Source organism: Ensifer sp. ENS10, assembly GCF_014852025.1.
In the GTDB taxonomy this organism is placed as follows: domain Bacteria; phylum Pseudomonadota; class Alphaproteobacteria; order Rhizobiales; family Rhizobiaceae; genus Ensifer.
In genome coordinates this window covers 285318-335002 of the sequence record NZ_JACVAS010000009.1, presented here as the reverse complement: position 1 = coordinate 335002, position 49685 = coordinate 285318, and the positions used below count along the sequence as shown (strand labels likewise).

Here is a 49685-nt window from a genome sequence, read left to right as displayed (position 1 = left end):
TGACCCAAGGGGTATCTTCAGAGCCGGAAACCGGCCGGTCTTTGATTGGAATCGTGGCCGGCTTCAAATCGGAACGGTGGCCGGATTTTGATCGGAATGGTGGCCGGCTTCAGATCGGAATCCGCAACCCGTATTGCCATCGGCTTACCGCGCCACTCGATGATCTGGTTCAGGCTGCGGATGACACGCTCGGCAGGTAGCGAGAAATCCACCTCGATGCCCAGCCCCTCGCGGTTGAAGTCGTCCAGAACGTTCAACAGGCGGAATTGCCTGCCATCCTCAAGACGATCCGCCATGAAGTCCATAGACCAGACCAGGTTCGGTTTCTCCGGTACGGCCAGAGCATCCGGCTTCTCGCGCCTCAACCGCTTGCGTGGTTTGATCCTGAGGTTCAGTTCCAGCTCGCGATAGATGCGGTATACCCGCTTATGGTTCCAGCGATGCCCCCGGACATTGCGCAGGTAGAGAAAGCACAGGCCGAAGCCCCAGCTCTTCTTCGCCCGCGTCAACCCGATCAGGAGATCGGCGATCTGCTCGTTCTCCTCGTTCAGCTTGGCGCTGTAACGATAGCAGGTTTCGCTGACACCAAAGGTGCGGCAGGCGAGTGCAATGCTCACCCCGCGCAACGCCACCGCTTTCCCGGCCATCTCCCGGCGTTGAGATGGCCGCGTCACTTTTTTCCAAGAGCCTCTTTGAGCAGTTCCGCCTGCATGCTCATCTCCGCATACATCTTCTTCAGCCGACGGTTTTCGTCTTCAAGAGCCTTCATCTGGCTGATCATCGACGCGTCCATGCCGCCGTATTTAGCTCGCCATTTGTAAAACGACGCCGTGCTCATCCCGTGCTCCCGGCATAGATCAGGCACGGGAACGCCGCCCTCCGCCTGGCGCAGGATTGCAAGGATTTGCGGTTCGCTGAATCTGCTCGTCTTCATCAAAATCTCCTCGATCATAAAGCCCGAGAAAATTCTACTTTTGAAGTCCGTTAATTGGCGGGGGGATTACCATAGAAGCTCGCTTCGGCTTCACAATGTGCGCTACCGATATCCGACCGCCAACCGCCAACCCCTTACGCCAGACGAGATGAGCGAACGGCGAGTGTGCAGTATGCGGCGTCTCCACCCCATTGATTTTGCGGTTGCAACGGTCAGGTCTATCGCTTGCGGATGTCCCGTGAGCTCATCGAAGAGTCCCTGACGAGCTCACTATGAGGCGCTGGTCCGTTGCGCGTAGGCCCATGGCATGAGGGCGTCGATATCTTTCGCGAGATGACCATTGGCCAGGCTGATGAAGAGATCTCGCAGGTAGGCGTAGGGTTCGACGCCATTCATTTTGCAGCTGCCGATCAGGCTGGCAAAGCGGGCCCAATTTCGGCCACCCTCGTCATGGCCTGCAAACAGCGCGTTGCGGCGGTTCATGGCCGGGCTGCGTATGGCGTTTTCGACCAGGTTTGAATCGATGTCGACGCAGCCGTCATCGAGGAACAGCCGGAAGCCGTCTTGTCGTCTCAGCATATAGGCCATGGCCACGCCGAGGTCGGACTTGCGCGAGACGCGCGCGGCCTGCGCGGACAACCAGGTGAAGAACTCATCGACTAGCGGACGGGACAGGTTCTGGCGCACAGCCTGGCGGTGTCCGGGATCACGGCCTCGGATGCTGTCCTCGATTTTGTAGAGAGCGGCGATACGCAGCAACGCCTCGTCGACGATGGGCGAACCCTTCTTCGGCTTGGCCTTGATCAGTTTTCTGCGGCCATGCGCCCAGCAGAAGGCCAGCTTCAACGGATCGCCGCCCGTGCGGTCCGGCGTGGCGAGGTGCGAGTAACCACCATAGGCATCGACTTGGATCGTGCCGTTGAAGCCGTCGAGGATTTCTGCGGCATATTCGCCGTTACGCCCGGGCCGATAATGGAACACCACGCCCGGCGGCGCAGGCCCGTTCCAGCCACGATCGTCGCGCAGCATAGCCCAGAGATAGCCGGTCTTCGTCTTGCCGCGCCCGGGATCCAGCACCGGGGCCGTGGTCTCGTCGACATATAGTCGTGAGCTACCCTGTTTCAGAACCATGGCCATGTGGTCGACCACCGGCGCGATCGCAGCACCCGTTCGGCCCATCCAATCGGCCAGGACCGTGCGGTCGATCGGCACTCCGTGTCGGGCCATGACTGTCGCCTGACGGTTGAGCGGCATATGTTCGGAATGCTTGGACACGGCGACCTGGGCCAACAGGGCTTCGGTCGGCCAGCTACCTTCCAGCAAATGCGCCGGCGCTCTGGCCTGAACCACGCCCGTGCGGCCCTTGGGACAAGCGTATTTCGGGCGGATCGTGACGATCACCTGGTAGCACGCCGGAATTTGATCGAGCCGTTCCGTCCGATCTTCGCCGATCCGAACCATTTTGCCGCAACCACAGGGGCAAGCAATGCTGTCGGGCTCGATCACCCGCTCGACCCGCGGCAGGCCCTGCGGCAGCGCGCGCGTCTTACGCTGTTTGCGAGGGACGTCCTTGCCGATATCGGGTCCGCTCGCCGCGATCTTTTCCTCGACGACGGCGATCTTTGCCTGTGTTTCGGCAATGGCCGTCTCCAGGTCCTCCAGCGCCAGTTCCATCTGCGTCGGATCCAGCTTTTCCGATTTCGGCCCGAACTTCGTGCGGCGGTAGTCCTGAACCTGGCCCTCAAGCCTCTCGATCAGTTCCTTCAGCTCGGTGATGAAGGCGTCCTTTTCGGCCACCACCGCCTGCTCATGCTGACGTGCCGCACGCTCCACCGACAGCTCGAACTGCACCGCCGCAAAGGCGTTCAATACCTCGACGGGAAGGTCCGGGAACTGGCTGAGATCGATGGGCTGCGACATGCAGCTTCATAGCAAATCGAAGCAGAAAAGCCCAATAAAACAATGCCAAAACCGAACAGGTGAGTCATCCTGCCGCAGTCGGCGCTGTCACCCGCTGCGCCATAACCCGTCGCCAATCAAGCCCTTCGAACAAGGCTTCGTATTGAGCCCGAGAAAGACGCATCGTTCCATCCTGCACCTTGGGCCAGGCAAAGTTTCCCTGCTCCAAAACCTTGTAGATCAGCACCATTCCGGTGCCATCCCATACCAGGATTTTCAAACGATCCCCGCGCTTCGACCGGAAGACCACGGTGACCCCGGAATGCGGATCAAGCTTCAATTCGGTCTGCACCATCAATGCCAGCGCCTGATGGCCACAGCGGAAGTCCACCGGCCGCGTCGCGATCAGGATCGGTAAGCGTTGGCCCGCGACGATCATGCTGTCCCTCGCATCGCTCGCACCAAGGCCGCAACCCGATCAACCGGCACATCGCCGGGAACCCTCACCACCAGGTCGTCGCCTATTTCTACTGTCATAATCCCTGAAGTGATCTCGACCAGCTCCGGAACCGGCGATGCATCGGCAGCCTCCTTCGGTTCCGTTGCGATCGCCAGCGGCACAAAGGCAGGTTCGACAGACCCGTCCTCAATGGCTGGCATCAGTTCGGCAGGCAGCGCCAGAAGACCCTGACGTGCTTGTCGTCGCCAGCAAGAAAGCTGATGCGCAACGAGAGCATGACGACGCGCAACGTCAGCGACCCGAACTCCAGGCTGAAGGCTCTCCGCAACAATCCGCGCCTTCACAGCATTGGGCCATCGCCGGTTTCCACGACGAGGCTCGACAATTTCACAGCGCCCAACAAATCCCTCACCATCTGCCATGCCAAATCTCCAGCTCTTGCCGAAAACCTTGTGGCAGATGCCTCAATGCTCAGAAACACACGGAATCAATGGGATGTAGGCGGCGCATACAGTGTGCAAAGCCATCGTCGGATATCGGTAGTGGACATAATGAACAATGAACTGCTGTGAGCTTACGTCAGACGATCCCAGCAAGGCGGACGTCACCGTGAGGATACAATACCCCGTGTCAGTCAGTGCCAGGAAAGGTATCGGGCTCCGCCCGACAACCGACAACCCGAGAGCATATCGCGATTTTTAAAGTCAGTTCGGCCTTGCCTGCATCTAACCGACGAGGCGCCGCCCCCGTCAATTCAACCGGGAACGGCCCACGTGGAGCAAGCCCAAAGCTGTTCCCCATGCTATGAGGCTAGCCACAAATATTATACCTATCCAAAAGATTCGCTTCGGGTACCCTGATTCGTCTGGCAGAGTAGGCGATAGAAATGTATCGAGATAAACAAGTTGCTGTTGGCTGACGAATTTGACTTGTTCGAGAGTCCGAACAGCAGCCGAAAAACCTTGTTCCGCAAGCCCTTGCTCAAGCTCTAGTTGAGATAGTTTGGCGGAAATATTTACGAGGTTTTCGTCGCGTGCAGCGTCACCTGCGATTTTTGCCTTGAGTTCATCTATTTGTTTCTGTTTGCTGGCGATTTCTCGCTGCAGAAGCAACATTTGCGGTGCACTCTTCGAGACGTTTTGGGGTTGCGAATTGTATCGCTGCTGTAGACCGAGCATCTCTTTCTGAAGATTGCCGATGAGAACGTCCAGCATCGTCGACGAACCTTGCACGCTCAGAACGCCATACTTGTTTCGGGCGTTTAGAAGATCCTCGCGTGCATCCTGAAGTCTCGCGCCGGCACTCTCCAGGTTAGCACCCGCAGTTTCGAGAACATCCTTCCAGATCCGATCGTTGACAGCGTTGACCATCTTTTCTGAAAGGGCGACTACATGACCGAGGATGTCCCGCGCGTCGACGGCGGAAAATGCGCGTACCTTAAGGGTCACGATACCACTGCTTGGGTTAATACTCGTCGTAGTCATACTTTTCCAATATGACAGCTTTTCTTCTGCGGTTTCATCCACGTCCAGCCTGGACCAGAAATCAATGTTCTCACCGCTGTAGAACTTGGTTATGTCAGAGAACTTTGCCAGCTCATTCAGGAGTTCGTTGCTGCCAATGTAGTTTGTGACGATCTGTGTATCCTGTGCAATCTTCGCCGCTGGCAGGCCCGTCACTTTTGCCATCTGGTCCCTGCCCAAAGCGGGTGTTGAAGAGCGCAGAATAAAGCGGGCCTCAGACTGATACTGATCAGTCGCTATCATACCGAAGTATGCAATTGCGAGCGCATTAGGGACAACAAAAATCACGATTGTCGTCACTACCAGCGCTGCGGCGAAAAGACGATCACCGAGGCGTGGGCGCAGGCCAACCGCTTTGAACAAGTTGCTTCTGTTCGAGGTCGCTAGTCGAAGTTTGCGTGCCGTTACCGACAATTGGGTAGTTAGTGTCCGACTGTACTCTTGGTAGGCACTTCTGGCGTCGTCTGAGGAGATGCGGGAAGATTTGTCGCTCATAAGTTTCTTCCCACCCTATCGATTGAGACGGTAATAAGCCTCGATCGCGGGCTCAACGTGATCAAACACCATCATCTTACCGTCAACGAGCACCATAGCTCGGTCGCAGTAGCTTTTAATGGTATCCATGAAGTGCGATATCATTATTATGTCAGCGCTTTTTCTCCGGTTCTCGAAGGCAAGACGACAACGTTCCTGGAAGCGTGCATCGCCAACCGCGGTAATCTCATCCACAAGATAGCATTCAAATTCAATTGCCATAGAAAGGCCGAATGCAAGGCGGGCTGCCATGCCCGACGAATAGGTGCGAACTGGGGCGTAAATGTAGTCGCCGAGTTCCGCGAATTCCTCTACAAAGTCGCTGACGCGTTTCGGATCTTCGCCGTAAGCCCGCGCCACGAAGTTAAGATTATCGCGCCCAGACATATTCGGATGGAAGCCCCCGGCAAAGCCGAGCGGCCATGAGACGCGCACATCCCTCTTTATGCGACCGGAATTCGGGAGGATTGTACCGGCAATCATTCGCATCGTCGTGGATTTTCCGGCTCCATTGACGCCTAGCAGGCCGAATGAATATCCGCTGGGAAACTCAAAACTCGCGCGGTCAAGTATCACTTTCTTGTGATTCAAGGTCTTGAAATGTTTCGAGACGTTATCGAAGCGTATCATCGTCGCCTAAAGCCTATGATCTTCGATAGACGCCCAAACCAGTACCATCGTTGCCCAGAACATAAGTAAACCCAGTCCCGCTATTAGAGGCGTAGATAAGCGCCGAGGATAGAGCGACTCCTCAGGCATAGACGGAGCCACAAAGACCATAAGGTAAAGCGCCTTGCGTAGCGAGGCGGTAATAGCTGAGTCGTAGCTTTTACGAGAGGTCTCATAGAGCTTTTCAGCAATGAGGCGGCTTGTCTCGAGCTTCGAGTATCCGAGGATTGCGCTCGTGACAGCGCCGCTCTCTTCACCAGTCAACGATGCGCGTAGGCCAGCAACTTGCTCGTTGAGGCTCTTTTGCATACGAGCGAGGTTCTCGTAGGCTGGGGACGTCTGGCTCTCCGACTGGGAAAGCACGAACATCCGCGACTCTACCTCCAACTTTTGTCCCAAGAGCTGTGTCAAAAGTTGGCTCGTGCTTTGGGCCTGCATGCCAGGGTTGACCAATCCAGCCTTCGCTTGGAATTCTCTCAAAGCATTCAGTGTTTCAGAGTAATTGATGGCAGTGCGCTCTACTTCGACACGTATGCTCTTGATTAGATCTTCCTGGGCTCTCTTGTTTAACTCGTTTATCAATGCTTCGCTCTCGCGGACTATCGCCTCGGCTAGAAGTTTAGAATCGTCCGGCCGAAACGTCTGCACTCGTAGAGTCACAATCCCAGAAGGGCCGTCTATGTAGGTAAAGACGTGTCTTTGCCAATACGCGAGAAACTCTTCTTGCGGCTCTGATATGCGAAATCTGGAAAGAAAATCGACACCTTCTCGATCGAAGATTGCACGGTAGTCGACGGTTAGACCTATTCGTCGCAGAAGTTCAGGTGACTGAATGAAGCTTGTGACAATGTAAGTGTCTTGCCCAGCCGCGTTCATGGTGAGCACAGAACCTTCAGCATCATCGCTCTTGACGCCCTCTGCAAGGGACCGCACTGCGAATCGAGCCTCCGCGATGTACTGATCACTGGCTACGAATGTGAAGTAATATAAAATTGCAGCTAGCGGAATGAGCACGACCGCGACAAAGGAGAGGAGCGTGCCCGATACTCTGCCACCGGGCTGAGGCTCTAAAACAATGTTTCCGAAGGCTCTATCGGCGTTGTTGGGGCGTCCGCTCTCCTCTCGACGTGCGAAGTTGCGGATGTGCTTCACCAGCGGCGCCACGCGCGCCACCAGCAACTTGCGCAACTCGGTCGACGTACCTTCCTCCACTTTAGCTAATTCAGTTTTCCTTCGACTTTGCATGCGTATCCTGCGTGGAGAGAGCGGCAAACTTGATGGCTCTTCTGACATAGTGGTCGAAAATCAGATCCTCTTCCAACAATAATTCGGCGATATTAAGTGTGCTCAATGTGCTTGCTAGCCGATCAAGTTGTGCGTGACGTGCAGGCAAGACCTCGTCGGAGACGGGTATTTCCAGGACGGACGAAAGTGTTCTCTGAAACGCAATTAAATCGTCAACATGGCCAATGACGGAAAACCGGGACAAGAGATCGATTGCGGGAGCAGCGTCCCTTCGAGTGACAGTCTGCTCGAACGAAGTGGCCGCGAATTGCCTAGTCATAGGAGATCGCAAGACTCCAGTAACCTTTCCGGGAGCCCTTTTTAGCAGCCGCTTCAACGCATCGGCATCCTCAAGGTTGGCATCAGCAAAATACTCCGCAGCTGGCTTGAGTATCATCTGATCCCGAGGCCCTAAGAACGGCAATGCCATAGTCGCCATACGTTTCAGTAGGAATATGCGAAGGCCCATTTCATAATAGGGGTTATGCAGCAATACCACCCCCTGAAAGCCGTTGGCGAGATAATTTTCATAGTTCTTCATAAGAAGCCGACCGCTGAGATAGACCGACTCCATAAAGGTCATATGAAAGGCTTGCTGAGACGTCTCGTGGCCGAATCTTTCAATCGAATCGAGCCGGTACTGAAAGAAATCGCCGCAGCTCTCGTCGAACTTTCGCATAGGAAAGAGTTGCGTTTCCAATCGAAACACTTTTTTCTGAACAGGCGAGTCAATCTGCGCACGGCGATACACTAACACGCCGGTTTTGGCTTCACGGATGGATAGCCTCGACCGGTAGCCGAGGTGGGGAATCTTGTCCGAATCCAGACGAAACCCCACGCGCCCGGTCTCGTGCCGCCCCGATGAAACTACGGCTGGGCGCAACTGATCGCAGGGGAAAACGCCCAAATTGTCATCCCTGTCAAAAACTGCAATCTGGGACACGTCAGAGAATCCGTCTGGTATGACGTAACCTTCCAGCACGTCCCCGTGGTCGAACTCAATGTTGAATAACACGGTCGGTCTTGCACTCCACCATTGCGCAACAAGGGCGTAAAGACTGACGACACGAAAAGCAAGCGCCTTTACTAGGCCCCGCAAACTCACAAACGGGATTTGATAAGCGAGCAGATGATGATTATCGGATGGCCCGCCCCTCTCTGGAGCGATCCGTGAGGATTTGCTCCGTTTGGAACGAGAGAGGAACAAACCGATGTTGATATTTGTGCTCGGAATCGATCTTGGCAAGAACGTCTGCAGCCTCGTCGTGCTCGACGAGGGGCGGCGCAGTGCTTCTGCGCCGGCGCCTCCGTCGCGATGGCGTTTGTGGACTTTGTCGGCAAATGGAGCCTTGCATTGTGGCGATGGAAGCCTGCTGCGGCGCGCATCACCTTGGGCGAGTGTTTGGTGCCAGAGGTCACACAATCCGGCCTATATCGCCGGAATATCTGCGACGACCACGATGCCGAGGCGACCACGGAAGCCGCAACGCGGCCGACGTTGCGGTTTGTGTGGGGCGCTCGCGCCTGATGGCGGAGCGCACGGCGCGCTGATCAATCACCTGCGCGCATTGTTGCTCGAGCGCGGCATCGTCGGTGCCCAGGGTCGGCGCAAGGTGGAAGATGTGCTTGGCGTTTTCGCCGATGAGGACGATGTGCTGCGCAAGGAGGGTAGCTTCGATCCGGCGACCGCGGCGGCGTAAACGGGCTTGGGCCAACATTCCGGCAAAACGGAAGCAAGGCCAGCTTCTCTTCCGCGCATGGGTCTATCGCCAACGCAATCCGATCGATCGCTTCTTCAACAAACTCAAACGTTCCGCGGCATCGCAACTAGATACGACAAAGACCCGCGCAACTTTCTCGCCGCCATCAAGTTGGCTGCAACACGCTTCGGGATCAGGTCGTCATAAGTCCATGTCCTAGAGTCCCGCCCCTTCGTGCAAGAGCGCGCTAAAGCAGTCCAACGTGTCGCCGTTCCAACTTTGCCCGCCCCAGCGCAGGTGATGCGAGTCTGGAATATTGCCGCTCACCCTGTGACGGCGCCGTTCTGCTGTACCGGGACTTAGTCCCCCCGAGCGAAAATAGAAAAGCTTGGGCCGCCGGGATGATTGGGATTGTCATGCTCGATCGATATGTTTCCGAGGCCGAATGCCCGGAGCAGTTCGATGATGTCGGCCTTGCGCATCCAGTAATGCTTGTCCTTCAAACCTCCGCAAAAGACTGCGTTCTTGTTGGCGTCCTGATAGTGACGCTCGTAGTAGTTGACCTCTAAGCCATCGATGTTCCGAGTTTCATGGGATTCGGAGAAGGGTGCCCGGCGCACATCGGTTCTAGGCATAGCTTCATCATCGAAATAGTGCGTCCAGATAAAGACCGCCCGAGATTGAGCGGCTAGCGCTCGCAAGAAATCGGCAGGATCGGGCATATGATAGAGGACACCGGAAGCTATAGCGAGATCGTACGGTTCGCGCGGCAACTTAAGCCATTCCTGAATATCACCGAGATAGAACACGGCTCTTTCTGTGTTCATGATCTGCTTCGTGACCAAACAACGGAAGAAACAGGGCTTATTCGCCTCAATCGCCTCGATGACCGACGGGTTCTCTTTACTCAATCTGTACGTGTGCATGCCTTCCAGAGGTCCCACCTCGAGGACGCGCTTGCCGCTCATGTCACCATATTTCGAGATAGCCCATTCGAGGCGGGGATCGGCGTAGAGATGATGTGTCCCTGCAGTTAAACCGAATTGAGGGGGGAAGGCGGAGTTCCAACCGGGCAAGGCGTCGATTGCCTTTTGGTGGGTTGGCAGGCCCGCTTCGTACTGCTCGAACGATTCGTTTACTACGGCTTGTTTCTGGGGGGAAAGTTTCTTGAAAATACTAAACATAGGTTTGGACTACCTATAATGATGGCGCGGGAATCGACGGTACCCATTGTCTTCTGATGCGTCCTATTCCTGTGGTTAGTCAAGCACTTTTCCCAAGCTCGACAGTCTGCGATGGTTCGGAAAAATCGTACACGCAAGATAGATTTGGGTGTAAATCCGATGCGCATGGCGTAAAGCGCGTGTCGCGCATTGAGGATTGATGGAGAATAGCTGGTGGTGCTCAAGCTTCTACCGAACGATGACATTGAATTCATCGAGAACCTCCCTAATGGCTTCCAGCGATGGAGTTCGACAGGCGCAGACCCCGCGTTTGCGGTGAGCTTCGGCCTACTCAGGGATCGGTTCGTGGTGGTCGAGTTGAATGCCGCCTCCGAGGAACTTCTGGAGCCGAAGATTTATGTCAATCGCGGCAAGGGCTTCCGTGAGGAGGACGCAGTCACGCTGGGGGTTGGCGGACGTTTCATGTGCTCCCTTGATGTAGGAAGGGTCGGGACGGTACGTTCGTTCAGGCTGGATCCGTGTTCTAATGCGTCGATCTTTGATTTGCGGATTCGGTCAGCGGGTTCGATTGGCGAAGTTGAAGCTCATCTTCAGCGATCTGAGTCGGCAGCGGAACGCGCTTCGATCTCCGGTCTCCCACGCTTCTGGCTCAAGGTCCCAAGACTGCTGCCCAAGCGCCGAGAACGGCTGAAACAATTCTCCGACGCAACCTACGGACTGGCGCGAGACCTAAAGCCGGTCCCCCACACATCGAGCGCCCCATGGCTCAGCATCATCGTTCCCGTTTACAACAGTTCGGAAGCTTTCCTTGATCAGCTTCTGAAGTCTTTTCAAACGCAGGATCAGAAAGGGGTGGAACTCATACTCTCCGATGATGCCTCAACCTCGGACGAAACGCGGCGTTGGCTTGAAAGAAACAGCGGCCAGCCAAAAGTCAGAGTGGTATTCAACGAGAGGAATGGTGGGATTGCATCATCAACGAACGCAGGTCTCGCTTGCGCGTCCGGAGAATGGATCACCTTTCTCGACCACGACGACATGATAGCGCCTTACGGGCTAAAAATGATACGGCGGGCTTTGACGGAAAACCCCGACACTGTGTTTCTTTATACCGACGAAATCGTGATCGACAAGAAGCTGAAACCAATCAGTGCAATGTTGAAACCTGCCTACGATCCGATCCTGCTGACCGGAGTGAACTACATAAATCACTCGTCTGTCTACCGCCACGATCGACTGAAGGAACTTGGATATCTGCGTGCGGGTTACGATGGCTCTCAGGATTACGATCTCGTTTTAAGATATTTGGAAGGGCAAGCGGTCGAAAATGTGCTGCATTTGCCCTATCCGGCTTATTGGTGGCGGTATATCGACAACTCTTATTCGAAGGTTCATTTGGCGCGTGCAACGGACCACGCGCGCGCGGCGATCAGAGACCATATCGAACGCAAAGGCATCAAAGTTGAGGTCCAGCCCGCTTTGAACAATGCGCTACATCGGGTCCGTTTTGACGGCGTTGGTGGCAAATGGCCGCTCATCTCGATCATCATTCCCAACAAGGATAGCCCTGCCCTGATACGCAAAGTCCTACACGATGTCTTCGTCAGGACCGATTATCCTGACTACGAGGTCATCGTTGTCGATAACGGTTCTGAGGATGATGAGACGGCCCGTATCTACAAGGAGTTCGAAGCGGCACATTCGAATTTCCGCGTCGAGGCGTTCGTAGAGTCATTCAATTTTTCGAGGTCAATTAATCGCGGCCTGTCGGTTGCTCGCGGCGACCACTTTCTTTTGCTGAATAATGATATCGAAGTCATAGCGGACGACTGGTTGAAGGAAATGGTGTCTTGCCTTTCATTCGCGGCGGCCGGCATTGTTGGAGCTAAACTTCTGTATCCAAATGATAAAATGCAGCATGCAGGTGTGATAGTTGGGCTAGGCGGATTGGCAGGGCATTGGTATCATAACAGCCCGCGTGATTTCGGTGGCCCAATGAACAGGCTTCATGTGAGGAACTCTCTCACCTGCGTGACAGGGGCAGCCATGCTGCTTTCTGGCCAATGCAGGTCAGTGGTTGGGGCATGGGATGAATCGCACTTTGCAGTCGCCTACAATGATGTCGACTATTGCTTGCGCGCTCACAAGGCGGGATTCCGAATTGTCTGGACCCCCTTTGCGTGTATGTACCATCATGAATCCCTTACCCGCGGACCCGAAGAAGGGAGCGAAAAGCAGAAGAGATTTAACCGTGAGAAGGAATATCTGCGCGAGATTCACAATACCACCGACTTCAGGGATCCGGCGTTTAACCCTGGCTTTGCGCGCGATCACAGCGTACCACGAATTGCCATCCCGGAAACTCTGCCGGCTGCGCGCAAATGGTGGGCATGAGACCGTCTCATCCAGCTGCTACGTCTACAAAAATTCGCATTTATAGAGCAGACCCAGAGCGCATCTCTCCTCACCACCCGCAGATTCACCGCCCATCAGATCAGCATCCGATGATCTCCTATTTCTGCGCCGCCGCGATCGCCGGATCGAAGCTACCATCCTTGCGCAGCACCGCCCAGACAATACGCGCCAGTTTGGCGACCAGCGCCACGACGAAGATGTTTCTTGTGTGCCCGTTCCAACAGACCACGGGCCCATCGGCGTATCCTGAGCCATGATGCGCGAAAGTGCGGATCACTGGTAGAGGATGTCAAGCCCGCCGTCAGCTCCCGCAGCCATTTTCTGGACTACGCGCCGTGTCGCGACTACGGCTTTTGCGCGGAGCTCTGGGTGATCGACAAGTCGAACTATCGAAATCCGCCATATATTGGCACTATAGGGGAGGAGAAACTCGCCATTTCGATCGGGCGAGCCATACGCCACGCCCTCAGAGAACACACCAGCCGCCTGGTAACGCGCTATATCGATCCGCTTTGTTGGCGCCCGACTATCATTCACATGCGACGGTGACAAGGGAACGAGCATGATGTCGATGCGGCGCCCTTTCGCGTCGGCAAGGTAATCCATCCATGGTAGCTGCTCACGAATCTGCACTCGATCTAGCCCCTGCCAAATCGTTCCAGCACGTCGATCCGCAAACACCTCGAACCGCGCCTGTGGACGCTCGCGGAGAACATCTGCAATTATTGGCCTCAGAAACCGGTGCTCTTCAAGGTGAACCCCTGTCGCGTGATAGGCGATCAGCACCTCACCGTTATCCAGGTCACGCACTTCGGCATCGTTATCCACACTCGACCAAAGCGCACTTGGTGGTGCAGGCGGCAACACCGGGACCTTCGCCTCACCCAATCGCGACGCAAGGGATGGAGTGGAAGCCCAAATGATATCAAGATGACGGTTGAGGCGACGGAGCGGCCATAATGCGCGGTAGCAGAGGAACAACCGATAGAAAAAATCCGCATCCTGTCCCGTCACGACCGCCGGAATGTCGTCATCGACAAATAGCGCGACGCCCGACAAGCGGGACGCGTTGCTCTCAATCCAGCTCAGGACAGACGTTGACGCATACCGGCATATGATAACGAAGGCTCCGTCGGCATCCAGAACTGGCATTTCGCGGCCGCGAATGTCCGCCACCTCATAGGTCGGCATGCCGGGTGCCTGAAGACGCGCGGCGAGGTAGTAATCGAAGGTGGGGTTCGGTATCCGCCCAAACACGATGATCCGCTTCACCGGCCGCCGCGGACGACCGGTGGTACCCTCCCGTAGCCGCGGCTGAGGCAGCCGCCGCTCGATCCAGCGGGCTAGACGTTCGCGCGCGCTGCTCAAGCGCTCGCCCTCGCAGCAAGACTTCTCGGATGGGCCTCGAGAACGAATTCTTCGGCAATAAGCGAGAGGTTCGGATTGTAGTATGGATCGGCTTTCAACGTATCGCTCCAGCGCTCATGCATGGCTCGCTCCTCCTCCGCAAAGCGCTGAAGCTTTTGCGGCGTGTCGTCGGCTCCACGCGAGACGCTCTCTCTATGCAACATCGCCGCCTCTGGCGTCCAGACAATACGGAAGCCCACTTCCCGTAGCTTCAGGCAGTAGTCCACATCATTGAATGCGACCGTCAGCTTTTGCTCGTCCATGCCGCCCAGGCGGCGCCACAAGTCCTTCCGCGTCAACAGACAGGCTGCAGTGACAGCCGACATATCGCGCCGTTGCCGGAGAAGCCCCCTGTCGTCGTTACCCTTCGGGTCAAGAAAGTGAAAGCTGTGTCGGGCGACCGTGCCTGCGCCAAGCGTTACGCCTCCGTGCTGAACGAAGCCATCGGGAAACAAAAGCAAATTGCCGGCGGCGCCGACCATTGGATCATCAAGCTCACCTGCCAAGCACTCGAGCCACTGGCAATCAATTGGTTCAACATCATTGTTCAACAAGAGGATGAGGTCACGCCGGGCGGCATCGACGCCAATGTTGCAGGCACGGGAAAAGTTGAAAGCTCCCGGAAGAGGTATCCGACGGATGAGTCCTGACTGCTCATATCGCGATAACAAGGCCAGCGTGGCTGGTTCGGCGCTATCGTTGTCGATGACGATGACGTCAAGATCCGCCGGTGCTGTGTTCTCGAAGAGACCTTTCAGACAAGCCTCCAACAAGTCGGCCCTGTCGCGCGTCGGAATGATGACGCTAACGGCCGGGCGTTCGCGTTTGGGCTGAACGATCGTGTCGCGAAGGTCGCTCCGGCGGCAAGATGGCCCTCGATGCAGTAGCACTCTCGGCAGATGCATAACCGTTCCGGCCGACACCTGAGCCATCACGAGAACAATTTCGGCGGTGGATGCGCTTTGCAGAGAGACGCCATCTGGGATGCTGGCCAAGCGAAGAAGAGCGCCCTCCAGGGGAAGCCATCCCGAGCGGACGAGTGGCTCATTCCAGGCTGGCTTGAAGAACGGGGCAACACGCGCGCCGCGGGTATCGATCTGATCTTCGTCGCAGTAGACGACCGCGACGTCGGTGGAGAATGCAAACGGACGCGCCAATCGCTCCAAGGCCCTTGGGGCGACGCGCATTCCCGCCGGAAGCCGTAGCCATAAGAGATCGTCGGTCGCCTCGCCTCGCTCGAGCATCTGGTCGATCTCTGCCGCGGACACTTCCTGAAAGACTCGCCATGTCTGGGTTTCGAGCGATTGTCTGGTCTCCGCGACAGCGGCCGCATCGATGCCTTCGATCGAGACGAGGATCCGTGGCCTTCGCGGCCACGCGCGCGCATCATCATCCGTCTCGCTTGCCTCCGCCAGCGCTTGGGCTTCGACCCAGTCACGATAGTCTGGGGCGGAAAGGGCGTCGCATTGCCGAACGAACCGAAACTCGGCTCCCTTTCTGTTACCCGCGAGGAACAGTCTGATAATTTGCAGGAACGCCAGGGTTCGCCGGAATGCGATCAGGAGTGCCGCCTCGGCGAGAGACAGACGGCGGATCTTGATCTGCGGTTCAGTGCTTGCTGAATCGTTTGCGGTTGCGACGTCAGGCACCAAAGCCACAGCTTCAAGTTGCACCGGAGTCCAACCGTAGAAGCGCCCCCGCCCTCGCCCATCAATTAGGAACGAACGGAAGACCGTATGGGGCGTCCGGTCACGGCGCTTAAAGGCAACCTGTGGCCGGCGACCAAGGCGGTTGTCGGGATCACAGACCAAAAGCGTAATCGGCCGATCCGCGTAATGCGTGGGGCCACGCCTCAACGCGACCTCGATCTCATTCTGCGATGGCTCGACCATCTGCTCCAATCCATCACCGCCTGGCGGGTATTCAATTCTCAGTCGAGCCATTGCCATCGCAGAAAAATGGATTGGAACGCAAGCCGCCTCAGTCGGCAGCAGAGGTCTCAGCCGCTCCCGTCACGTTGGACGCCTTACGCAAATTAAGCGCCGGCGCCTCCCCTTCAAACGCCTCCACACGCCGATCATAGTTGGGCGCGATCGTGCCCATTACCCGGTCCCAGAACGAGAAATAGTTCGCGTAATTGTATTTGAACTCGGCGTGGTGCTGGTCGTGATAGGTGGTGCAAAGCATCGGTGAGGGATACCGCGCCGTTCGCGAGGCGAAATATTCGAAACCTGCGTGGCCGAAGGTGCCGTTGATCTGGTCGAACAGCCGGTGCGCCAAGAGAATGATCGGCGGGAACGGGACGAGGAAGACGATGACGGCGTAGTAGCCTTGGCACATCGCCGTATCCACAAGACCGATCGAATCGTTGCTCCAGGCCGTGGGCGCGACGCTGCGGTGGTGGAGCACGTGGTATTTGTAGAAAAGCTTCGTGTGCAGCAGGCGGTGGGCGAAATAGAACCAGGCGTCGAAGAGCACCATGCAGAGTACGAAGAGCGGAACCGCCGTCCACCAACTGAAGGACCAGGGCGAGAACAAGGTCCAGCCCTGATACTGGGCAAAGAGACCGATCGCCACGGACGTACAGGTGACGAGGATCGAGGCCATGCTCTGGCGGATCTCGATGGCCTTGCGCTTCTCGCCGCGCCGCCCCTTCTGGATGCGGCGTTCGGGGTTGCGGTCGTTGAGCCAGGTGATGCCGTAGCCCAAGATGAAATACAACAGCACGGTCGCCGCATAGATCGCGGCAAGCAAGGCAACAAAGGTGAGACTGTCCTGGAGAAGGGCGCTCAAATCGGGATCCGTCGTGGAGATAAGTTGAATTGGTGCGTGGACTATACCAACCACCCTCACCGGCGCAAGTCGTTCGGTCCTAGCCGCGCTCGAGCTCTGTCAGAAACGCGCGCAGTTCCGCCTCCTCGATGCCGATGAGATGCCGCTGCTGCGGATAGACCCCGGACCGGACGTCTTCGGCAAACTCCGAAAAGGCGGCAATCCGCTCGCGCTGCAGGCGGTCATACTCGGCAGCGAAGTTTCGATAAGTCTTGGCGTGGCGCGGCACGTGGCCACGATTGCTGCCGAGCACGTCGTCGGCGAACAGATACTGGGCGTCGCAGCCGGAACCCGCCCCCATCGACAACATCAGCATCGAAGTTCGCGCGCTGATCGCCGATGCGACGTCGCCAGGGACGACCTCGATTTCGGCGGCAAAGGCTCCAGCTTCCTCAAGCGCCGTCACCTGCCGCCAGATCTCGAGCGCGCTTGCCGCCGTCTTGCCGACTGCGCGGAACCCACCAGTCCAGGTGGCCTTGGATGGGACGAGTCCGACATGGCCGCAAACCGGAATGCCCTCTTCCCGCATGCGTCGAACGGTCGAAAGACCGCCGGCGCAATAGACGGCATCGCCGCCGGCCTTCAGCGCCTTGAATGCTGCACGGATGTATTCTTCCGCTGAAACGTAGTCGCCATACTCAAGTCCGGGAAAGGCAAAGCAGGTCGGCGCCACTTCCCGAAAGTGCGGCCCAAGAAGCGCCGGCGGTACGGAGACGAGGTCAATGCCGGCGGCTTCCGCCGCTTGCGCTTCGTCAAGCGTTTCCACACGCAACATGGTGAGCTGGCGCCTGCCCTTCATCGAAAGGAGGTCGGCAACGGTCGGGCGGCGGCTTTTCATGAGAAGTCTCCGATATCAGTGAGCAAGTAAGGGGTAGCGACAGGCTGTCGCGCTAGGCGGCAAGCAGGGCCTTGAGTTTGGTTTCCGGGGAGATGAGCGCCTGAGGGTCGGGCCGCTTTCCGGCCGCGATCAGCATTTCCGCCAGCCGGATATCGCGCGCGACGGCATTGCCCTGGCCGATGCCGGAAGCGGCAAGCAACCGCCCGGTGTCGTCGAGATGGAAAAGAATGAAGGCACCATCTGCGAGATCACGTCGCACGGTCACAGTCGCGCCGTCTGCAAGTCCGGCAATCTGCAGCGTCAGGTCATATTGGTCGGACCAGAACCACGGCACGCTGGTGACCGTCTCACTCGCACCCAGCAGATTGCCGGCGACGAGTGTTCCTTGGTCCTGCGCGTTACGCCAGGCTTCGAGACGAACGCGGCGGTCGCCATAGTGACAGAGCGGATAGGAGCAGCAATCGCCGGCCGCGAATATGTCGGGATCCGAAGTCCTGAGCTTCGCGTCGACAGCAATGCCATTGTCGACGATGAGGCCAGCGGCTTCTGCCAACTGCGTGTTCGGCGATGCGCCGATGCCAACGACCAGGAAATCAGCATCGACCGATTGTCGGTTCGCAAGCAGGATACGCACGCCGTCCTCATCAGCATCGATGCGATCGATTTTCGTGTCGCAACGTATGTCGACGCCTTCCGTGCGGTGCCGCTCTGCGACGACGGTCGCGATCTCAGCCGGCACGCCGCGCGAAAGGATGCGTGGCAGCCCTTCGATCAGGACGACGTCTGCCCCGAGGCTGCGCGCCGTTGCCGCGAGCTCCAAGCCGATAAATCCACCACCGATGATGGCAAGCTTTCGCCCGGGCAGAAGTTCGCGACGGATCTCCTCGGCGTCGGCATGCGTTCTGAGCGTGCGAACGCGCCGAGACACATCATCGGTTCCGGATATCGTCCGCGCGCGGGCGCCGGTCGTCAGCAACAACCGATCATAGGCAATGCTGCCGCCGTCGACGAGTTCCACGCGCTTTGCGGCGCGGTCAATAGCCTTGACTGGGGTGTCGGTCAGTATGTCGATTCTTGCGCTCGCATAGCGCTCGGCATCGGCGACATATTTCGGCTGAACCTGTTCCTTGAGGCCATCCTTCGAAAGCGGCGGCCTTTCGTAGGGAAGATGCGGCTCGGCGCCGATCAACGTGATTGAGCCGTCGTAGCCCCGCTCCCTCAAGGCAAAGGCGGCTCTCGCGCCGCATTCACCGGCACCAACAATGACGATTCCACCCATTTCAACCTCCCTGCCCGCTCTCGCTGAGTTCTTCGCGTTGAAGCCGCGATCAAGAGATCGCGATGAACACGCTTCCTCCCTCGACCTTGACCGGATAGGTCCTCAGGTTGACGCAGACCGGAGCGCCCTTGGCCTGGCCGGTCTTGTAGTTGAAGCGACCGTTGTGCTTCGGACATTCGATGATGTCGTCCATCACCAGGCCATCCGCCAGATGGATGTGCTCGTGCGTGCAAAGCCCGTCGGTCGCGAAATATTCGTCATCCGGGCTCCGGTAGACCGCGAAGGTGAGCCCTTCGTGATCAAATCGGATGACGTCTTCCTCGTCGATTTCGTCGGCCGCGCAGACTTCAAGCCAGTTTCCGCTCATAACTTCCACCCGTTTGCTAAGTTCGTTGGTTATTCGGCTGCGTGCACGATCGCGTTGCTGTGAAATTCTTCCCGGTAGGGCTTCGCCGTCGCCGGCAGTTCGCGTTTCAAGAAATAGTCCTCGTTGCGCAACTGGCGCAGGAAGGCCGGGATCATCTCGCGATAGCCATGCAGCATCGAGGGGTTCGGCTCCGGCAGGTCGTGCTTGATCATGGCGTGAAGCTTCGGAAGGGCGTGATAGGGCACCATCGGGAACATGTGGTGCTCCACATGGTAGTTCATGTTCCAATAGACGAAGCGGCTGACAGGGTTCATGTAGACAGTGCGGCTGTTCAGGCGATGATCCGTGACGTTGTCGGCAAGACCGCCATGTTGCAGCAGCCCGGTCAGCACATGGTGCCAGGCACCGTACAGCCGCGGCAGACCGATCAACATCAGCGGCAGGATCGAACCGAGGTAGAGCGAGAGCGCGATCGTTGCGGCGTAGATGGCGAACCAGATGCGGGCAACGAGGATCGCCTTTGGCTGTTCCATTTCCGGGATGAATGTCGCTTCCTCGGCACTGATGATGCCAAGCGTGTTGCGGACCATGTCGACGATCGCATGCCAGACATCGAGAATGCCGAAGAAGTTCAAGACGAGGCGCAGGAGATCCGGCGGCCGCATGACGGCAATCTCGGGATCGCGGCCGACGATGACCGTATCTGTGTGGTGGCGCGTGTGGCTCCAACGCCAGGTGACGGGATTGCGCATGATCATGAAGCAGGCGATCTGGTAGACGGCGTTGTTCATCCACATCGTCTTGAACGCGGTGCCATGCCCGCATTCGTGCCAGCGACTATCAGAGGCCGAGCCGTAGAGAACGCCATAGGCGAGGAAGAACGGAGCGGCCCACCAAGTGCCCCAGAAGGTGATGCCGAGCCCGCCGAAAAGAACGAGGCAACCGAGCCAGATCGCGCTATCGCGGATGGCGGGTCCGTCCTCACGCTTCATCAGTTCCTTCATCTGCTTGCGCGGGATCTCCGTGTGATACCACTCCGCGGCCGAGAGGCCATTGGCGACAGCCGCCTGGGCATCGCGCCCGAGGAGACTGTAATCTCGCTTCGTTGGAACCATCGCCATTTGCTCTCCTCCCTGCGATCCGGCCAGTTTGGCCAGGAGCGTCCGATGTCGTGCAATGACGATAGGTTGACTTTTGCTAGGTCTCAATGCAGCAATGATATATTCTCTCAAATGATGTCATTTACCGCATATCATTCGTGATGCAAACCTATCAGGAGAAGCAATGAGCAACCGTCCGACCATTGCCGACCTCGCACGGACCGCCGGCGTCAGCGTCGCGACTGTCGATCGCGTCCTGAACGGACGGCATCCGGTGCGAGAGGAGACTGCGCGCCGTGTCTACGAGGCAGCCAAGTCTATCGGCTACCACGCAGTTGGCCTCATCCGGCAGCGCGTCTTCGAAGACCTGCCACAGTACAGGCTTGGCTTCGTGCTGCAGAAGCCGGAGCAGTCCTTCTACAAGGCGGTTGCAAAGGAGATCGAAAACGCGGCGCTTTCGCTGTCAAACGCACGTGTTTTCGCTCAGGTCGACTTCTTGGCAAATTCGACACCGACGGCGATTACGGAAAAGCTTCGTGCGGCTGCGGCGCGAAACCAGGCGGTTGCGCTCGTTGCTCCCGATTATCCGGCGGTGACGGCGGCGATCGAGGAGTTGAAGGAGCGGGGGATCCCGGTTTTCTCGCTGCTTTCGGACTTCGCCGCCGGCGTGCGCGAAGGTTATGTCGGGCTCAATAACCACAAGGTCGGCCGTACCGCGGCATGGATGATCGCCAAGGCAGCCAAACGCCCGGGCAAGGTCGCGGCCTTCGTCGGCAGCCATCGCTTCCTCGGCCACGAACTTCGAGAGATCGGGTTCCGCTCCTATTTTCGCGAGCACGCACCGGATTTCGAAGTGCTTGATACCATGGTCAATCTCGATACGGCCGAGATAACGCACGAGGCAACACTGAACCTTTTGCAACGCCATCCGGATCTGATCGGCTTTTACGTCTGCGGCGGGGGCATGGAAGGTGCCATCTCGGCAATCCGTGAGGAAAAGCTGGAAGGCAAGCTTATTGCCGTCGTCAACGAATTGACGCCGGAGTCGCGGGCAGCCCTCGGAGATGACGTCGTCACGCTGGCGATCTCAACCCCGACCGCGACGCTTGCCCGCGAAACGATCAATCTGATGATCCAGGCGATCGACAAAGGACCGACGGGCGCCCCGGGGCAAACCTTCCTTCCCTTTGATCTCTTCACGCCAGAGAATATCTAGCGAAGGATGATAGAATCCAATCATTGACGAAAGGCAATATTGCAGCAATGCAAGTCCTTTACGTCACTCGCTCTTTGACTGTCCTCCAGCAGTTGGTGAAATGTCTCCGACGCTGTAAATGGAATGAACGTTCTATTTGCAAAGCGTGACCCGTCCCACTGGAGGAGACATTCCCGTGACAACCCTGCCCTTCGCCCTCAATCATATGACCACGCCCGGTCTTCCGCTCGGCGCCTTCTTCGAACTTGCCAAATCCCTCGGGATCTCCTCCGTCGAGATCCGCAACGACCTCTCGGGCAATGCCATCATCGACGGCACGCCGGCCAAGGATGTAGCGGCGCTTGCCAGTCGCAATGGCATTACAATTATCTCGATCAACGCGTTGCAGCGCTTCAACGAGTGGGATTCGGATCGTCAGAAAGAAGCCGGAGAGCTGATAGCTTATGCGCGCGACTGCGGCGCCAAGGCCCTCGTGCTCGTGCCCGTCAACGATGGCTCCGGCCAGGCGGACAGCGAGCGACAGGCAAACCTTCGTGAAGCGCTTGCCGCGCTGAAACCGATGCTCGAATCGGCCGGAATTATCGGCCTTGTCGAGCCGCTGGGCTTCGAAATCTGCTCTCTGCGCTCAAAGACGGAGGCTGTCGAGGCGATCAAGGCGGTCGGAGGAGAAAGTACCTTCCGACTGGTGCACGATACGTTCCATCACCACCTCGCCGGCGAACCCGCAACCTATCCTGAGATGACCGGGCTCGTGCATATTTCCGGCGTAACCGACCGTCGGGTCGCCGTTTCCGATCTGCGCGACTCGCATCGCGTTTTGGTCGATCAGGACGACCTTCTCGACAATGTCGGCCAGATCCGGCGCCTGCGTGCCGAGGGCTATGCAGGGCCGCTTTCCTTCGAACCCTTTGCCGCCGAAGTTCACGCGGTCGCAGATCCGGCGGCTGCGATCAGGCAGAGTGTGGACCACATTCAAACCCGGATCTGATCCGCCGCGGCCTGACTGCGGGAAAACGATGCGGGCGCCGCAACAGGTCTTGACGGCGCTCCCATAAAATGGAATACATATTCCGTAATCACGATTTACTGGTTCGTTTATTCCGTTTTATCCGAAGGCGTAACGGGAGTGGCGCTTTCAATGTGAATGAGCGCAATCCGGCAAGGATTGCGCTCCCGGCAGGAGAAGGTGTCGCCGGGCACCATTGTGGAGGAGAGAGACAATGAAGAAATTCGTGCTGGGTACAGCGCTGGCCGTGATGATGTCGACGGCTGCGCATGCCGAGACCATCGGCGTGTCGATGGCCCTTTTCGATGACAACTTCCTAACGGTCTTGCGCAACGGCATGTCCGACTACGCCAAGACGCTCGACGGCGTCGAACTGCAGATCGAAGACGCGCAGAACGACGTCTCGAAGCAGCAGAGCCAGATCCAGAACTTCATCGCAGCCGGCGTGACCGCCATCATCGTCAACCCGGTCGATACCGATGCGACGGCAGCCATGTCGAAGATTGCAGCAGACGCCGGCGTTGCGCTCGTCTACGTCAACCGCGAGCCGGTCAACGTCGACACCCTGCCGGAAAAGCAGGCTTTCGTCGCGTCGAACGAACAGGAATCCGGCACGCTGCAGACGCAGGAAATCTGCAAGATGCTTGGCGGCAAGGGCAAGGCCGTCGTCATGATGGGCGAACTGTCCAATCAGGCCGCCCGTATGCGCACGAAGGACATTCACGACGTGCTCGCGACCGACCAGTGCAAGGGTATCGAGATCGTCGAGGAGCAGACCGCCAACTGGTCGCGTACGCAAGGGTCGGACCTTCTGACGAACTGGCTCTCGGCCGGCGTTGAATTCGATGCCGTCATTTCGAACAACGACGAAATGGCAATCGGCGCCATCCAGGCGCTGAAGGCCGCCGGCCGCTCGATGGACTCGGTCGTCGTCGGTGGCATCGACGCGACGCAGGACGCACTCGCCGCAATGGCTGCGGGCGACCTCGACGTAACCGTATTCCAGAACGCAGCCGGCCAGGGCCAGGGCTCCGTCGATGCCGCACTGAAGCTCGCCAAGGGCGAAGCCGTCGACAAGAAGGTTTACATTCCCTTCGAGCTGGTGACCAAGGAAAACCTCGACAAGTATCAGGCCAAGAACTGATGGCCTGCGGCGGGAGCGCAGGATCACCTGCGCTCCCGCTCAAATATGCAAGTCCCGCTGCGGATGTCTGCGTCCTTTTGGATGCGACCTGCGATTAAATGGGCTGGTGACCCGCCAGCGACGAGGACTTTCCGCAACAGCCGGAAACGACGGGGGAGGCAAGGAACATGACGCTCAGTCCGACAACGATGGCAGCCGTGCGCGCCAGCGGCGCGGTGCCCAAGGCCGAATATCTTCTTTCGGCAGAAGGCATCCGCAAGGAATTCCCGGGCGTCGTCGCCCTTGACGACGTCGAGTTCAAGCTGAAGCGCGGCACGGTCCATGCGCTGATGGGTGAAAACGGCGCCGGCAAGTCGACGCTGATGAAGATCCTCGCCGGCATCTATACGCCCGACAAGGGCGACATCAGGTTGAAGGGCGTCGACATCCGACTGAAATCGCCGCTCGACGCGCTCGAAAACGGCATCGCGATGATCCATCAGGAACTGAACCTGATGCCATTCATGACGGTGGCGGAAAACATCTGGATCCGCCGTGAACCGAAGAACCGCTTCGGCTTCGTCGACCACGGCGAGATGAACCGCATCACCGCCCGGCTGTTCGATCGCCTGAAGATCAAGATCGATCCGGAAATCGAGGTCCGCCATCTCTCCGTTGCGAACAGGCAGATGGTCGAGATCGCCAAGGCGGTCTCCTATGAATCCGACGTGCTGATCATGGACGAACCGACGTCGGCACTGACCGAGCGCGAGGTCGCGCACCTGTTCGAGATCATCCGCGATCTGCGCGAACAAGGGATCGGCATCGTCTACATCACCCACAAGATGAACGAGCTCTTCGAAATCGCCGATGAGTTCTCGGTGTTTCGTGACGGCAAATTTATCGGCACCCATGCCTCGAGCGACGTCACCCGAGATGACATCATCCGCATGATGGTCGGCCGCGAAATCACCCAGATGTTCCCGAAGGAAGAAGTGCCGATCGGCGACGTCGTGCTTTCGGTGAAGAACCTCGCGCTCGACGGCGTCTTTCGCGATGTCTCCTTCGATGTTCGCGCCGGCGAAATCCTCGGCATTGCCGGCCTCGTCGGCTCCGGCCGCTCGAACGTCGCCGAGACGCTCTTCGGCGTGACGCCGGCAAGTTCCGGCACGATTTCGATCGACGGAAAAACCCTTTCAATCAATAGCCCTACCACTGCAATCAGGCACCGCATGGCGTTCCTGACCGAGGACCGCAAGGACACCGGCTGTCTTCTGATCCTCGACATCCTCGAGAACATGCAGATTGCCGTGCTCCAGGATCGCTTCGTCAAGGGCGGCTTCGTCACCGAAAAGCAGATTACTGCCGCCTGCGAAGAGATGAGCCGCAAGCTGCGCGTCAAGACGCCAAACCTGCAGGAGCGCATCGAGAACCTCTCCGGCGGCAACCAGCAGAAAGTGCTGATCGGCCGCTGGCTGCTCACCAATCCGCGCATCCTGATCCTCGACGAGCCGACGCGCGGCATCGATGTTGGCGCCAAGGCGGAAATCCACCGCCTCGTCACCGAACTCGCACGCAATGGTGTCGCCGTCATCATGATTTCTTCGGAAATGCCAGAGGTGCTCGGCATGAGCGACCGCATCATGGTCATGCACGAGGGCCGTGTCACCGGCTTCCTCGACAGGGCGGAAGCAACCCAGATCAAGGTCATGGAGCTCGCCGCGAGCTGAGCGGGAAGCGACCCGACGAAAGGGAGGAATGAAAATGGATACCAATGTCGCCGCACAGGGCGCGAGCACACCGCTTACCGGCGCAAAGCGCCGCCTGCCCCCCGAATTCAACATCTTCCTCGTATTGATCGGCATTGCGCTGGTTTATGAGGTGCTGGGCTGGATCTTCGTCGGCCAGAGCTTCCTGATGAACCCGCAGCGCCTGACGATCATGATCCTGCAGGTCTCGGTGATCGGCATCATCGCCGTCGGCGTCACCCAGGTCATCATAACCGGCGGTATCGATCTTTCCTCCGGCTCCGTCGTCGGCATGACGGCGATGATCTCCGCAAGCGTCGCGCAGGCATCCACCTGGCCCCGCGCGCTCTATCCGTCCCTGACCGACATGCCGGCGGTCGTTCCGATCGGACTTGGCATTGGTATCGGCCTTCTTGCCGGCTTCATCAACGGCCAGCTCATCGCCCGCACGAAGATCCCGCCCTTCATCGCCACGCTCGGCATGATGGTGTCGGCACGCGGTATCTCCAAGTGGTACACCAAGGGCCAGCCGGTCTCGGGCCTCACCGAACAGTTCAACTTCATCGGTACCGGCATCTGGCCAGTGATCGTCTTCCTGGTCGTCGCGATCATCTTCCACATTGCGCTACGCTACACCCGCTATGGCAAATTCACCTATGCGATCGGCGCCAACGTCCAGGCAGCACGCGTCTCGGGTATCAATGTCGAAGCGCACCTCATCAAGGTCTATGCCATTGCCGGCATGCTGGCGGGCCTCGCCGGCGTCGTCACCGCTGCCCGCGCCCAGACCGCACAGGCCGGCATGGGTGTCATGTACGAACTGGATGCGATCGCCGCGACCGTCATCGGCGGCACCTCGCTTACCGGCGGCGTCGGCCGCATCACCGGCACGGTGATCGGCACGATCATCCTTGGCGTGATGACCTCGGGCTTCACCTTCCTTCGCGTCGACGCTTACTACCAGGAAATCGTCAAGGGCCTGATTATCGTCGCGGCCGTGGTGATCGACGTCTACCGACAGAAGAACCGCAAGAAAGCCTAATCCTCCAAAGAAGACTTCTCCTCCCAGTGAAGCCAACTGGCCGGGATGATGAAAATCATCCCGGCATTTTGTTTTTGAATGGCAGGTATTTCATCTGTCTCAGGCCGTTTTCCACATATGCTTGGCACGCAGAGCTGCCCCGGCGTGGGCGCTCTGGCAAAATCTCCGCCAAAGCACTATATGCCAGAGGTCCAAAACTATCGGAGACTTATCATGTTGTCGCAGCGCAAGCTTGCGAGCCAGTTTCAGCCGCGTTTCGTTCTACAGCTTTGGAACGCGATGCTGCGGGTACAGACCCGCGAGACAGCTTCCCTCTTCGGCCCGCGCGGCCGCTAAGCAAGACAATTCAAAGTGCCGCAACCATTCGGGCGCGTCGACCTGACCGCCTGCAGATGGTTTTTGCTCATCCGGCCCGCGATGGCGGCGCCGGACAGAGCCGGTCTGTAGCTAGCCGGCCGGAAAGAGGATGGTCACCTTGAGGCCTCGTCCGTCGGCCCCCTCGCTGAGACGGGTCGTCGCGCCGTAAAGTTCGGCAATCTCCTCGACGATCGGTAGACCAAGCCCCGATCCCGGCGCTTCGCTGCCTCCGCGCTCGAAGCGACGCAACACTGTCTCGCGCAACTCGGGACGAATTCCCGGGCCATTGTCCTCGACTTCCAGCGACACCGATCCAGCGTCTGCAAGAACGCGCGTCGTCACTTCGGCCCCGGGACCGGCATAGAGCAAGGCATTGCCGATCAGATTCTTGAGCATCTCGGCCACCAGCAGCGGCTCGGCGCGAATAAAGGCTTCGCCGTCGCCGTCGAAACCGAGATCGATATCCGCTTCGCCTGCCGCGGGTACATGTTCTGCCGTGATCTCCCGCACGAGATCGACGAGATCGACTCGCCCCAGCATCCGCGCCTCGTTCTTCCCGGCCGCGTCGATTTTCGCCATCAGCAGCAATTGCCCCAGGATGCGCTCGGCATTGGCAACCGCCTCGTCGGCCTTTTTCACTGCGCCATGCGTTTCCTCGATCGACCCTGCACGCTGCGCCAGCGCGAGCTGTGTCCGGATGATGGCGAGCGGTGTACGGAGCTGATGGCTGGCGTTGCCGGTGAAATTGCGCAGAGCATCGAGTGCCGACTGCAGGCGTCCCATGAAGGAATTGACGGTGTCGACGAGCCCCTGGACTTCGTTTGGCACCCGTTCGCCGATCGGGTGCAGGTCATCCGGATTGCGCTCCGAAATCGCATCTCCGAGCCGGTAGAGCGGGCGCAGTGAAAACGTGACGGCGATCCAGACTATGACTGCAGCACCTGCGATCATCATGCCGAGACGCAAAGCCGAGCGGAAGAGGATGGTCTGCGCAAGTTGCCGCCGCGCGATCGTCGTTTCGGCAACGGTCACGACAAAGGGTACCGAATTGATCCCCGTCGAGGCAGAACGGCGAAGGGCTGCTATACGGATCGGCTCGCCGCGGAAAGTCGAATCCGCAAAGGTCGTGGATGTCCCCGGCTCCTCCGCAAGCGACGGCAGCGTCTGGTAACCCGTGATGAACTGGCCCGGCGGCCCGTCGACCCTGTAGAAAACGCGGTCCTGCGCCGCAGAGGTCAACATCTCCAGGGCAACATAGGGAATATCGACCTCGAGCGAGCCATCCTCCGCGACGACCACGCGTTCCGCGATCGCCAACGCCGAGCCCGCGAGCACGCGGTCGGAGACAACGTTGGCGGTCGTCACAGCCTCACGGTAGGTGTCCATGAGCGCAATGACGCCGATGACGACCGTCGAGATCAGCAGCCAGCCAAGCAGGCGCCGGCGGAGGGAGTAGACTGTCGCCTTCATTCCGGCCCGGCCATCTTGTCGAGGTAGTAGCCGATGCCGCGGGCCGTGCGAACTGTGAGGCCATGCGGCGCCAGCCGCTTGCGCAACCGACTGACATATTGCTCGATCGCGTTGGAGCTCAAATCATCGTCGAAGCCGGTCAGCGACTGCATGATCGCGTCCTTGGCAACCACCTTGCCGGCGCGCATGAACAGCAGTTCGAGAAGCCCGAGTTCGCGCGCGGGGATCTCGATCGGCACACCGCCTGAGGAGAAGCTGCGCGTATTGAGATCGAGCGAAACATTGCCATAGCTCACGGTCGAGGCCCTGAGCCCCGCCTGCCGGCGCAGCAACACGCGCACCCGCGCTTCGAGTTCGCCAACGTCGAACGGCTTGATCATGTAATCGTCAGCGCCGAGATCGAGACCCTTGATCCGCTCCTCGGGCGCGCCTCGCGCCGTGAGGATCAGCACCGCCGCGCGGTTCTGCCGGGCGCGCATCGCCCGCAAAACGTCGAGCCCGTCCATCTCCGGCAGGTTGAGATCGAGGATGACCAGATCGAAGGTTTCAGTTGCCGCAACCGCATGCGCCGAGGCACCATCACTGACAACGTCGACGGCATAGCCACTGCCACGCAAAATGGCAGACAGGCCCTCGGCCAGGTCCTGGTTGTCCTCAACAAGCAAGATGCGCAATTATCGTCACTCCCCGAACCACCTTATCCGCCGACGCCTTGCTTGTGAACGGTCACACAGTGAGGCATTGTGGATTCATGCGGTTCTTGATTTCTCTTCTTTTTTTTGCCCTTTGCCCCCGACTGCTCCTTGCGGCGCCGATCATATTTCCAGCCCTTTCCGGCAACGCCGATGCGCGCACGCTGGTGGTTTATTCCTCGCTTGATGAGCCTCTCGCCAGGCCGATGATCATCGGCTTCCAGAGGGCCAATCCGGATGTCACTGTGCGCTACGAAGACATGCTGACCGGCGAGATCTACGACCGTATCATCAAGGAGACGGATGCCGGCATGAAGACGGCGGACTTCGCCTTTTCTTCCGCCATGGACTTGCAAGTCAAGCTCAGCAACGATGGGTATGCCCAGCGCAGCGACCTGCCGATGAGCGACCGTTGGCCCGCCTGGGCGAACTGGCGCAACACCGCTTACGCACTCACCTTCGAGCCAGCCGTCTTTGTGTATCACAAACCGAGTTTCACGACGGAAAAGCCGCCGTCCACGCGTTCCGAATTCGTCGATTACCTGAAGCGCCAGGGCGCCAACGTCTTCGGCCGCATCGGAACCTACGACATCGAGCGCTCCGGCGTCGGCTTCCTCTTCATGGCACGTGACCAGGAGCAGTTCGGCGATATCTGGGATGTCATCCAGGCCATGGGTGCCGCTGGCGTCAAGCTCTATTCCACCAGCGAGGCCATCCTCGAGCGTGTTGCCGACGGGCGCTTCGTGCTCGGTTATAATATCCTTGGCTCCTACGCGGCGGACTGGGCAGCGCGGCATCCGGATGTCGGGATCGTGCTGCCGAAGGACTACACTGTGGTGATGTCGCGAATTGGCCTCGTTCCCCAGGCCTCGGCCTCTCCGGACCTCGGACGCCGCTATCTCGAATTCTTCATGTCCAAGGAAGGACAGACTATTATGGCGCGAGAACTGCAGATCGCCGCCGTCAGCCCAGAGGTCGCCGGAGAAAATACCGCAAACACCATGCAGGAAATGCTCGGCGCTCAATTGCGCCCGGTTCCCGTTAGCCCCGGACTGATGGTCTATCTCGACCAGGTAAAGCGCTCGCGTCTGATCGCCAAATGGAACGAGGTCCTGCGGCTCCACTGAAATCAGGGCGCGCGCCAATTCGGCGGCGCCCTGAACGGGGACTTCAGGTCTTCTTGCGGGATCGACCGCTACGCTCGGCTTGTACCGACAGGTTCAGATCCACGGCAGCGCGAATGAGGGCCTTCAAAGCGTCCTCGTCGATCCCTTGGCCTTCGTGGATATCGATCGCCCGCCGGGTATTGCCGTCGAGGCTTGAATTGAAGAGACCCGAGGGATCTTCCAGTGATGCGCCCTTGGCGAAGGTCATCTTGACCACCGCCTTGTAGGTCTCGCCGGTACAGATGATCCCCGCATGTTCCCAAACCGGAACGCCTCTCCATTTCCATTCCTCGACGACCTCGGGATCGACCTCCTTGATGAGCTTCCGAACCCGCTCAAGCATCTCCCCCCGCCAGTCGCCCAATTCAGCTATCCTGGCATCGATCCGTTCGGAGGCAGGCGCTTCTCCCTCGACCGCATCATTCTTCGTCGTCGTTCCCGTCACTTTCTTCATCTGATCCTCTCCATCACGCGGGGTGCGCTCTGCACAACGCCACTGACATTCCGCTCACATACGTTCGCCGGGCAATTGGCTCGCTTGTTTTACCCAATCGCTGAATTGTGCCTCATCTATCTCGTCTTTTTCGTGGATATGGAAATAGCGCGCATTTGCCATCTTGGATTCGACAGGTGGCGGCGGGCTGAGGGCCGCGCCATTGAAGAACGCGACCTTGATGTATTTCGCAAAGCAGTGAACGCCGAGGAACCATCCGTCGCCCTCCATGCCATAAAGCGGCGAATTCCACTTCACGGCCTTTTGCGCCTTCGGGACGGCGCGCATGATAAGCTGGTCGAGATGGCGCCCGACCGCACTCTTCCAGCCCGGCATGGCGGCGATATAGGCCTGCACCGGCGCATCGCCATAGCCCTTGGCGATCTGGGGATTGCCGCCTGAAAGCAATTTCGGCTGATCTGCAACCGCCTGTCCCTTCTCCTCTTTTTCGCCTTCCTTTTTGACTGACATTCGCGTCCGCGTGGCGTTTCCCTTTGTTGGTCGCTTCGATGTCACATTGGCGATCTTGGAGTTGGCTGTCTTGGTCATTGCTCCATCCTTTCGAACAGGTCTCGGGGCGAACAGGTCTTCGGGGTGGCCGGCGCGACACTACCACAGCTTGCCGTCGTCGCGATATCGCTGCCATCATACGTGGAACCGGCACCTCGGCTCCGAGGTTTCGATTCGCCCATTTCCCGGTGGATCAACCTTTCCGAACTCGGCCACCGAGGCTGACAGAGGCTATCTCCCTCGTTGGCGCGGCCAAGAATCTAAGATTTCGTAAACGTCACGCACCGAAAAGCGCATTCGGGGCTTGATGTCAGCTAAATGTCAGCTTTCTATGTTGCCTTAGGGTCACTGGCACCCGTGGAGGCGGGTCGCCGGTTGCGCACTGGGAGGAAGCCACCAATCCGGTCAAGCGACAAGGGTCGAAAGAACCCGTCGCCGTCTTCCCGTTCGCACTGAGCAACAACGTGCGCGGTGAAAACGCGCCTCACGGAGGACTGACCTTGAAACACTTTTTCCTCGCAACGATTCTCGCCGGCGCCATGTCGCTGCCGGCTGTCGCCGCTGATTACACCATCATCGCGCCGGCAAACCCGGGCGGTGGCTGGGACCAGACGGCACGCTCGCTACAGACCGTCATGCAGCAGGAAGGCATCTCCGGCAACGTTCAAGTTCAGAACGTTCCGGGTGCCGGCGGCACCATCGGCCTCGCCCAGTTCGCAAGCCAGCAGAAGGGCAATGCGAACGCCCTGATCGTCGGCGGCTATGTCATGGTCGGCGCGATCCTCACCAATAAGTCCCCGGTCACCCTCAAGGACGTGACGCCGATCGCTCGCCTCACCGGCGAATATGAAGCGGTCGTCGTGCCGGCCGCATCGGACATTAAGACGATGGCCGACCTCGTCGCAGCCCTGAAGAAAGATCCGGGCGCAGTCTCCTGGGCAGGCGGCTCGGCCGGCGGTACCGACCATATCGCCGTTGGCCTGATCGCCAAGGCTGCCGGTGTCGACCCGACCAAGATCAACTACATCGCCTATTCCGGCGGCGGTGAAGCGCTTGCCGCAATCCTTGGCAGCCAGGTGACTGCCGGTGTTTCCGGCTACGGCGAATTCGAATCTCAGGTCAAGGCCGGCACGCTTCGCCTGCTCGCCGTATCGGGCCCCGAGCGCATTGCGGGCGTCGACGCTCCGACACTCAAGGAATCGGGCCTCGACGTAGTCGTCGAAAACTGGCGGATGGTCGCAGCCGCTCCGGGACTGTCGGATGAGCAGAAGGCTGCCGTCTCGGCCGATATCGAGAAGCTTGCGAAGTCCGCCGGCTGGCAGGAAGTTCTGAAGACCAAGGGCTGGCAGGACAGCTATCTCGCCGGTGATGCCTTCAACGCCCAGCTCGAAAAGGACGTTGCGGCAACCGAAGGTGTTCTCAAGGACATTGGACTGGTGAAATGACCAAGGGGCATCACCCTTCAACCGCAACGCGTCGCCCGGATCGGGCGGCGCTCTTCATCGCGGTGGTTCTCGCCGCTATCGCTGGCCTCATTTTTTGGGATGTGTCGCGCCTGGCAGGCGCTGCCGGCTACTCCCAGGTTGGACCGACGACGGTCCCCTACGCGATCGCCTGCTGTCTTCTGGCTCTCGCTATCTGGACGGGCTTCGAAGCGTTTCGCGGCGATTTTCCGGAGCGTGAACGCCAGGAGGTTGCTCCGGTCATCTGGATCGTTGGCGGCCTGGCTGCCCAGATGCTTCTGCTGAAAGTCGCGGGTTTTTCGATCGCCACCGGCATTCTGTTCGCGCTGACCGCGCGCGGTTTCGGCAAACGCAAGCTTTGGTTTTCTCTCCCCGTCGGCATCGTGCTCTGTTTCGTCGTCTGGGTGATTTTCGCCAAGCTCCTGCAACTGTCGCTGCCCGCGGGGCCGCTTGAACGCCTGTTCTTCTAAGAGGGCCGACGACCATGGCTACTTTTGACTTCCTGCTGCAGGGATTGTGGGTTGCTGCCCAGCCGATGAACCTGCTCTACGCGCTGATCGGCGTCACGCTCGGCACGGCCGTCGGCGTTCTGCCCGGCATCGGCCCGGCCCTGACGGTAGCGCTTCTTCTGCCTGTTACCTATCGCCTCGACCCGGGCGGTTCGCTGATCATGTTCGCTGGCATCTACTACGGCGGCATGTACGGCGGCTCGACCACCTCGATCCTCTTGAACACACCCGGCGAAAGCGCGTCGATCGTGACTGCACTCGAGGGTAACAAGATGGCCCGCGCCGGCCGCGGTGGCCCGGCCTTGGCGACAGCCGCAATCGGCTCCTTCGTCGCCGGCCTCATCGCCACGCTCGGCCTCGCCTTCATCGCGCCCTACATCGTCAAACTGGCCCTGGTCTTTGGTCCGCGCGAATACTTCGCGTTGATGGTGCTCGCTTTCGTTACCGTTTCCTCGGCCTTCGGCGATTCCACCCTTCGAGGGCTGACATCGCTGTTTGTCGGCCTCGCCCTCGCCGTCGTTGGCATCGACCAGCTGAGCGGCCAGACACGCCTCTCCTTCGGCGTCCCCGAACTGCTTGACGGCATCGAAGTGACGACGCTCGCCGTTGCCATGTTCGCCATCGGCGAGACGCTGTTCATCGCCGCCCAGGGCGACAAGGGGCCGGACAAGGTCGAGGCCGTGCGCGGCTCGGTCTGGATGAGTGCCACCGACTGGGCACGCTCCTGGAAACCCTGGCTGCGTGGCACCTTCATCGGCTTCCCGATCGGCGCCATGCCGGCTGGCGGCGCCGAGATCGGCACCTTCCTGTCCTATGCAGCAGAAAAGCGTCTGACGAAGCATCCGGAAGAGTTTGGCAATGGCGCAATCGAGGGCGTTGCAGGTCCCGAGGCCGCCAATAACGCGTCGGCCGCCGGTACGCTCGTTCCGCTGTTGACGCTCGGCCTGCCGACAACAGCAACCGCTGCAATCATGCTCGCCGGCTTCCAGCAATATGGTTTGCAGCCGGGCCCCCTGCTGTTTGCGACCAATCCGCAGCTCGTCTGGGGTCTGATCGCCAGCTTGCTCATTGCCAACTTCATGTTGCTGGTCCTCAACCTGCCGCTGATCGGTCTCTGGGTGAAGCTGCTGACGATCCCGAAGCCGTGGCTCTATGCCGGCATCCTGCTGTTTGCGACGCTCGGCACCATCGGCGCCAACCCGTCGGTCTACGAGCTCGGCATGTTGCTCGCCTTCGGCCTGCTCGGCTACGCCATGCGTGTCTTCGGCTATCCGATCGCCCCCGTCGTCGTCGGCCTGATCCTCGGCCCGCTCGCCGAACAGCAGCTGCGTCGTGCACTTGCGATCAGCCAGGGTGACTTCTCAGTGCTTTTCACCTCGCCGATCGCGGCTGTGCTCTTGATCATTGCGGCAGCAGCCCTGATCGTGCCCCTGATCCTGCGGGCACGTGGTCGTGGCGAAGTCCTTTCGCAGCTTGCGGCGAACGAAGACTAACAGCGCCTCCTCCCAAGGCCAATCCGCGGGCCCGGTCGGTTTGACTACCGACCGGGCCTGCTTCATTTGCATGGCTGGAGTGTCCAATTGTGCATTGCAATAAGACCGGCCAGGCCCCATCTTTTGCTCATCAAAGAGAAAACGAAAGCGAGCAAGACGATGGCTACTACAACTTACCACAAGGGTTTCATCGGCCGTGCGTTCGCAGTTCTCGGCGCTGCTAGCGCTGCCGCCGCCGCTGTCGAAGGCCACCGCCGCCCGAAGGCAAGCGACCTGCGCACACTCGGCATCGATCCGGCAAACTTCCCGGACACGCGCCGCGGCTAACGAATTCCGGCGCCCAATATGCGCCTTATCCTCCCAAGGATGAAAAACGGCTCGGGATCCCAAGGATCACCGGGCCGTTGTACATTTGGCGGCTAGCGCGCCCAAGAAAACAGATCCCGCAAACGCCGGCGCAGGATATAGGACCAGGGCACCTCTGCCGCGATCGCCTCCTAGCCTGCCCGTGTCAACGAGAACTCGACACCACCGTCCCCGCGCTTCTCGTCGGGTGACTGCCGCATGCAATTCCCTGGCAGACGCGGAGCACTCCTATCTTGTTGCGTTGGTGAAATTCGCAGGCTTCGAGAGGCCGTTGCCCTTCAACGTATCCTCCACTTGGCAGTACGACCATGAAGAGGACTTTTGGACGAAGGCCGTGGCAGGTGACTTCGGCGCCATCGCTGAATTTTCGCCCCGTCGGATGAAGGCGTTCGCGCAGCGATGCAGTCGCGCTCAGCTCATCAGTTGCGCCTTGGCCTGCTCGGTGCCGGGATTTCTCCGGCGACAGTCTCGGCGTCCATCGCCGCCATGCCGGCCGGTTCCGCCAAGGAAACAGCCGCCCGCTGATCGCAACCGTTGGTGCCGCGCTCGGCCTGACTGACGTCCAGATCGACGCTATGTGGCTGGCAGCAGTCAGCCACTAACGATCGACCCAAGCCCACGGGGGAGGTCAGCCAATGGTCTATTTTGGCTTCCTGCCGACGACGATCGAGAGAGCATAGGACGGGAACTCCCAGTTCCACATCTCCAGCAATTCAGGCGGGACAACATGTGCGGGAGGGATGATAAGGCATCTCTCCGAATATTCGGCCAGGTCGACCACAAGGTCGGCATCCTCGAAGATCAGGCGAAGAGCCTCCTTCGAGAACCGGAAGAAGTCATTCGGGTGGCCGTGGATTGGGTATGTTTGGTGCGTCACGACGAAGAACAGACCGCCCGGTGCGAGAACTCTGGACACCTCCTTCGCGGCCAACCACGGCCTCTCCAGATGCTCGAAGACAGCATCTGCGATGAAGCATTGGAAACGCCCGGACCACTCTTCCGGAAGAGTGTGAAGGTCGGCGATAATGTCAACGTCCAGGCCATCCTGAATGTCGGCTCGGACATAGTTACTCGTTTCGCGGATCCACGGGAACTCTGCGAGAAGGTGCGTGCTGCGGGCGTCATCGCTGCGACGTGTTCCTACTTCCAACACGGAAGCCGGTCGCTTGTCCTGAACCAAGCCCCAGAAGAACTCATACGGGTTGACTTCCGGCATGTGGAGGGGCGCCTTCAACTCTGGGGCCGCGCTGACCTTCTTTGCAGAACCCTTGGACAAAAACGAAAACAATAGCGTCTCCTACGCAACTTCGGAATTAATCGCGCATGAATACACGTTGACGTGGTGTCCGTCACGTTGCCGTGCACATCCTCCACCAACTAGTTAGGTATCCCACCATGAGTCCAACCGTGCACGCCCTGGTACGGCTATCTCGCGCTGTACGCGCTCGCGATCGGTCTGCCGGCGGTGCTGACCTATCGGGCGCCGAAGAACCAGCAGTAAATCATCCCGGCCGGCTCTCAAACTCGGGAGCCGACCTTTCATCACGAGCGGCATTGCAGACAAACGAGGGGCATTATTTTGACCGGCAGGATCGATGACATGGAACCCGGCCTTCGCGCGCGAGTGGTTGCATTGGAACAGAAGACTTTGGACACGGAGCCCAGGCTTTCCGGCATGGAACAATGGCGTCAGCAGTCTGACTTGACCGACGGCCCGCAAGGACGATCATGGAAAAACCTGCTCGAGAAGTTCGGCCTGATGGACCGCAAGATCGATACCGTTGACACGAGCCTGAATAAGAAAATGGATGGGCTGGGCGGCAATATTCGTTGGCTCGGAAAGATCGTGATTGGCGCAGCTCTGAGTGCGATGGTTGCTGGCGTGGTTGCCTTCATGATGAAAGGTGGGTTTCACATCCCCTGACCATCAGCAGCGCGGCTCACGATCCCAGCGCACTGCGCGCACCTCGCAAGGTGGCTCTAAGTAGCCGCTATACGGTCAAAACCAGCGGCCCATCGATCAGCATTTACCGGCCGTTCAAAGCGATCAACAATATCCTCAAGCGTCAATTTTGGATCGCTGAGAGCAAACACATTGTTGGCCCAGTGATATCCGAACCACAGCATAGCTTCATCATCCACCGGGACAAAGGCGGACTCCTTCAGAATATCACTCAAAAATAGTTTAAAATCCAAATACGCATTCATCCAATCTGCAGATCTATATTTCGAAACCCTGAATATAGGCTTTTGGAAGAATGCAGCGTAGCCGAATGATTTGGATTCACAAATCACGACACCATCAGAATGTTGAACTAACGAGGTCGTCGCGTCACCCGTCGGTCCGGATGCATCCACAACAATGACTTTTCCACGCCATTTCTCGATCAACGGATCAAGCGACTCTACCGACTGATCAACCAGCGGGTCACCTTTCCTGTTCAGGGGATGCTCGGTCAAAGCAAGGACGAAATCATCACCGAGATGCGACGCAAGCTCGTCTATCAGCTTTATGTTCGAGGGTGTTATACTGTGGACCTTGATAAAGAAGTTATTCTGCGCCTCTACGTTGAGCGGCAACGCAATAATTTTCCGGTCAACCGGAAGGCCAGCCTCAAAAAGATACTGCTCTCTCGCAGATTGCAAAGGTGCTGTTTCCGCACGAACCGCCTCCCACCGCGGCCGAAAGCGCGTGGCGATTGCATGCCGCTGATCCAGCGTGAGATCAGGCATGAAGCCCTGGTCGTAGAGCCGGGGACCGTCCAGCATTAAGGGCGAACTCAAGTCCGAACGTAAGCGGAACGGCGGAATGATCGACTCCATCATGAACCTGATTTTGCCAGGAAAAAGCATCGGCGTGGACACATCGGCGCTACGACAAAATACGTAGTTCGGGTTCAGGGCTTCAATCAATTTCACCACGTATTCCGGATCTGCCGGCGATGTCCGCAGCGATTCGTGATCCTCGACATCGAGAATATGCCACTGGATATTTTCGATGTCTGCGAGCAGCGCCTTCTGACGCTCGGTGACACCGGTCGCAAGCCATTGCGGCGGCGCGACGATGTGAATTTCGGCATCAGCAACCAAAATTCTAACGAGAGGCGCAACGAACCATTCGAAATATCTTTCTGACACAACCGGTAGATAAAACAGGATATTGGTCATTTGTCAGGCCTCAAACAATCGCGCTTTCAGTCGGAATCATGCGCGAAACATCAGGCATCCATTGGCCTGATTCAAGCCCCCGTAAGAGGCAGCATTGAAGATCGTCTAGTGAGGTGACCCTTGCACAAAGAGCGCCTAGTCGAGGTCAAAGCGATCGAGGCGCGCAACGAGGAGCGATTCCGCTCACTGGAAAGCGAGGTCCGGAAGATCGACAACCTGTCCTATCGGTTGACGATCACCGAGCAGACTTCGTCGTCCACGGCCGGCGCCATCAAAACCTTCAGGGGCTACTCAGCCAGCAGGCTGGTGACCTGAAGGTTATCAAGGAAATTCTGCAGCGTGATGAAGGTGGGCTGTTGAGACGGTAGGGGTTGCGGTAAGCCGCAAGTTTTCGGAATGAAAGTAACGGAGAAGGTTGGACATCGACAACGCCGTCCAGCCGTCACAAGAACCTATCTGCGCCGGTACAAGCCACAGGCGCCGAAGATTCCATAGAACTCGAAATGTTCCTTGCTTAACGTTTCGTTGACTGCCTGATAGACGCCAAAGTCAAGCGCCTCCGGGTTAGCGTTACGTTGATCGTTATAATCATGGAACAGAACGAACCCTCCTGGAGCCGTCACTTTGTGCAAAAGCGGGCAAATATCCAGCATGGGCTCGTATACGTGTGTATGGTCGACAAACACCATCTGAAACAACCGCGGTTCTTCCCGCTCGTACAAACTGCGTACAAACTCAGTGCCGTCAAATACAAAATAGTGAATATTTTCACGGCCAGGCACTTTTCGCGTGTCGTGCGCCACCCTGGCAACATATTGATGGACCGGGTCAAGATCAACTGTAACGATCTGACCACCGTTCCCGGCGTTGACGATCGCATGTGACATGACTGCTGACGAAAGTCCCCTATACGTTCCGATTTCAAGCACGTCGGGATTGAAATATGCCAATTCGTACAGCTTGCACGCATCCGCCGGTAGCAGCCATCCTTCATATCCGATGTCTATGCAGCCCTCAGCGAGGTTGTCGGGAAAAATCGGCGCGCTCGCAAGAAATTTATGATAGCCATCAATGTAGTCCCCGGGGAAATCATATGTCGGCCTGAAGATCATGTCGAAGCGCTTCTCGACGGCAGTCTCTTCTAGTGTAAGCCATGTATCTTTGTTGTCGTAAGAAGGTCTAGAATTTGGATACAAAACTTGCAATGCCGTCGTTGCCATATCAATCAAAACCCCACTCTAATCAACGAAACGGTCTCTGTGGGAAGTGGTTAGTCCACTGGCGAATACAATAAGGAATGTCGTCGCGAGTCAATGCCGCCAAAAATTTGGATAAATTCTTCATCGTTCCGTTACACGGGCAGGCTCCTCCTATCGAGGTTTCGTTAGGCCGCACGTCGTTTGATGGCGCGTCTGCCGGCGCTGTGTGAGGAAACATGAAGAGGCTGGCGCCGAGTCAACGACCGCGAAAACAAATCGTGACTCCGACTGTGCCAAGAATGTGCCGCACTGTGCCGCAGCGGCGGCCCCAGGAATCGATAACCATGTCGCCGGTCATCCCCTGCCGAATTAGTCCGCTCATGAGATCATTGAAGTATGGGGGCCCTTCATGCTTTCGCCCCGGGCACCCGATAGGCAACCGCCTTGTAAAGCTCCTCAAGGACATCCTTCAAATCGCTGGCCAGCATAGAACGGTTATCTGGCGCCCTGCACTGTTTGACAATGCAATCACCCACAATGATTCAACAAAACCGGCCCGGCGTTTCCGTCGGGCCGTCGAAGAATTGCCTAAACGCTCGCTGCCTACGCTTCGACGCGGCCCCGCTCGCCTGCATGCGCTTCTGCGCTTTCTTCCTCGCGTTCGCGCTTGTTGTAGCGGATCGACGACCAGAGCGAGATGCCGATGAGCGCCGCGCCACCAAGGCCGGTGATCACTTCCGGAATGTGGACCAGGGTCTGGAAGTACATGACGACCGAGAGGATCAGGATCGCGTAGAACGCACCGTGCTCCAGGTAGCGGTATTCGGCAAGCGTACCCTTTTCCACCAGCATGATCGTCATCGAGCGCACATACATGGCGCCGATACCGAGGCCGATTGCGATGATGAAGAGGTTCTGCGTCAGCGCGAAGGCGCCGATGACGCCGTCGAACGAGAAGCTTGCGTCAAGCACTTCGAGGTAAAGGAAGGCGCCGAAGCCGCCCTTTGCCGCCGCACTCATGGTTTCCTGCGAGGCATCGAGCAAACCGCCGACTACCTCAACCACGAGGAACGTCAGAAGGCCGTAGATCGCCGAATAGACGAAGGTGTGAACCTCTGCCGGCTCGAGCAGTGTCGAGAAACCGAGGATGAGGGCGAGAACGAAGGCGATCTCGATGCCCTTGATGGTGGCAAAGCGCGCCATCTTGCTCTCGACCCATTTGATCCAGTGCACGTCCTTCTCGTGATCGAAGAAGTAAGTCAGGCCCACCATCATCAGGAAGGTGCCGCCGAAGGCTGCGATCGGTAGGTGCGCGTCGTTCATGATGCGCGCGTATTCCTCAGGCTTGCTTGCCGCCAGAACGATCGCTTCGATCGGTCCGATCTTCGCCGCAATGACGACGATCAGCAGCGGGAAGACGATACGCATGCCGAAAACGGCAATGATGATGCCCCAGGTCAGGAAGCGATGCTGCCACTCGGGCGTCATGTCCTTGAGCTTGTTGGCATTGACGATCGCGTTGTCGAACGACAGCGAGATCTCGAGCACCGCAAGCACGGTGCAGATGAAGAAGACCGAGGCCATACCGCCGATGGTTCCGGTCGATTGCCAACCGAGCCAGGCGCCGAGCACCAGGCCCACCACCGTGACAATGAAGGCCCATTTGAAATAGCCGAGAGCGCTTGCATGCGATTGAGGCTGTGTCATCGACGGGCCTCCTTCGCGCGAACGACGCCGGATTCGGTGAAGATATGCGGGTTCAAAACGGAAATGCGCACGGCCGAAGGGGCACATGCGTGAGGCATGAGATCAGTTTTCATTGGAGCTAATCCGCCGGCTAATTTGCTGGCGGTACCGACATCACGAGAGCGCCGTAAAAACTCTCGCCAGAGGGGCCCGGCACCAGTGTTCATCCCGCGTCCGATGTCTTAAGGGCGGGACCACTTTCTAATTAGCAGCGTCCGGTGGAACGTCAAGAGGGCGCTTCTCGCTTTAGGAAGTCGTTCACGCAAAGGCGCCGTGTTTCGGTCCGACGCAAACGACTCTCGCGATCGCGGCCTTGTCGAGATCACAATTTGACGAATGGTGCGCTGCGATACTCACCGCGAATGGCTAGTCGCCATCGCACCTCGCCAGCCATATCCCGGAACTTGACCAATGAGGCGGGCATCAATCAATCGCCGTCAGGATTGCCAACCGGTGGTCGCCGCCGCCAATCCCTAGCCAATTCGTTGTCCGCCATACTTGGAGACGAACTTAATTCCGAAAACGCATCGCCTTGAAGCCTGCCCTGACCTCTTCGGCGAAGAGTTCCGGCTCCTCCCAGGCAGCAAAGTGCCCGCCCTTCGAGGCGTGACTATAGTACACGAGCTTCGGATAGGCTTTTGACAGCCATTTTCTTGGCGGCCGATAGACCTCCCCCGGAAACACGGTTACGGCGACAGGAACTTTGGCCGCGGAGAGCTTCGCTCCAGCCTTGAGGTTCTCCCAGTAGATGCGTCCGCTCGACGGACCGGTGTTCGTTAGCCAGTACAATGTGATGTTATCCAAGATATCGTCCCGGCTCAAAGCCTGTTCCGGGTGACCTCGTGTGAACACCCAATCTGCGATCTTGTCGTAGAGCCAGGCCGCCAGGCCCACCGGAGAATCCGCAAGCCCGTAGCCGACAGTCTCCGGACGCGTGCTGAGGATCGAAGCGTAGCCGAAGCCGTTGTTCAGGAAGTCGCGAGCCTCGTCGAAAACTTGCCTCTCATCGGCCGACAAGCTTTCGGGAGCCGGCCCTCCGCTCTTCAGCGCTTGGGCGGCGTCGGGTGGGAATGTCGTCGCGCGCTCGATCCGGTTGACGTGGATACCGAGCAGCCCTTCCGGAGCCTGACGCCCGAGGGCGTCGCTGATGATGGCGCCCCAGTCACCGCCTTGCGAGACATAGCGGTTGTAGCCGAGCCGTTTCATCAGCGTGTCCCAGACCATGGCGATCCGCTGTGCGTCCCAACCTGTCGAGGTTGGTTTCTGCGAAAATCCGAAGCCGGGGATAGAGGGAATGACAAGATGGAATGCGTCCTCAGCCTTGCCGCCATGAGCGGTCGGGTCGGTCAGCGGGGCGATGACGTCCAGCAACTCAAAGACCGAACCCGGCCAGCCATGGGTCATGATCAGCGGAAGTGCATTCTCATGGCGCGAGCGCACGTGGATGAAATGAACATCCAGCCCGTCGATGTTCGTCAGGAATTGAGGAAACGCATTGAGCTTTCGTTCCGCTTTTCGCCAATCATAGGCGGACTGCCAATAGGCCACGAGGTCCTGAAGTATCTGCTGATCGACACCCTGGGAACGATCCTTGACGGTCGCACTGTCCGGCCAGCGCGTGGCCGCGAGACGGCGTCTCAAATCCACGAGGTCCGTCTCTGGAACGGCGGCCTTGAAGGGACGGATATCGTCACTATTGATCGGCGCCTTCGCGGTGTTGGCAGTGGCGCCTGACACGGGCAGCACCGCTGCCGTTACAACGATCGCAGCGCCTGAAAGCAGAAACGAGCGCCGCGTGACCTGGCGCTTCCCAGCCTTGTTTTCCAAGTCCATTTGAGAGATCCCTTTTGAACACTTACAATCGTCATCGAACGGTTTTGGGCGTAAGCCGGGGCGTCACCGATTACAGCGAGGTCCCGCGCTACGCTGATTGTCAGGCTTCGTCGGGACCCGTGCGGTAGATGAGGAACTTGTTTCCTTCAGGATCGCGACAGTAAGCGCAGTAAGGGTCACCGCCGTCAGGGCCTCTTGGACCGGGAGCGCCTTCGTCCGAACCGCCCGCTTGCAAAGCCGTTGCATAAGCGAGATCCACCTGCGCCCGAGAGCGGGCCTCAAAGGCGATCATCGTACCATTGCCAGCAATGGCCGTCCCGCCATTGAACGGCTTGAGCACGCCGAACTCGAGGGTACGGTGCCCGTAGTAGACGGCACGCCCCGGCTGGACGAGCACGCGACCGATGCCAAAAACGGCGAGGAATTTGTCATAGTAGGCAGTGGCAGCGTCGAGATCGTTCGTACCGACGGTCGAGTGGCCAGGGAGCGCTCGGGCTTTTTCCAGAGCCGCTTTTTGCGAAGAGGACGTCATATTGTTCATTCTGATCTTCCTTTTTAGGCGAGCGATTTTCGTCTCGCTGGTTCGCTTGGGATCGCTGTCGAAAACCGACGATCCGCGAATGAACGGAAATCTAAGAACGAGGCCGGGCGGCCGGCACCCAGTGGAATTGAGAGCCATCCTCTCACGCAGGCGCGTGCTTCGACCGGGACGGCTGAGAGCGGGCGGAGGTCGCGGCACCGCAGGAACGGGCATTGGAGCAGGCATCATGCCGCTGGCGGCCTTTGCTCAGTTCAAGAGGGTCCCTCTCACAAACACCATCTGCCCGCGACCATTCGGATATCGGATCTTCTCGGCAGGATCAGACAGACCAGAAGGACGCCTGACATGGTTATGCCATCGCTCAAGAATTTCGTCGTAACCGCTTCCATGGCAGTGGCGTCGGCTGCATCAGCGCACGCCGGCGCCGCCATCTCCGTGACCGGGCCGAAGATCGACTTCATCAAGATCGACGAGACCATCACGCTGCGGCGCATGGTTACCGGCCCCGCCTCCTCCACCAATGGCACGGTTCTCTTCCTGCACGGTTTCCCGGAAACATTGACCGTCTGGAAGGAGATCGCGGAAACATTGGGCAAGGACTACGAGGTGCATGCTTTCGACTGGCCTGGTTACGGCCAGTCTTCGCGCCCCTCGGCGCTACAGTTCTCCTATTCGCCGAAGGACTACGCCAAGGTTCTCAGGGCCTATATCGAGAAGACGGGCGTCGACCGATCGAATTTGGTCATCTACTCCTCGGATATCGGCGGCCTTCCCGCACTGCTGTTGGCCCTCGACGAACCAACCGTGGCGAGAAAGATCATCGTCGGCGATTTCGCCCCGTTCAACCGGCCGCAGTACATGTATGAGAGCCTGCAGAACCTCAAGGCAGAGCCGACGGCGACGCCGACGCGGGCTTATATGAACAAGACCAGCGACGAGATCCTGCATAACGTGCACCGCCGTGGCCTAGCACCGGAGGCCCAGTACGAACTGGCGCCCGAGGTGCAGGCGGACATGAAGGATTCTTGGGAACGCGACGGCGTAACAAGCGCCGACGCCTTCGCCTTCTATTACTCCCATTTCACGCGCGACGAGGACTATCTCGAGGCGAACCTCGCCAAGCTGAGGACGCCGGTGAAAGTGATTTGGGGCGACAGGGATATCTACATCAAGCCGGAAATGGGCAAGGAGTTTGCCGAGCGCACCAATTCGGAGTTCGACCTTCTGGCAGGTATCGGCCACTTCCCGCATCTTCAGGATCCGGCCCGGACTGTTAAAGAGGTGCGGGCCGCCTTCGCAGACTAGGCCTGCGATACCTCGCCCCTTTTGCAGACAGCGCGCAGGCGAGGTAGCGCCCAGTCGACGAAGGACCGTACCTTCAGCGTCAGCTGACCTTGGTGGGAATAGACAATATGGATGGGTCGGGGCCTTTGGTCGAAAGGCTCCAAAACCGGCACGAGGGCGCCCGAGCCCAACTCGTCCGGGATTTGATAATCGAACAAACGGGCGATGCCGGCTCCGCCGACCGCCGCTGCCACGCAATTTGCCGCAGTGTTCAACTCGAGACGGTTGCGGGGGACCGACTCCAGTTGTTGCCCGGCGACATCGAAGGTCCAGAAGAAACTCCGCTTGTTGAAGAATATTCCGTCATGGTCTGCGAGGTCGCTCGGATGCTCGGGCACGCCCCGACGCTGCAGATATGCGGGGCTCGCGCAAGTCAGCAAGCGGAACTCACCGGCCTTGACCGCGTAAAGAGAACTGTCGGCGAGGTCGCCCAACCGGATGGCGATGTCGACCTGTTCTTCCACCAGATGCACCGTCCTGTCGAGCGAGAGGAGATTGAGTGACACCTCCGGATACTTCTCCATGTAGCTGAGCGCGATCGGCATCACATAGCGGGCACCGAACTCGACCGGCACGGTGATCGTCAAAGTGCCGCGAGGCGTCTGGTACTCGCCGGACGCCCGACGCTCGGCTTCCTCGAGGTCGGCCATGATCTTTCGGGCCGCCTCGACATATTCCCGGCCGGCATCGGTGAGCTGAAGATTGCGGCTGGTGCGCACGATAAGGCTCGCACCCAGGTGCCGTTCGAGTTCGGCAACCTTGCGGCTAACGCTGGGCAACGGGGCATTCAGCTTCCTGCTCCCTGCAGAAATACTGCCGGCATCAACAACTGCCAGCAAAATTTTCATTGCTTCGAGACGATCCATCGTGTCCCCCGCAGGCGCTTCCGTGTTGCCTATGACATTGTGACCCTATGCTCCACCTGCATTCGAAGCTGTAGCGCGCTGTTCTCCACCCTCGGGCCTGGCCGATGGTTCCGAAGTAGCGCGCATCTCCTGCGCGAGCAAGCTGACCGCCATGCGCCTGCTCTGCCGGACCGGCTCGCCCGTTCGCGTCATTTGCGCAATGGCGGTCGCTCCCTCGTGCAAGAGGTTGATCGTGTCGGCGATGCGTTTCGGCTCCGCGAAGCGGGCCGCATGCGCGAGCTCCTCGAAATAGGCAAGGACCAGACGTTTGTGCATCAAAGCGGCGCGGAACACCGGATCGACGGCCTCTTTGTGCTCCCCCGCCGCGCTCATGAAAATGCAGCCGCGGAACTGCTTGTCCCGGACCGAAGCCTCCAGGAAATCGAAGGTCGCGAGAAGACGTTCATAGGGATCGTTCGTACGCTGTTCGACGAAAATCCGCATTTCAGCGCGGGACTCTTCATCACGCCGCTCAAGTGCAGCCAGGATAAGATCCTCTTTGGTTTCAAAGTGCCGATAGAGCGTCGTCTTGGCCACCCCAGCCTCGGCGATGAGGAGATCGATGCCGGTCGCGTGGTAACCGTTCAGGTTGAACAGGCGCAGGGCGGTATCGAGCAGATGACCCCGGATCTCTGAGCGGCGCATATTCACTCCTTAAAACAAAACAGATTTGTATCATTCTATCGCGCGCGGCGAGAAATGCAAGCCACGCGCCGACCGCCCAGGCGCTGCGGCGCCCAACACACCTCCCCGGCCTTTAAGCATTATTTCTCGGGTGACGCGACAACAAATTCCCAAAAGAAGGATTGCCAAACGATACAGATCGGTATATTTAAGCACTCATCGATACAAACCTGTATCGTTTACTAGGCCAATCGGGAGAATGGCCCGACGCCGCCAACCAGGAGAAGACAATGCCTCGTGATCTCGCACACCACAGCGCGGCGCGTCCGCGTGTCCACGTTCGTTCCGCCGCCTCCGCGCTCGACCTGATCGATAGCCACGGCCAGGCCGTCACCGCGGCTGGCCTTTATGGCTCGCTCGCCGTGGTTTACGGCTGGTTCGGCGGCATGAAATTCACCCGTTACGAAGCGGAGGGTCTGGTCGGCCTGGTCAGCAACAATCCCTTGCTGAGTTGGACCTATTCGCTCTTCAGCGTGGAAGGCTTCTCAAACCTTCTTGGCATCCTCGAGCTAAGCATCGCCGTCCTCATCGCGGCCCGCGTCATAAAGCCGATCTACTCGCTCATCGGCGGCTTGCTCTCGGCCGGGCTTTTCGCGACCACCATCAGCTTCATGGTGACGACGCCCGGTGTGTTTGTGCCTGAGCTCGGCTTTCCAGCGATCTCGGTCGCTCCCGGGCAGTTCCTGCTCAAGGATGTCGGGCTCTTCGCCCTCTCCGTCTGGATCGCCGTCGACTCGTTTGCGGCGCTCCGTTCGACACGGGCCTGATTGACGAATTGTGCGACCCAACGGTCCGCCTCATCCACTGCAATCTACGACTACACCATCTCCGGCGACCTAGCCGGCTGAACAAAGGAACGTCTCATGATCATGCACTATCTTTTGTCGAGAATTTGCGCTCACCAGCGCTACCGCCAGACCGCTCTGGAACTGGGCCGTTACAGCGATCACCAACTCGACGACATCGGCATCTACCGCTTCGAAATCGACGATATCGCTCGCCGGCAGTTCAACCAGTGACCAACCCACGACGCGGGGCCGGTGCAACGAGGTATAGCGCAAGAGGTGCACCGGCCATCGTTCTGGCCAGGACAAGGCAGCTGGCCGCGCGCCGCGGATGTGGCGCCTGCCAGTCAAGTCGCAGCTTCCAAACAACACGCCCCCATTGGAGACAACGAAATGACCTACAGAAAGACCGACGAAGCGATCCAAAAACTGACGCCCGAGCAGTTTCGCGTCACTCAACAAAGCGGGACCGAGCGTCCTTTCACGGGCGAGTACAATGACAACAAACGCCCGGGGATTTATGTCGATATCGTCTCCGGTGAGCCGCTGTTTGCGTCTTCCGACAAATTCGATTCCGGCTGTGGCTGGCCAAGCTTTACCAAGTCGATCGTGCCAGCAAACGTCGAGGAACTGCATGATCGTTCCCATGGCATGATCCGCACCGAGGTTCGCTCGAAGCATGGCGACAGTCACCTTGGCCATGTGTTTCCCGACGGTCCGCGGGATCGAGGCGGCCTACGTTATTGCATCAATTCCGCCTCCCTTCGCTTCATTCCCCGCGAGGAAATGGAGAGCGAGGGTTACGGCGCGTTCATCAACCAGGTGGAGGATATCTGAATGACCGATAGAGCTGGCAGAGCTGTTTTGGCCGGTGGCTGCTTCTGGGGGATGCAGGATTTGATCCGCAAGCTCCCCGGGGTCATTGCGACGCGCGTGGGCTACACCGGAGGCGATGTGCCTAACGCCACCTACCGTAACCACGGCACCCACGCCGAGGGTATCGAGATCGCCTTCGATCCGGGGACGATCAGCTACAGGCAGATTCTGGAGGTATTCTTCCAGATCCACGACCCCACCACAAAGAACCGCCAGGGCAACGACATCGGCATGTCCTATCGCTCGGCAATCTACTACGTCGACGACGAGCAGAAGCGAATTGCCGAGGACGCAATCGCAGATGTCAACGCTTCGGGCTTGTGGCCGGGCAAGGTCGTGACTGAACTCGAACCGGTCGGAGACTTCTGGCAAGCGGAGCCGGAGCACCAGGATTACCTGGAGCGTTACCCCAACGGCTACACCTGCCACTTCCCACGCCGGAACTGGGTGCTGCCGCGGCGGACCGCCGCTGAATAGCCGGCCGCCGATGTCGCATTGAAGTCGGGCAAGCATGCTCGCTTGCCCGACTTCACCTTAGCCTGCGGCGACATCAAGCGACCACCGCGTCATTGCGACGGCGCTTCGCCACACGCCTCTAGATGTTGAGTTTGTCCGCAAGCAGGAAAAATCCGAGCGCACGGCCGCTGAGAGCGCGGCCGAACGCAGCGGCGAGCATCAACCGGCCTTCGCTGCCGCGCCGCGGCGACGGCGCTGCGGCCTCCTGGCGGCAAGCCAATCCTTTATGTTGCCCGCATGCTCCTTGGGCGCCTTCGACGCTGCGCGTCCGGCAATGCTCGCCAGCGTATGGCCGGCCATCACTTCTCTCGCCCGTTTTTCGGCCTCGATCATGACCGCGTGAATGGAGCAGACGCCGTCCTCTGCCCAGGCAGGCGTCCGATCGCCGAACAACGCGCACTGTCCACGGATTTCCTTGCATTCGAACAGTGGCTTCCGTCCGTCGATGGCCTCGATAACATCGAGCGCGGTGATGTCGGTGGCGGGGCGGGCAAGCGCGAAACCGCCGCCAATCCCCTCCCGGGCGACGACGATGCCGGTCTTCTGGAGCTTGGTGAAAAGCTTCGCAACGAATTCGGGGGAAATCTTCTGCAGCTCGGCAAGATCGCGTGCACTTGCCGGCTGGTCTATCTCCTCCGCCTCGATGAGGAATAGGAGACAGTGGAGAGCGTATTCGACGCCTGCGCTTATGTGAGCCACGGAAACACCAAAACACCGACAAATGCAGTCGGAGATAACATCGCGGCCTTGCCGGCGCAAGTCCTTCGGCGTCTTCCCTTCGTTGACGGTGCGTTTCCAAGATCGACCGGATTCGGCATTGCTCATTAACTACGACTGAGTTAGTCGTAGTTAAACGACGACATTGGATCATCGCGAAAACCGTCTCCGGTTTGGAGACTTCTACCGAAACGGCAATCGCACGATGGCTGGCCCTGTTCAGCCAATGGCGAAGCCTTGTCTGAGGAAAAGAAATGCGTGAACGAATCCTGATTATCGGCGCTGGATTTGC

At 58.7% G+C, this 49685-nt stretch carries 48 protein-coding genes and 3 pseudogenes (1 of these 51 only partly in view); 22 read left to right on the top strand and 29 right to left on the bottom strand.

Annotated elements, in window-relative coordinates:
• Positions 1-128: 128 nt before the first annotated feature.
• The 8 genes and pseudogenes from IB265_RS27700 to IB265_RS27665 form a co-directional block, all read right to left on the bottom strand.
• A pseudogene (locus IB265_RS27700) lies at positions 129-934 on the bottom strand (IS3 family transposase); the annotation flags it as partial.
• Positions 935-1204: 270 nt separating this feature from the next.
• On the bottom strand, positions 1205-2854 hold the full coding sequence (locus tag IB265_RS27695) for an IS66 family transposase (protein ID WP_192495467.1): 1650 nt from the start codon (positions 2852-2854) through the stop codon (positions 1205-1207).
• A gap of 64 nt (positions 2855-2918) precedes the next feature.
• Positions 2919-3272, bottom strand: a complete 354-nt coding sequence (gene tnpB / locus IB265_RS27690) for an IS66 family insertion sequence element accessory protein TnpB (RefSeq protein WP_192495466.1) — start codon at positions 3270-3272, stop codon at positions 2919-2921.
• Positions 3269-3715, bottom strand: a complete 447-nt coding sequence (locus IB265_RS27685; RefSeq protein ID WP_192495465.1) for a transposase — start codon at positions 3713-3715, stop codon at positions 3269-3271. The genes tnpB and IB265_RS27685 overlap by 4 nt, the downstream gene beginning before the upstream one ends.
• A 327-nt stretch (positions 3716-4042) precedes the next feature.
• Positions 4043-5311 (bottom strand): capsule biosynthesis protein, encoded by a 1269-nt coding sequence (locus IB265_RS27680; RefSeq protein ID WP_192495464.1) that lies wholly within the window; start codon positions 5309-5311, stop codon positions 4043-4045.
• A gap of 15 nt (positions 5312-5326) precedes the next feature.
• Positions 5327-5980, bottom strand: a complete 654-nt coding sequence (locus IB265_RS27675; RefSeq protein ID WP_192495463.1) for an ABC transporter ATP-binding protein — start codon at positions 5978-5980, stop codon at positions 5327-5329.
• Between the two features lie 6 nt (positions 5981-5986).
• Complete coding sequence (locus IB265_RS27670; protein WP_192495462.1) at positions 5987-7264, bottom strand: capsule biosynthesis protein; 1278 nt, start codon at positions 7262-7264, stop codon at positions 5987-5989.
• Positions 7242-8549, bottom strand: a complete 1308-nt coding sequence (locus IB265_RS27665) for a hypothetical protein (protein WP_246806057.1) — start codon at positions 8547-8549, stop codon at positions 7242-7244. Before IB265_RS27665 ends, IB265_RS27670 begins: the two co-directional genes overlap by 23 nt.
• Between IB265_RS27665 and IB265_RS36970 the strand changes: the two are divergent.
• Positions 8527-8949 (top strand): annotated as a pseudogene (locus IB265_RS36970) (IS110 family transposase); the annotation flags it as partial. The gene IB265_RS27665 and the pseudogene IB265_RS36970 overlap by 23 nt on opposite strands.
• A gap of 55 nt (positions 8950-9004) precedes the next feature.
• Positions 9005-9210: pseudogene (locus IB265_RS36965) on the top strand (IS5/IS1182 family transposase); the annotation flags it as partial.
• A 152-nt stretch (positions 9211-9362) separates the two neighbouring features.
• Here the strand turns inward: IB265_RS36965 and IB265_RS27655 are convergent.
• Positions 9363-10187 carry a bifunctional 2-polyprenyl-6-hydroxyphenol methylase/3-demethylubiquinol 3-O-methyltransferase UbiG gene (locus tag IB265_RS27655; RefSeq protein WP_192495460.1) on the bottom strand — a complete coding sequence of 275 codons (825 nt, stop codon included), beginning with the start codon at positions 10185-10187 and terminating at the stop codon, positions 9363-9365.
• Positions 10188-10400: 213 nt separating this feature from the next.
• Here IB265_RS27655 and IB265_RS27650 point away from each other — a divergent pair, with 213 nt between their 5' ends.
• A complete protein-coding gene (locus IB265_RS27650) occupies positions 10401-12581 on the top strand; it encodes a glycosyltransferase (protein WP_309140487.1) in 2181 nt (726 codons plus the stop codon).
• Positions 12582-12875: 294 nt separating this feature from the next.
• Here IB265_RS27650 and IB265_RS27640 read toward each other — a convergent pair whose 3' ends face one another.
• The 7 genes from IB265_RS27640 to IB265_RS27610 all read right to left on the bottom strand — a co-directional run bounded on the left by IB265_RS27640 (position 12876) and on the right by IB265_RS27610 (position 20446).
• Positions 12876-13970 carry a hypothetical protein gene (locus tag IB265_RS27640; RefSeq protein ID WP_192495459.1) on the bottom strand — a complete coding sequence of 365 codons (1095 nt, stop codon included), beginning with the start codon at positions 13968-13970 and terminating at the stop codon, positions 12876-12878.
• Positions 13967-15901 carry a glycosyltransferase family 2 protein gene (locus IB265_RS27635; RefSeq protein WP_246806068.1) on the bottom strand — a complete coding sequence of 645 codons (1935 nt, stop codon included), beginning with the start codon at positions 15899-15901 and terminating at the stop codon, positions 13967-13969. Before IB265_RS27635 ends, IB265_RS27640 begins: the two co-directional genes overlap by 4 nt.
• Before the next feature lie 88 nt (positions 15902-15989).
• Complete coding sequence (locus IB265_RS27630; RefSeq protein WP_192495457.1) at positions 15990-16802, bottom strand: sterol desaturase family protein; 813 nt, start codon at positions 16800-16802, stop codon at positions 15990-15992.
• A 79-nt stretch (positions 16803-16881) separates the two neighbouring features.
• Complete coding sequence (locus IB265_RS27625) at positions 16882-17679, bottom strand: 3-methyl-2-oxobutanoate hydroxymethyltransferase (RefSeq protein WP_192495456.1); 798 nt, start codon at positions 17677-17679, stop codon at positions 16882-16884.
• A 52-nt stretch (positions 17680-17731) separates the two neighbouring features.
• A complete protein-coding gene (locus IB265_RS27620; protein ID WP_192495455.1) occupies positions 17732-18958 on the bottom strand; it encodes an NAD(P)/FAD-dependent oxidoreductase in 1227 nt (408 codons plus the stop codon).
• Positions 18959-19007: 49 nt separating this feature from the next.
• Positions 19008-19325 (bottom strand): MocE family 2Fe-2S type ferredoxin, encoded by a 318-nt coding sequence (locus tag IB265_RS27615; RefSeq protein ID WP_192495454.1) that lies wholly within the window; start codon positions 19323-19325, stop codon positions 19008-19010.
• A gap of 29 nt (positions 19326-19354) precedes the next feature.
• Positions 19355-20446, bottom strand: a complete 1092-nt coding sequence (locus IB265_RS27610) for a fatty acid desaturase family protein (protein ID WP_192495453.1) — start codon at positions 20444-20446, stop codon at positions 19355-19357.
• Between the two features lie 163 nt (positions 20447-20609).
• Here IB265_RS27610 and IB265_RS27605 point away from each other — a divergent pair, with 163 nt between their 5' ends.
• The 6 genes from IB265_RS27605 to IB265_RS37385 all read left to right on the top strand — a co-directional run bounded on the left by IB265_RS27605 (position 20610) and on the right by IB265_RS37385 (position 26896).
• On the top strand, positions 20610-21641 hold the full coding sequence (locus IB265_RS27605; protein ID WP_192495452.1) for a LacI family DNA-binding transcriptional regulator: 1032 nt from the start codon (positions 20610-20612) through the stop codon (positions 21639-21641).
• 175 nt (positions 21642-21816) lie between these two features.
• On the top strand, positions 21817-22629 hold the full coding sequence (locus IB265_RS27600; protein ID WP_192495451.1) for a TIM barrel protein: 813 nt from the start codon (positions 21817-21819) through the stop codon (positions 22627-22629).
• 232 nt (positions 22630-22861) lie between these two features.
• Entirely contained in the window at positions 22862-23791 is a 930-nt protein-coding gene (locus IB265_RS27595; protein ID WP_065372923.1) for a sugar ABC transporter substrate-binding protein, read from the top strand.
• Positions 23792-23958: 167 nt separating this feature from the next.
• Entirely contained in the window at positions 23959-25500 is a 1542-nt protein-coding gene (locus IB265_RS27590) for a sugar ABC transporter ATP-binding protein (RefSeq protein ID WP_192495450.1), read from the top strand.
• A gap of 34 nt (positions 25501-25534) precedes the next feature.
• Entirely contained in the window at positions 25535-26560 is a 1026-nt protein-coding gene (locus IB265_RS27585) for an ABC transporter permease (protein ID WP_192495449.1), read from the top strand.
• 213 nt (positions 26561-26773) lie between these two features.
• Positions 26774-26896: a hypothetical protein gene (locus IB265_RS37385; protein ID WP_256436672.1), complete on the top strand. Its 123-nt coding sequence runs from the start codon at positions 26774-26776 to the stop codon at positions 26894-26896.
• A 111-nt stretch (positions 26897-27007) separates the two neighbouring features.
• Here the strand turns inward: IB265_RS37385 and IB265_RS27580 are convergent, their stop codons facing one another.
• Both IB265_RS27580 and IB265_RS27575 read right to left on the bottom strand, forming a co-directional pair.
• A complete protein-coding gene (locus tag IB265_RS27580; RefSeq protein ID WP_192495448.1) occupies positions 27008-28387 on the bottom strand; it encodes a sensor histidine kinase in 1380 nt (459 codons plus the stop codon).
• On the bottom strand, positions 28384-29061 hold the full coding sequence (locus tag IB265_RS27575; RefSeq protein ID WP_057251404.1) for a response regulator transcription factor: 678 nt from the start codon (positions 29059-29061) through the stop codon (positions 28384-28386). The genes IB265_RS27580 and IB265_RS27575 overlap by 4 nt, the downstream gene beginning before the upstream one ends.
• 77 nt (positions 29062-29138) lie before the next feature.
• Here IB265_RS27575 and IB265_RS27570 point away from each other — a divergent pair, with 77 nt between their 5' ends.
• Positions 29139-30206 (top strand): ABC transporter substrate-binding protein, encoded by a 1068-nt coding sequence (locus IB265_RS27570; RefSeq protein ID WP_192495447.1) that lies wholly within the window; start codon positions 29139-29141, stop codon positions 30204-30206.
• Positions 30207-30249: 43 nt separating this feature from the next.
• On the opposite strand, the gene IB265_RS27565 is transcribed toward IB265_RS27570, so the two are convergent.
• Together IB265_RS27565 and IB265_RS27560 are read right to left on the bottom strand one after the other, a co-directional pair.
• The gene (locus tag IB265_RS27565; RefSeq protein ID WP_192495446.1) at positions 30250-30699 is read right to left on the bottom strand and encodes a DUF1801 domain-containing protein; all 450 of its coding nucleotides are present in this window, start codon (positions 30697-30699) and stop codon (positions 30250-30252) included.
• Positions 30700-30753: 54 nt separating this feature from the next.
• On the bottom strand, positions 30754-31209 hold the full coding sequence (locus IB265_RS27560; protein ID WP_210334606.1) for a DUF1801 domain-containing protein: 456 nt from the start codon (positions 31207-31209) through the stop codon (positions 30754-30756).
• Positions 31210-31748: 539 nt separating this feature from the next.
• Here IB265_RS27560 and IB265_RS27555 point away from each other — a divergent pair.
• From IB265_RS27555 to IB265_RS27540, 4 genes are all read left to right on the top strand, one after another.
• Positions 31749-32693 (top strand): tripartite tricarboxylate transporter substrate binding protein, encoded by a 945-nt coding sequence (locus IB265_RS27555; RefSeq protein ID WP_192495444.1) that lies wholly within the window; start codon positions 31749-31751, stop codon positions 32691-32693.
• Complete coding sequence (locus IB265_RS27550) at positions 32690-33181, top strand: tripartite tricarboxylate transporter TctB family protein (RefSeq protein ID WP_113398845.1); 492 nt, start codon at positions 32690-32692, stop codon at positions 33179-33181. Before IB265_RS27555 ends, IB265_RS27550 begins: the two co-directional genes overlap by 4 nt.
• A 14-nt stretch (positions 33182-33195) precedes the next feature.
• Positions 33196-34713 carry a tripartite tricarboxylate transporter permease gene (locus IB265_RS27545; protein ID WP_192495443.1) on the top strand — a complete coding sequence of 506 codons (1518 nt, stop codon included), beginning with the start codon at positions 33196-33198 and terminating at the stop codon, positions 34711-34713.
• A 159-nt stretch (positions 34714-34872) separates the two neighbouring features.
• Complete coding sequence (locus IB265_RS27540) at positions 34873-35040, top strand: hypothetical protein (protein ID WP_089045897.1); 168 nt, start codon at positions 34873-34875, stop codon at positions 35038-35040.
• Between the two features lie 679 nt (positions 35041-35719).
• Here IB265_RS27540 and IB265_RS27535 read toward each other — a convergent pair.
• Positions 35720-36367 carry a methyltransferase domain-containing protein gene (locus IB265_RS27535; protein ID WP_192495442.1) on the bottom strand — a complete coding sequence of 216 codons (648 nt, stop codon included), beginning with the start codon at positions 36365-36367 and terminating at the stop codon, positions 35720-35722.
• A gap of 312 nt (positions 36368-36679) precedes the next feature.
• Here IB265_RS27535 and IB265_RS27530 point away from each other — a divergent pair, with 312 nt between their 5' ends.
• Positions 36680-37003, top strand: a complete 324-nt coding sequence (locus IB265_RS27530; RefSeq protein WP_192495441.1) for a hypothetical protein — start codon at positions 36680-36682, stop codon at positions 37001-37003.
• A 56-nt stretch (positions 37004-37059) separates the two neighbouring features.
• On the opposite strand, the gene IB265_RS27525 is transcribed toward IB265_RS27530, so the two are convergent.
• Positions 37060-38247: a hypothetical protein gene (locus IB265_RS27525; protein WP_192495440.1), complete on the bottom strand. Its 1188-nt coding sequence runs from the start codon at positions 38245-38247 to the stop codon at positions 37060-37062.
• 120 nt (positions 38248-38367) lie between these two features.
• On the opposite strand from IB265_RS27525, the gene IB265_RS27520 reads away from it, so the two are divergent.
• Complete coding sequence (locus IB265_RS27520; protein WP_192495482.1) at positions 38368-38562, top strand: hypothetical protein; 195 nt, start codon at positions 38368-38370, stop codon at positions 38560-38562.
• A gap of 137 nt (positions 38563-38699) precedes the next feature.
• On the opposite strand, the gene IB265_RS27515 is transcribed toward IB265_RS27520, so the two are convergent.
• The 4 genes from IB265_RS27515 to IB265_RS27500 form a co-directional block, all read right to left on the bottom strand.
• Positions 38700-39467: a class I SAM-dependent methyltransferase gene (locus IB265_RS27515; protein ID WP_192495439.1), complete on the bottom strand. Its 768-nt coding sequence runs from the start codon at positions 39465-39467 to the stop codon at positions 38700-38702.
• Positions 39468-40049: 582 nt separating this feature from the next.
• On the bottom strand, positions 40050-41153 hold the full coding sequence (locus IB265_RS27510) for a DUF475 domain-containing protein (RefSeq protein WP_192495438.1): 1104 nt from the start codon (positions 41151-41153) through the stop codon (positions 40050-40052).
• 549 nt (positions 41154-41702) lie between these two features.
• On the bottom strand, positions 41703-43025 hold the full coding sequence (locus IB265_RS27505; RefSeq protein ID WP_192495437.1) for an epoxide hydrolase family protein: 1323 nt from the start codon (positions 43023-43025) through the stop codon (positions 41703-41705).
• Between the two features lie 100 nt (positions 43026-43125).
• Positions 43126-43566: a VOC family protein gene (locus IB265_RS27500; RefSeq protein WP_192495436.1), complete on the bottom strand. Its 441-nt coding sequence runs from the start codon at positions 43564-43566 to the stop codon at positions 43126-43128.
• A gap of 345 nt (positions 43567-43911) precedes the next feature.
• On the opposite strand from IB265_RS27500, the gene IB265_RS27495 reads away from it, so the two are divergent.
• Positions 43912-44871, top strand: coding sequence for an alpha/beta fold hydrolase (locus tag IB265_RS27495; protein WP_246806056.1), 960 nt, complete (start codon positions 43912-43914; stop codon positions 44869-44871).
• On the opposite strand, the gene IB265_RS27490 is transcribed toward IB265_RS27495, so the two are convergent.
• The gene (locus IB265_RS27490; protein ID WP_192495435.1) at positions 44868-45776 is read right to left on the bottom strand and encodes a LysR family transcriptional regulator; all 909 of its coding nucleotides are present in this window, start codon (positions 45774-45776) and stop codon (positions 44868-44870) included. The two genes, IB265_RS27495 and IB265_RS27490, sit on opposite strands and share 4 nt — an antisense overlap.
• Positions 45777-45821: 45 nt before the next feature.
• Positions 45822-46460, bottom strand: a complete 639-nt coding sequence (locus IB265_RS27485; protein ID WP_192495434.1) for a TetR/AcrR family transcriptional regulator — start codon at positions 46458-46460, stop codon at positions 45822-45824.
• A 269-nt stretch (positions 46461-46729) separates the two neighbouring features.
• Between IB265_RS27485 and IB265_RS27480 the strand changes: the two genes are divergently transcribed.
• The 4 genes from IB265_RS27480 to msrA all read left to right on the top strand — a co-directional run bounded on the left by IB265_RS27480 (position 46730) and on the right by msrA (position 48637).
• On the top strand, positions 46730-47266 hold the full coding sequence (locus IB265_RS27480) for a YkgB family protein (protein ID WP_192495433.1): 537 nt from the start codon (positions 46730-46732) through the stop codon (positions 47264-47266).
• Between the two features lie 96 nt (positions 47267-47362).
• A complete protein-coding gene (locus IB265_RS27475; protein WP_112948258.1) occupies positions 47363-47518 on the top strand; it encodes a DUF1127 domain-containing protein in 156 nt (51 codons plus the stop codon).
• Between the two features lie 159 nt (positions 47519-47677).
• Positions 47678-48121, top strand: a complete 444-nt coding sequence (gene msrB / locus IB265_RS27470) for a peptide-methionine (R)-S-oxide reductase MsrB (protein ID WP_192495432.1) — start codon at positions 47678-47680, stop codon at positions 48119-48121.
• Positions 48122-48637: a peptide-methionine (S)-S-oxide reductase MsrA gene (gene msrA / locus IB265_RS27465; protein ID WP_058323391.1), complete on the top strand. Its 516-nt coding sequence runs from the start codon at positions 48122-48124 to the stop codon at positions 48635-48637.
• 198 nt (positions 48638-48835) lie between these two features.
• On the opposite strand, the gene IB265_RS27460 is transcribed toward msrA, so the two are convergent.
• Positions 48836-49375: an Rrf2 family transcriptional regulator gene (locus IB265_RS27460; protein ID WP_192495431.1), complete on the bottom strand. Its 540-nt coding sequence runs from the start codon at positions 49373-49375 to the stop codon at positions 48836-48838.
• 272 nt (positions 49376-49647) lie between these two features.
• Between IB265_RS27460 and IB265_RS27455 the strand changes: the two genes are divergently transcribed.
• Positions 49648-49685, top strand: the 5' end (the start) of a protein-coding gene (locus IB265_RS27455; RefSeq protein WP_192495430.1) for an NAD(P)/FAD-dependent oxidoreductase. It continues 1171 nt past the right edge of the window; 38 of the gene's 1209 nt are visible here — the first part of the coding sequence; its start codon is at positions 49648-49650; its stop codon lies beyond the right edge, outside the window.

Excerpts from the sequence above, each read along its gene's own strand:
- IB265_RS27530 (WP_192495441.1), top strand. The coding sequence starts at position 36,680 with ATGGAACCCGGCCTTCGCGCGCGAGTGGTTGCATTGGAACAGAAGACT.
- IB265_RS27635 (WP_246806068.1), bottom strand. The coding sequence starts at position 15,901 with ATGGTCGAGCCATCGCAGAATGAGATCGAGGTCGCGTTGAGGCGTGGC.
- IB265_RS27540 (WP_089045897.1), top strand. The coding sequence starts at position 34,873 with ATGGCTACTACAACTTACCACAAGGGTTTCATCGGCCGTGCGTTCGCA.
- IB265_RS27565 (WP_192495446.1), bottom strand. The coding sequence starts at position 30,699 with ATGAAGAAAGTGACGGGAACGACGACGAAGAATGATGCGGTCGAGGGA.
- IB265_RS27495 (WP_246806056.1), top strand. The coding sequence starts at position 43,912 with ATGGTTATGCCATCGCTCAAGAATTTCGTCGTAACCGCTTCCATGGCA.
- IB265_RS27680 (WP_192495464.1), bottom strand. The coding sequence starts at position 5,311 with ATGAGCGACAAATCTTCCCGCATCTCCTCAGACGACGCCAGAAGTGCC.
- IB265_RS27625 (WP_192495456.1), bottom strand. The coding sequence starts at position 17,679 with ATGAAAAGCCGCCGCCCGACCGTTGCCGACCTCCTTTCGATGAAGGGC.
- IB265_RS27510 (WP_192495438.1), bottom strand. The coding sequence starts at position 41,153 with ATGACACAGCCTCAATCGCATGCAAGCGCTCTCGGCTATTTCAAATGG.
- IB265_RS27655 (WP_192495460.1), bottom strand. The coding sequence starts at position 10,187 with ATGTTTAGTATTTTCAAGAAACTTTCCCCCCAGAAACAAGCCGTAGTA.
- IB265_RS27615 (WP_192495454.1), bottom strand. The coding sequence starts at position 19,325 with ATGAGCGGAAACTGGCTTGAAGTCTGCGCGGCCGACGAAATCGACGAG.
- IB265_RS27525 (WP_192495440.1), bottom strand. The coding sequence starts at position 38,247 with ATGACCAATATCCTGTTTTATCTACCGGTTGTGTCAGAAAGATATTTC.
- IB265_RS27620 (WP_192495455.1), bottom strand. The coding sequence starts at position 18,958 with ATGGGTGGAATCGTCATTGTTGGTGCCGGTGAATGCGGCGCGAGAGCC.
- IB265_RS27560 (WP_210334606.1), bottom strand. The coding sequence starts at position 31,209 with ATGTCAGTCAAAAAGGAAGGCGAAAAAGAGGAGAAGGGACAGGCGGTT.
- IB265_RS27475 (WP_112948258.1), top strand. The coding sequence starts at position 47,363 with ATGATCATGCACTATCTTTTGTCGAGAATTTGCGCTCACCAGCGCTAC.
- IB265_RS37385 (WP_256436672.1), top strand. The coding sequence starts at position 26,774 with ATGTTGTCGCAGCGCAAGCTTGCGAGCCAGTTTCAGCCGCGTTTCGTT.
- IB265_RS27585 (WP_192495449.1), top strand. The coding sequence starts at position 25,535 with ATGGATACCAATGTCGCCGCACAGGGCGCGAGCACACCGCTTACCGGC.
- IB265_RS27670 (WP_192495462.1), bottom strand. The coding sequence starts at position 7,264 with ATGCAAAGTCGAAGGAAAACTGAATTAGCTAAAGTGGAGGAAGGTACG.
- IB265_RS27590 (WP_192495450.1), top strand. The coding sequence starts at position 23,959 with ATGACGCTCAGTCCGACAACGATGGCAGCCGTGCGCGCCAGCGGCGCG.
- tnpB (WP_192495466.1), bottom strand. The coding sequence starts at position 3,272 with ATGATCGTCGCGGGCCAACGCTTACCGATCCTGATCGCGACGCGGCCG.
- IB265_RS27515 (WP_192495439.1), bottom strand. The coding sequence starts at position 39,467 with ATGGCAACGACGGCATTGCAAGTTTTGTATCCAAATTCTAGACCTTCT.
- IB265_RS27490 (WP_192495435.1), bottom strand. The coding sequence starts at position 45,776 with ATGGATCGTCTCGAAGCAATGAAAATTTTGCTGGCAGTTGTTGATGCC.
- IB265_RS27605 (WP_192495452.1), top strand. The coding sequence starts at position 20,610 with ATGAGCAACCGTCCGACCATTGCCGACCTCGCACGGACCGCCGGCGTC.
- IB265_RS27545 (WP_192495443.1), top strand. The coding sequence starts at position 33,196 with ATGGCTACTTTTGACTTCCTGCTGCAGGGATTGTGGGTTGCTGCCCAG.
- IB265_RS27480 (WP_192495433.1), top strand. The coding sequence starts at position 46,730 with ATGCCTCGTGATCTCGCACACCACAGCGCGGCGCGTCCGCGTGTCCAC.
- IB265_RS27685 (WP_192495465.1), bottom strand. The coding sequence starts at position 3,715 with ATGGCAGATGGTGAGGGATTTGTTGGGCGCTGTGAAATTGTCGAGCCT.
- IB265_RS27695 (WP_192495467.1), bottom strand. The coding sequence starts at position 2,854 with ATGTCGCAGCCCATCGATCTCAGCCAGTTCCCGGACCTTCCCGTCGAG.
- IB265_RS27505 (WP_192495437.1), bottom strand. The coding sequence starts at position 43,025 with ATGGACTTGGAAAACAAGGCTGGGAAGCGCCAGGTCACGCGGCGCTCG.
- msrB (WP_192495432.1), top strand. The coding sequence starts at position 47,678 with ATGACCTACAGAAAGACCGACGAAGCGATCCAAAAACTGACGCCCGAG.
- IB265_RS27675 (WP_192495463.1), bottom strand. The coding sequence starts at position 5,980 with ATGATACGCTTCGATAACGTCTCGAAACATTTCAAGACCTTGAATCAC.
- IB265_RS27595 (WP_065372923.1), top strand. The coding sequence starts at position 22,862 with ATGAAGAAATTCGTGCTGGGTACAGCGCTGGCCGTGATGATGTCGACG.
- IB265_RS27580 (WP_192495448.1), bottom strand. The coding sequence starts at position 28,387 with ATGAAGGCGACAGTCTACTCCCTCCGCCGGCGCCTGCTTGGCTGGCTG.
- IB265_RS27485 (WP_192495434.1), bottom strand. The coding sequence starts at position 46,460 with ATGCGCCGCTCAGAGATCCGGGGTCATCTGCTCGATACCGCCCTGCGC.
- IB265_RS27550 (WP_113398845.1), top strand. The coding sequence starts at position 32,690 with ATGACCAAGGGGCATCACCCTTCAACCGCAACGCGTCGCCCGGATCGG.
- msrA (WP_058323391.1), top strand. The coding sequence starts at position 48,122 with ATGACCGATAGAGCTGGCAGAGCTGTTTTGGCCGGTGGCTGCTTCTGG.
- IB265_RS27500 (WP_192495436.1), bottom strand. The coding sequence starts at position 43,566 with ATGAACAATATGACGTCCTCTTCGCAAAAAGCGGCTCTGGAAAAAGCC.
- IB265_RS27610 (WP_192495453.1), bottom strand. The coding sequence starts at position 20,446 with ATGGCGATGGTTCCAACGAAGCGAGATTACAGTCTCCTCGGGCGCGAT.
- IB265_RS27570 (WP_192495447.1), top strand. The coding sequence starts at position 29,139 with ATGCGGTTCTTGATTTCTCTTCTTTTTTTTGCCCTTTGCCCCCGACTG.